Origin of the sequence: Arthrobacter sp. JUb115 (assembly GCF_004365035.1) — a bacterium.
Lineage (GTDB): Bacteria > Actinomycetota > Actinomycetes > Actinomycetales > Micrococcaceae > Glutamicibacter.
Map to the genome: position 1 here is coordinate 630,989 of NZ_SOBS01000001.1, position 56,451 is coordinate 687,439.

General features: G+C 60.5%; 53 protein-coding genes, 2 tRNA genes, 1 pseudogene and 3 riboswitches (2 of these 59 only partly in view). Of the genes and pseudogenes, 22 read left to right on the forward strand and 34 right to left on the reverse strand.

Features of this window, described 5'->3' with window-relative positions; translation table 11 throughout:
* The 3 genes from EDF61_RS02905 to EDF61_RS02915 form a co-directional block, all read right to left on the reverse strand.
* Nucleotides 1–3 carry the beginning of a siderophore-interacting protein gene (locus EDF61_RS02905; RefSeq protein ID WP_133833209.1) on the reverse strand. 852 nt of this gene lie to the left of the window's left edge, so the window shows 3 of its 855 coding nt (coding positions 1–3); the start codon lies at nt 1–3; its stop codon lies beyond the left edge, outside the window.
* 63 nt (nt 4–66) lie between these two features.
* Entirely contained in the window at nt 67–534 is a 468-nt protein-coding gene (locus EDF61_RS02910) for an acyl-CoA thioesterase (protein WP_105661618.1), read from the reverse strand.
* A gap of 2 nt (nt 535–536) precedes the next feature.
* Nucleotides 537–1,622, reverse strand: coding sequence for an App1 family protein phosphatidate phosphatase (locus tag EDF61_RS02915; RefSeq protein WP_105661617.1), 1,086 nt, complete (start codon nt 1,620–1,622; stop codon nt 537–539).
* Between the two features lie 96 nt (nt 1,623–1,718).
* On the opposite strand from EDF61_RS02915, the gene EDF61_RS02920 reads away from it, so the two are divergent.
* Nucleotides 1,719–2,153 carry a pyridoxamine 5'-phosphate oxidase family protein gene (locus tag EDF61_RS02920; RefSeq protein ID WP_105657333.1) on the forward strand — a complete coding sequence of 145 codons (435 nt, stop codon included), beginning with the start codon at nt 1,719–1,721 and terminating at the stop codon, nt 2,151–2,153.
* A gap of 72 nt (nt 2,154–2,225) precedes the next feature.
* Here the strand turns inward: EDF61_RS02920 and EDF61_RS02925 are convergent, their stop codons facing one another.
* The 7 genes from EDF61_RS02925 to EDF61_RS02955 form a co-directional block, all read right to left on the reverse strand.
* Nucleotides 2,226–3,095 carry a 3-hydroxyacyl-CoA dehydrogenase family protein gene (locus EDF61_RS02925; protein ID WP_133833210.1) on the reverse strand — a complete coding sequence of 290 codons (870 nt, stop codon included), beginning with the start codon at nt 3,093–3,095 and terminating at the stop codon, nt 2,226–2,228.
* A gap of 36 nt (nt 3,096–3,131) precedes the next feature.
* Entirely contained in the window at nt 3,132–4,589 is a 1,458-nt protein-coding gene (locus tag EDF61_RS02930; protein ID WP_133833211.1) for an aldehyde dehydrogenase family protein, read from the reverse strand.
* A gap of 35 nt (nt 4,590–4,624) precedes the next feature.
* Nucleotides 4,625–5,803: an acyl-CoA dehydrogenase family protein gene (locus EDF61_RS02935; RefSeq protein ID WP_105657330.1), complete on the reverse strand. Its 1,179-nt coding sequence runs from the start codon at nt 5,801–5,803 to the stop codon at nt 4,625–4,627.
* Between the two features lie 27 nt (nt 5,804–5,830).
* Nucleotides 5,831–6,976 (reverse strand): CaiB/BaiF CoA transferase family protein, encoded by a 1,146-nt coding sequence (locus EDF61_RS02940; protein WP_133833212.1) that lies wholly within the window; start codon nt 6,974–6,976, stop codon nt 5,831–5,833.
* 133 nt (nt 6,977–7,109) lie between these two features.
* Nucleotides 7,110–7,829, reverse strand: coding sequence for a GntR family transcriptional regulator (locus EDF61_RS02945; protein ID WP_105657328.1), 720 nt, complete (start codon nt 7,827–7,829; stop codon nt 7,110–7,112).
* Nucleotides 7,830–7,873: 44 nt separating this feature from the next.
* Nucleotides 7,874–9,433, reverse strand: coding sequence for an MFS transporter (locus EDF61_RS02950; RefSeq protein ID WP_133833213.1), 1,560 nt, complete (start codon nt 9,431–9,433; stop codon nt 7,874–7,876).
* Nucleotides 9,426–9,848: a MarR family winged helix-turn-helix transcriptional regulator gene (locus tag EDF61_RS02955; protein ID WP_208294217.1), complete on the reverse strand. Its 423-nt coding sequence runs from the start codon at nt 9,846–9,848 to the stop codon at nt 9,426–9,428. The genes EDF61_RS02950 and EDF61_RS02955 overlap by 8 nt, the downstream gene beginning before the upstream one ends.
* A gap of 184 nt (nt 9,849–10,032) precedes the next feature.
* Here EDF61_RS02955 and EDF61_RS02960 point away from each other — a divergent pair, with 184 nt between their 5' ends.
* Nucleotides 10,033–10,893 (forward strand): inositol monophosphatase family protein, encoded by an 861-nt coding sequence (locus tag EDF61_RS02960; RefSeq protein ID WP_133833214.1) that lies wholly within the window; start codon nt 10,033–10,035, stop codon nt 10,891–10,893.
* A gap of 76 nt (nt 10,894–10,969) precedes the next feature.
* Nucleotides 10,970–11,182 (forward strand): hypothetical protein, encoded by a 213-nt coding sequence (locus EDF61_RS02965; RefSeq protein ID WP_133833215.1) that lies wholly within the window; start codon nt 10,970–10,972, stop codon nt 11,180–11,182.
* 92 nt (nt 11,183–11,274) lie between these two features.
* Here the strand turns inward: EDF61_RS02965 and EDF61_RS02970 are convergent, their stop codons facing one another.
* The 3 genes from EDF61_RS02970 to EDF61_RS02980 all read right to left on the reverse strand — a co-directional run bounded on the left by EDF61_RS02970 (nt 11,275) and on the right by EDF61_RS02980 (nt 15,459).
* Entirely contained in the window at nt 11,275–12,918 is a 1,644-nt protein-coding gene (locus tag EDF61_RS02970; RefSeq protein WP_133833216.1) for a thiamine pyrophosphate-binding protein, read from the reverse strand.
* Complete coding sequence (gene speB, locus EDF61_RS02975; RefSeq protein ID WP_133833217.1) at nt 12,918–13,904, reverse strand: agmatinase; 987 nt, start codon at nt 13,902–13,904, stop codon at nt 12,918–12,920. Before speB ends, EDF61_RS02970 begins: the two co-directional genes overlap by 1 nt.
* Before the next feature lie 196 nt (nt 13,905–14,100).
* Nucleotides 14,101–15,459: an aminotransferase class III-fold pyridoxal phosphate-dependent enzyme gene (locus EDF61_RS02980; protein WP_133833218.1), complete on the reverse strand. Its 1,359-nt coding sequence runs from the start codon at nt 15,457–15,459 to the stop codon at nt 14,101–14,103.
* Nucleotides 15,460–15,540: 81 nt separating this feature from the next.
* Between EDF61_RS02980 and EDF61_RS02985 the strand changes: the two genes are divergently transcribed.
* Nucleotides 15,541–17,076: a PucR family transcriptional regulator gene (locus EDF61_RS02985; RefSeq protein WP_133833219.1), complete on the forward strand. Its 1,536-nt coding sequence runs from the start codon at nt 15,541–15,543 to the stop codon at nt 17,074–17,076.
* 55 nt (nt 17,077–17,131) lie between these two features.
* Here the strand turns inward: EDF61_RS02985 and EDF61_RS02990 are convergent, their stop codons facing one another.
* From EDF61_RS02990 to EDF61_RS03000, 3 genes are all read right to left on the reverse strand, one after another.
* The gene (locus EDF61_RS02990) at nt 17,132–18,661 is read right to left on the reverse strand and encodes an APC family permease (protein WP_133833220.1); all 1,530 of its coding nucleotides are present in this window, start codon (nt 18,659–18,661) and stop codon (nt 17,132–17,134) included.
* 106 nt (nt 18,662–18,767) lie between these two features.
* Complete coding sequence (locus EDF61_RS02995) at nt 18,768–19,184, reverse strand: hypothetical protein (protein ID WP_133833221.1); 417 nt, start codon at nt 19,182–19,184, stop codon at nt 18,768–18,770.
* A 136-nt stretch (nt 19,185–19,320) separates the two neighbouring features.
* Nucleotides 19,321–19,887 carry a cupin domain-containing protein gene (locus tag EDF61_RS03000; RefSeq protein ID WP_105661607.1) on the reverse strand — a complete coding sequence of 189 codons (567 nt, stop codon included), beginning with the start codon at nt 19,885–19,887 and terminating at the stop codon, nt 19,321–19,323.
* A 133-nt stretch (nt 19,888–20,020) separates the two neighbouring features.
* On the opposite strand from EDF61_RS03000, the gene EDF61_RS03005 reads away from it, so the two are divergent.
* The 3 genes from EDF61_RS03005 (at nt 20,021) to EDF61_RS03015 (ending at nt 22,229) form a co-directional block, all read left to right on the forward strand.
* The gene (locus EDF61_RS03005; RefSeq protein WP_133833222.1) at nt 20,021–20,608 is read left to right on the forward strand and encodes a DinB family protein; all 588 of its coding nucleotides are present in this window, start codon (nt 20,021–20,023) and stop codon (nt 20,606–20,608) included.
* 67 nt (nt 20,609–20,675) lie between these two features.
* A riboswitch (SAM riboswitch) is annotated at nt 20,676–20,789 on the forward strand.
* A 15-nt stretch (nt 20,790–20,804) separates the two neighbouring features.
* Complete coding sequence (locus tag EDF61_RS03010; protein WP_105657317.1) at nt 20,805–21,071, forward strand: hypothetical protein; 267 nt, start codon at nt 20,805–20,807, stop codon at nt 21,069–21,071.
* A gap of 54 nt (nt 21,072–21,125) precedes the next feature.
* Entirely contained in the window at nt 21,126–22,229 is a 1,104-nt protein-coding gene (locus tag EDF61_RS03015; protein WP_105657316.1) for a VIT1/CCC1 transporter family protein, read from the forward strand.
* 63 nt (nt 22,230–22,292) lie between these two features.
* Here the strand turns inward: EDF61_RS03015 and EDF61_RS03020 are convergent, their stop codons facing one another.
* Nucleotides 22,293–23,483, reverse strand: coding sequence for an LOG family protein (locus tag EDF61_RS03020; protein ID WP_133833223.1), 1,191 nt, complete (start codon nt 23,481–23,483; stop codon nt 22,293–22,295).
* An 86-nt stretch (nt 23,484–23,569) separates the two neighbouring features.
* On the opposite strand from EDF61_RS03020, the gene EDF61_RS03025 reads away from it, so the two are divergent.
* From EDF61_RS03025 to EDF61_RS03035, 3 genes are all read left to right on the forward strand, one after another.
* The gene (locus tag EDF61_RS03025) at nt 23,570–26,917 is read left to right on the forward strand and encodes a DEAD/DEAH box helicase (protein ID WP_133833224.1); all 3,348 of its coding nucleotides are present in this window, start codon (nt 23,570–23,572) and stop codon (nt 26,915–26,917) included.
* A gap of 210 nt (nt 26,918–27,127) precedes the next feature.
* A complete protein-coding gene (locus tag EDF61_RS03030; RefSeq protein WP_105657313.1) occupies nt 27,128–27,364 on the forward strand; it encodes a hypothetical protein in 237 nt (78 codons plus the stop codon).
* A gap of 575 nt (nt 27,365–27,939) precedes the next feature.
* Nucleotides 27,940–29,481 carry an MFS transporter gene (locus tag EDF61_RS03035; protein ID WP_133833225.1) on the forward strand — a complete coding sequence of 514 codons (1,542 nt, stop codon included), beginning with the start codon at nt 27,940–27,942 and terminating at the stop codon, nt 29,479–29,481.
* A gap of 78 nt (nt 29,482–29,559) precedes the next feature.
* Here EDF61_RS03035 and EDF61_RS03040 read toward each other — a convergent pair whose 3' ends face one another.
* The 4 genes from EDF61_RS03040 to pcrA all read right to left on the reverse strand — a co-directional run bounded on the left by EDF61_RS03040 (nt 29,560) and on the right by pcrA (nt 35,048).
* A complete protein-coding gene (locus EDF61_RS03040) occupies nt 29,560–29,949 on the reverse strand; it encodes a hypothetical protein (protein ID WP_133833226.1) in 390 nt (129 codons plus the stop codon).
* Nucleotides 29,950–30,335: 386 nt separating this feature from the next.
* Nucleotides 30,336–31,238 carry a succinate--CoA ligase subunit alpha gene (sucD, locus tag EDF61_RS03045; RefSeq protein WP_133833227.1) on the reverse strand — a complete coding sequence of 301 codons (903 nt, stop codon included), beginning with the start codon at nt 31,236–31,238 and terminating at the stop codon, nt 30,336–30,338.
* 16 nt (nt 31,239–31,254) lie between these two features.
* Nucleotides 31,255–32,427: an ADP-forming succinate--CoA ligase subunit beta gene (gene sucC / locus EDF61_RS03050; protein ID WP_105659137.1), complete on the reverse strand. Its 1,173-nt coding sequence runs from the start codon at nt 32,425–32,427 to the stop codon at nt 31,255–31,257.
* A gap of 242 nt (nt 32,428–32,669) precedes the next feature.
* On the reverse strand, nt 32,670–35,048 hold the full coding sequence (gene pcrA, locus EDF61_RS03055; RefSeq protein WP_105661600.1) for a DNA helicase PcrA: 2,379 nt from the start codon (nt 35,046–35,048) through the stop codon (nt 32,670–32,672).
* A gap of 83 nt (nt 35,049–35,131) precedes the next feature.
* Between pcrA and EDF61_RS03060 the strand changes: the two genes are divergently transcribed.
* Both EDF61_RS03060 and EDF61_RS03065 read left to right on the forward strand, forming a co-directional pair.
* Complete coding sequence (locus EDF61_RS03060) at nt 35,132–35,794, forward strand: hypothetical protein (protein ID WP_133833228.1); 663 nt, start codon at nt 35,132–35,134, stop codon at nt 35,792–35,794.
* Between the two features lie 67 nt (nt 35,795–35,861).
* Nucleotides 35,862–35,935: transfer RNA gene (locus tag EDF61_RS03065), tRNA-Arg, on the forward strand.
* Nucleotides 35,936–36,056: 121 nt separating this feature from the next.
* Here EDF61_RS03065 and EDF61_RS03070 read toward each other — a convergent pair.
* Complete coding sequence (locus EDF61_RS03070; RefSeq protein ID WP_133833229.1) at nt 36,057–37,286, reverse strand: ROK family transcriptional regulator; 1,230 nt, start codon at nt 37,284–37,286, stop codon at nt 36,057–36,059.
* Nucleotides 37,287–37,473: 187 nt separating this feature from the next.
* Between EDF61_RS03070 and EDF61_RS03075 the strand changes: the two genes are divergently transcribed.
* A complete protein-coding gene (locus tag EDF61_RS03075; RefSeq protein ID WP_105659133.1) occupies nt 37,474–37,884 on the forward strand; it encodes an NUDIX hydrolase in 411 nt (136 codons plus the stop codon).
* A gap of 38 nt (nt 37,885–37,922) precedes the next feature.
* On the opposite strand, the pseudogene EDF61_RS03080 reads toward EDF61_RS03075, so the two are convergent.
* From EDF61_RS03080 to EDF61_RS03095, 4 genes and pseudogenes are all read right to left on the reverse strand, one after another.
* A pseudogene (locus tag EDF61_RS03080) lies at nt 37,923–38,416 on the reverse strand (HNH endonuclease).
* Nucleotides 38,417–38,647: 231 nt separating this feature from the next.
* Nucleotides 38,648–39,475: a C40 family peptidase gene (locus EDF61_RS03085; RefSeq protein ID WP_105661598.1), complete on the reverse strand. Its 828-nt coding sequence runs from the start codon at nt 39,473–39,475 to the stop codon at nt 38,648–38,650.
* Nucleotides 39,476–39,478: 3 nt separating this feature from the next.
* A riboswitch (cyclic di-AMP (ydaO/yuaA leader) is annotated at nt 39,479–39,649 on the reverse strand.
* A gap of 123 nt (nt 39,650–39,772) precedes the next feature.
* Entirely contained in the window at nt 39,773–40,819 is a 1,047-nt protein-coding gene (locus tag EDF61_RS03090; protein ID WP_133833230.1) for a M23 family metallopeptidase, read from the reverse strand.
* 4 nt (nt 40,820–40,823) lie between these two features.
* Nucleotides 40,824–40,974: riboswitch (cyclic di-AMP (ydaO/yuaA leader) on the reverse strand.
* A 104-nt stretch (nt 40,975–41,078) separates the two neighbouring features.
* The gene (locus EDF61_RS03095) at nt 41,079–41,777 is read right to left on the reverse strand and encodes an iron-dependent transcriptional repressor DtxR (protein WP_105659129.1); all 699 of its coding nucleotides are present in this window, start codon (nt 41,775–41,777) and stop codon (nt 41,079–41,081) included.
* Between the two features lie 260 nt (nt 41,778–42,037).
* Here EDF61_RS03095 and serC point away from each other — a divergent pair, with 260 nt between their 5' ends.
* Nucleotides 42,038–43,159 (forward strand): phosphoserine transaminase, encoded by a 1,122-nt coding sequence (serC, locus tag EDF61_RS03100; protein ID WP_133833231.1) that lies wholly within the window; start codon nt 42,038–42,040, stop codon nt 43,157–43,159.
* A 74-nt stretch (nt 43,160–43,233) separates the two neighbouring features.
* Here the strand turns inward: serC and EDF61_RS03105 are convergent, their stop codons facing one another.
* Nucleotides 43,234–43,842 (reverse strand): DUF3027 domain-containing protein, encoded by a 609-nt coding sequence (locus tag EDF61_RS03105; protein WP_105659127.1) that lies wholly within the window; start codon nt 43,840–43,842, stop codon nt 43,234–43,236.
* Between the two features lie 3 nt (nt 43,843–43,845).
* On the reverse strand, nt 43,846–44,229 hold the full coding sequence (locus EDF61_RS03110) for a cold-shock protein (RefSeq protein WP_038990235.1): 384 nt from the start codon (nt 44,227–44,229) through the stop codon (nt 43,846–43,848).
* A 254-nt stretch (nt 44,230–44,483) separates the two neighbouring features.
* On the opposite strand from EDF61_RS03110, the gene EDF61_RS03115 reads away from it, so the two are divergent.
* The 5 genes from EDF61_RS03115 to EDF61_RS03135 all read left to right on the forward strand — a co-directional run bounded on the left by EDF61_RS03115 (nt 44,484) and on the right by EDF61_RS03135 (nt 48,395).
* Nucleotides 44,484–44,702, forward strand: a complete 219-nt coding sequence (locus EDF61_RS03115) for a hypothetical protein (protein WP_105659126.1) — start codon at nt 44,484–44,486, stop codon at nt 44,700–44,702.
* A 58-nt stretch (nt 44,703–44,760) separates the two neighbouring features.
* The gene (locus tag EDF61_RS03120) at nt 44,761–45,468 is read left to right on the forward strand and encodes a response regulator transcription factor (RefSeq protein WP_105659125.1); all 708 of its coding nucleotides are present in this window, start codon (nt 44,761–44,763) and stop codon (nt 45,466–45,468) included.
* A 52-nt stretch (nt 45,469–45,520) separates the two neighbouring features.
* A complete protein-coding gene (locus EDF61_RS03125) occupies nt 45,521–47,059 on the forward strand; it encodes a sensor histidine kinase (protein ID WP_105659124.1) in 1,539 nt (512 codons plus the stop codon).
* 111 nt (nt 47,060–47,170) lie between these two features.
* Complete coding sequence (locus tag EDF61_RS03130; RefSeq protein ID WP_038990044.1) at nt 47,171–47,461, forward strand: WXG100 family type VII secretion target; 291 nt, start codon at nt 47,171–47,173, stop codon at nt 47,459–47,461.
* Nucleotides 47,462–47,504: 43 nt separating this feature from the next.
* Entirely contained in the window at nt 47,505–48,395 is an 891-nt protein-coding gene (locus tag EDF61_RS03135; RefSeq protein ID WP_133833232.1) for a DUF4031 domain-containing protein, read from the forward strand.
* 99 nt (nt 48,396–48,494) lie between these two features.
* Here EDF61_RS03135 and groL read toward each other — a convergent pair whose 3' ends face one another.
* The 3 genes from groL to EDF61_RS03150 form a co-directional block, all read right to left on the reverse strand.
* Entirely contained in the window at nt 48,495–50,132 is a 1,638-nt protein-coding gene (gene groL / locus EDF61_RS03140) for a chaperonin GroEL (RefSeq protein ID WP_105659122.1), read from the reverse strand.
* Between the two features lie 296 nt (nt 50,133–50,428).
* Complete coding sequence (locus EDF61_RS03145) at nt 50,429–51,034, reverse strand: LytR C-terminal domain-containing protein (RefSeq protein WP_105659121.1); 606 nt, start codon at nt 51,032–51,034, stop codon at nt 50,429–50,431.
* A gap of 42 nt (nt 51,035–51,076) precedes the next feature.
* Nucleotides 51,077–51,367, reverse strand: coding sequence for a DUF3263 domain-containing protein (locus EDF61_RS03150; protein ID WP_105659120.1), 291 nt, complete (start codon nt 51,365–51,367; stop codon nt 51,077–51,079).
* 156 nt (nt 51,368–51,523) lie between these two features.
* On the opposite strand from EDF61_RS03150, the gene EDF61_RS03155 reads away from it, so the two are divergent.
* Nucleotides 51,524–52,297, forward strand: coding sequence for a uracil-DNA glycosylase (locus tag EDF61_RS03155; protein ID WP_133833233.1), 774 nt, complete (start codon nt 51,524–51,526; stop codon nt 52,295–52,297).
* Here the strand turns inward: EDF61_RS03155 and EDF61_RS03160 are convergent.
* Nucleotides 52,294–53,964, reverse strand: a complete 1,671-nt coding sequence (locus EDF61_RS03160) for a threonine/serine exporter family protein (protein ID WP_105659118.1) — start codon at nt 53,962–53,964, stop codon at nt 52,294–52,296. The two genes, EDF61_RS03155 and EDF61_RS03160, sit on opposite strands and share 4 nt — an antisense overlap.
* Before the next feature lie 201 nt (nt 53,965–54,165).
* On the opposite strand from EDF61_RS03160, the gene EDF61_RS03165 reads away from it, so the two are divergent.
* Nucleotides 54,166–55,212: an LLM class flavin-dependent oxidoreductase gene (locus tag EDF61_RS03165; protein ID WP_105661591.1), complete on the forward strand. Its 1,047-nt coding sequence runs from the start codon at nt 54,166–54,168 to the stop codon at nt 55,210–55,212.
* Between the two features lie 56 nt (nt 55,213–55,268).
* Here EDF61_RS03165 and EDF61_RS03170 read toward each other — a convergent pair.
* Nucleotides 55,269–55,345: transfer RNA gene (locus EDF61_RS03170), tRNA-Val, on the reverse strand.
* A 409-nt stretch (nt 55,346–55,754) separates the two neighbouring features.
* Between EDF61_RS03170 and EDF61_RS03175 the strand changes: the two genes are divergently transcribed.
* Complete coding sequence (locus tag EDF61_RS03175) at nt 55,755–56,372, forward strand: GNAT family N-acetyltransferase (protein WP_105659116.1); 618 nt, start codon at nt 55,755–55,757, stop codon at nt 56,370–56,372.
* A 4-nt stretch (nt 56,373–56,376) separates the two neighbouring features.
* Here the strand turns inward: EDF61_RS03175 and EDF61_RS03180 are convergent, their stop codons facing one another.
* On the reverse strand, nt 56,377–56,451 hold the end of the coding sequence (locus EDF61_RS03180; RefSeq protein ID WP_105659115.1) for a hypothetical protein. 858 nt of this gene lie beyond the right edge of the window; only the last 75 of its 933 coding nucleotides appear in the window; its start codon lies off the right edge, out of view; the stop codon is at nt 56,377–56,379.

Consider the following 56,451-nt stretch of genomic DNA (forward strand, 5'->3'; position numbering starts at 1 on the left):
CACAAAATCACTTCCTGTCTTAATAAGGGTAGATAGATCAATCCTAATTGACGGGAGCGCAAGTGGTTACTTCGGGAAGGTCGGAGGACCTTCATATGCACTGAGCGCCGCGCGTTCTCCGGGGCTCAAACGCTGCACCCGCGAGGACACCGGGTCGAAATAAGCCAACGTAGTGGAGGCCTTGACGCACAAATAGTCCTCCACCGGGTCACGGAACTCGTAGCAGATATCAAAGCTGGCAGGCTTGACATTGGCAACCCAGAGATCGACATTGACCGGCACGTTGCGGTATTCCAACGGGCGGGAATACCGCACCCGATGCTCGACAACGAGGATCTGGGTTCCGGCAGGCACTGCAGAGAAGATATCGGCCTGCGGCTGCGAGCCTGGCGCGCCGGTGCCACCGGGCACGCCAAAGCCGGCGATTCGCGCTTCTTCCATTAACCGGATCAGATTGACATTATTGACATGGCCGTAAGCATCCATGTCGCCCCAGCGCATAGGGACCTGCACCCGCAGAATGCTTTCTTCCATGGCTAATCTTCCTTCAGCAGGTTTGCGCCGTCATTGCCCACGATCCCCAACTTGGCCAGCTCCCGAAGGATCCGGGCTCCGTCCGGCTCGTAGACCCAACGCACCCCGGGGGTGGTTCGGCGCAGCTCATGCGAACGTCCGCCGGCTAGCACCGCTTCCGAAGGGGTCAGCTGGCGGATCACAATAGCCCTGACCAATTCGGGGTAGCGGCGCGCGAACTCCGCATAAATGGCCGGATCATGCTGGCCGTCATCGCCGATGAGCACCCATGAAATGTGCGGGAATTCTTCGGCCAGGCGGCGCAGCTGGTCAACCTTGTGCTGCATTCCGCTGCGGAACCAGGAACGGTCTGTTGGCCCCCAGTCGGTGAGCAGCAACGGCCCCTTCGGGTACAGGTTGCGCGAGATGAAGCGCTGCAGGGTCTGCGCGACATTCCATGCGCCGGTGGAAAGGTAGATGGTCGGAGCTCCTGGATGCTCGAGCAGCACCTTCTGGAGCATTACCGCCATCCCGGGGGTCGCCACGCGGGCATGCTCGGAGAGCACAAAGGAGTTCCACGCCGCCAGCATGGGGCGCGGCAGTGCGGTGACCACGACGGTGTCATCCACGTCGCTGATCACCCCGAACTTCTGCGCCTGGTCGATAACGAGAATCTTCGCCTGCGCGGCATCGCCGTTGTGGGCATGAAGCCGGATCTCATTCCAGCCCGCGGGCAGGTCGACTACCAGCTTCACATCAATCACGCCGCCACGGTCAGCCTGGACCTCGAAGCGCTGGTCGCCAACGTCAATGCTGACCTTGCCGCCGGGAAGGATCGGGGAAATGAAATTGCGGAAACCGCGAATGCCATCGGCAATGACCTGGGCTTGGTGCTGCCCGTCTTCAAAGGCGCCGGGCTTGGCCAGGACAACGCGGGCGAAGACGCGAATCCAGCCGCCGCTCGGTCCGGTAGAGCCATATCCCACATAGGGAAGGATTACCGCTTGGTGGCCGTTGGCCAGGGCGCGCCGTGCACGCCAACGATGCACTCCGTCTTCCATTCGCGAAGCTACATGCCGGGCATCGCCATCAGCCGAAATATGACTCATAGCCCCAGTCTTTCATGTCGACCGCCAAGCACGGGAAAACGACAACTTGTGTCTTGAGCCCTTGCCTTTTTCTACAAAGAGTAGAAAACTGGTGCTATGAAATTCGAACACGAGCTCAATAGTCCGGTCCTGGTATTGGATGAGGACCAATCGTGGCAGCTGCTCTCGCACAGCTCCCACGGACGCGTAGCAACTTCGGTTGCAGGGTTGATCGATATTGTTCCGGTGAACTACGCGGTGCACAACGGGAAGCTTTTCTTGCGCACCTCGCCCGGTAATAAGCTTGCGGCCATGGCGATCAATGAAAAGATCGCTTTCGAGGTCGACGGCATCCTTTCCGATGAAGCTTGGTCCGTTGTCGTGCACGGCAGCGCCGAAGTATTGGAGCATGAGGCCGATATCAAGGAGGCCCGCGAAAGCGGCGTCACTCCCTGGATCCCCACCCAGAAGGATTTCTGGATTCGGGTCAACATTGATTCGGTCTCCGGGCGCCACTTCGAGCTTGGCGAGCAACCAGAGGTCGCTGAATAGTTCTCTCCGATCTGCACGGCAAACGCCGCCTCCCGCCCAATGGCCATCGGGCTGGCAGCGGCGTTTCCAGCTTTAAGCCGATGCCTGGGAATAAGGGTAGAACCCTTCTCCGCTCTTGCGTCCGAGCTTGCCCGCAGCCACCTTTTCGGTGAACATCGGGTGCGGCTGGTCGGCCTCGTCACCGGTCTCGGCGTAGGTCGCCTGGGCGATGAAATCGATAACATCAAGGCCCACCATGTCCATCAGCTCGAACGGACCCATGGGGTGGCCCAAAGCGGTCTTCGCGGTGGTATCGATATCCTCGATGCTGGCGATTCCCTGGTGAGCCAGGTTCAGCGCCTCGGCGTTGATCGCACCCATCATGCGGTTGGCAATGAAACCCGGAATCTCCTTGTTCACCAGCACCGGGTTCTTCCCCAGCTGGTTGGCTACCTCGGTAACAGCCTGAATCGTGGCATCGCTGGTCTGCCCATGGCGGACTATTTCAACGCACTTCATGACCAATGCAGGGTTGAAGAAGTGCATATTGCACACCTGCGCTGGACGGCCGCTGGCCTGGGCCAGCTTCGAGGAGGGCAGCGTCGAGGAGTTCGTCGCCAGGATGGCGTGGGCCGGTGCATGCTCGCCCAGTTGGGCGAAGATCTGCTCCTTGATGTCCAGGCGCTCCACAGCAGCCTCGATCACCAAGTCGGCTGCGGAAGCAGCCTGGTTCAAGTCGGTGTTCTGGCTCAAGCGCCCCAGCGCCGCAGCTGCCGTGGGCTGGTCGAGTTTGCCTTTGGCCACGCGGCCGGCAGCCCAGGACTCCAGCTCGGTGCGTGCTGCGCCCAACGCGTCGGCAGAGATATCCTGCAGCACGGTGGCGTAGCCGCCCAGCGCGCAGCTCATCGCGATCTGCCGGCCCATGGTGCCGGCACCGATCACTAAAATACGTTCAATCCTCATTGACCATTCTTTCTTTGCAGTCCTGGCCTGCGCCTTTTAGCCGCGCAGGTAGGTCGTCGTGGTGTGCGTGTAGAACTCGCGAGCTGCTGCCCCCTGTTCCTTCGGTCCGTAGCCCGAAGCTTTCGCACCGCCAAAAGGCACGTGCGGGTCAGCTCCGGCTGACTCCGAATTTACATGCAGAATACCCACGTCGAGAGTTTGTTGCGCCTCCAGGGCCAGCGCAAGATTCGAAGTGAACAATGCCAGGCTCAAACCGTATTCCGAGTCTTCTGCAGCCTCGAAAGCTTCCTTCCACCCGTTGACTCGGCGGACGGACACGATGGGCGCGAAGAATTCTTCCTGCCAGGCGCAGTTGGCTCGCCCTGCTTCCCCCTCCGGAAGTTCCAGAATGGTTGGTGCCAGGAAGCTGCCGGTTCCCGGGGCCAGCCCGCGATAGCGCAGTGTTGCGCCCTGTGCCAGCGACCGGTCGATCCCCTGTGCCGCCGAGTTCGCCGCTTTGGCATCCACCAGCGGTCCCATATGCACTGACGGGTCCAGCGGGTCCCCGGTCACCCACTGCTCCAGCCTCTCGGTGAGCTTGGCCAAGAATGCGTCGGCGATGGACTCATCGAGGATCAGCCGGCTGGTGGCCGTGCACTTCTGGCCGGTGGAGCGGAAGGCGCCGAAAAGCACCTGCTCGCTGGCCAGGTCCAGGTCTGCGTCGGCCAGCACTACCGAAGCATTCTTGCCGCCCATTTCGGCCTGCACCGGAATCCCCCGGGCCGCACCTGCCGCGCAGAGTTTGCGCCCGACACCGGTGGAACCGGTGAAAGTCAGCCCGTCCAAATGCTCATTGGCGATGAAGGCATCACCCAGCGCGCCCGGGCCGATGACCAGGTTCAGTACACCAGCGGGCAGCCCTCCGTGCTCCAGGGCCTGCACAAAGCGCATGGCCAGCAACGGCACCAGGCTGGCCGGCTTGAACACCACGGTATTGCCGAAAACCAGCGCCGGGGCGATCTTCCAAGCCGGAATCCCGATCGGGAAGTTGAACGGGGTGATCACCCCGATCACCCCCAGCGGCTTGTGGGTAACCAGAATCTGTTCCCCGGCGCGCGGGGATTGGAAGACGGTGCCGGCAGCGCGCTCCGCTTCGCCGGAATAGTAGGCCAGGATCTGTGCGGCCCGCAGCACCTCGCCGATTCCCTCGGCTCTGGTCTTGCCCTCTTCGGCGGCCAGTTCCGCTCCGAAGTCCTCCGCATGCTCCTTCAGGTATCCGGCGGCCTTGGCCAGAATCGCCCCGCGGGCGGCCATCGGAGTGGACGCCCAGGATTTCTTGGCCCGGTGGGCGGCGCCGAAAGCGGCGTCCACCTGGTCCACGCTGGCCGCGGTGCCCTCCGCGAGCACGATGGAGTCGTCGGCGGCCGCCTTCGAATCGATGCGGCGGCCTTCGCCAGGCACCCATGCGCCATTGATGCAGTGCTCCAGGGTGGCAAGTGTTGTGGAAAGGTTCATTTGCTTGGTTCTCCCGTCTTCCTTGGCTTCGCGGCTTAGCGGAAGGCCGGCACGCCGGTGAGCTTGTTGCCCAGGATCAGCGTGTGCACCTCGTCGGTGCCCTCGTAGGTGCGCACCGATTCCAGGTTGTTGGCGTGGCGCAATGGCGAGTAATCCAGCGTGATGCCGTTGCCTCCCAGGATGGTGCGTGCTTCGCGGCAGATCGCGATGGCTTCACGGCAGTTGTTCAGCTTCCCTACCGAGATCATATGCAGGTCCAAATTCCCGGCATCCTTCAACCGGCCGATGTGCAGGGCCAGCAGGAAGCCCTTGTTGATTTCCAGGGCCATGTCCACCAGCTTCTGCTGGGTCATCTGGTATCCGGCCAGCGGCTTGTCGAACTGCAGGCGTTCCTGCGAGTAGGCCAATGCCACCTCGAATGAATCGCGGGCGGCCCCCATGGAACCCCACAAGATGCCGTAGCGGGCTTCGTTCAGGCAGGAGAACGGCCCCTTCAGGCCCTTGGCATTCGGCAATACCGCCGAACCAGGCAGGCGCACATCGACCAGATCGATTTCGCACTGGATGGAGGCGCGCATGGACAGCTTCTGCTCGATCGGGGTGGCGGTGAAGCCCGGGGTGCTGGTTGGCACGACGAAGCCGCGGATGCCCTCATCGGTCTGTGCCCAGATCACCGCCACTTGCGCCACATTGGCCAGCCCGATCCAGCGCTTGGAACCGTTGATCACCCAGTCATCGCCGTCGCGGCGGGCGAAGGTCTTCATGCTCGACGGGTCGGAACCTGCCGTTGGTTCGGTCAGGCCAAAGCAGCCAATGGCTTCGCCGGCGGCCATCTTGGGCAGCCATTGCTGCTTCTGCTCCTCGGAGCCGTGCTTGTAGATGGCGCTCATGGCCAACGATCCCTGGACCGAAACGAAGGTGCGCAGCCCCGAATCGCCGGCTTCCAGCTCGGCGCCGGCAATGCCGTATTCCACGGCCGAGCGGCCGGCGCAGCCGTAGCCTTCCAGGTGCATGCCCAGCAGGCCCAGCTTGGCCATCTCCGGAACGATCTCCAGCGGGAAGACTGCGTCGTTGTACCACTTGGCGATATTCGGCTTGATGTTCTCGTTGACGAAACCGCGCACGGTATCGCGCAGGGCCAGTTCCTCCGCCGAGAGCAGCGAATCGAAATTGATCAGGTCGGCCGGATCCAGAAGGCGTTCTGCGGTGCTCATATTAAGTCTCCTTGAAAGTTCTTGCGATTAGCTATTTGCCAGGGTGCCCAGAAGCGCTTGGTGCTCCCCGTGGGCCGGCGGGATGGTGCGGTATTGGGCGCCGGTGCGCGAGAGCCCGATGGGGCTGGCGATCTGCTCGGTCGCTTCCCCGGTGTCCGGATCGGTGATCAGCGCGACGGGATCCAGGCCAAGGTCCTTGGCGAAGTCGATGGCCTCGGCGATGGAGTTGACTTTTCCGGCGGGCACTCCCGCGGACATCAGCGCATTCGCCCAGTGCGCGGCAGTGGCTGAGGCGGTGGCCGCTTCGATGATTGCCTTGAGTTCTTCGCGGTGGGCCACCCGTGCGCTATTGCTGCTGAAGCGCGGATCCTGGGCTAGGTCCGGCTGGCCAAGATGCTTGGCCAAGGCAGCGAACTGGCGGTCATTGCCCACGGCGATGGCCACCACGCCGTCGTTGGCCGCGAAGGTTTCATAGGGGGCAATGCTCGGGTGCGCGTTGCCCATGCGTTCCGGGGATTTTCCGGTAGCCAGCGTGCTGCTGGACTGGTTGGTCAGTCCGGCCAGCAGCGAGCCGAGCAAGTTGACGGTCACCCGCTGGCCGATACCGCTGGCATCGCGTTCGCGCATGGCCAGCAGGATGCCGGCAACCGCATTCTGCGCCGCCAATACGTCCACCAGGGCAACGCCGGCCTTGCTCGGAGGCCCGTCTGGTTCTCCAGTGATGCTCATCAGTCCGCCCACTGCCTGCACCAGCAGGTCGAAGCCGGGCAAGGTTGCACCCTGCTTTTCGCCGAAGCCCGAGATGGAGCAATAGACCAGTGCCGGGTTCAGCTCGCGCAGGCTCTCGTAGTCCAGCCCGAATTTGGCCAGGACGCCGGGGCGGAAATTCTCCACCAGCACGTCAGCGTCGCGGATCAATCCGCGCAGGGCCTGCAACTGGGTCGCGTCCGCGAAGTCGGCGACTACTGCCTGCTTGTTGCGGTTCACCGACCAGTAGTAGGTGCTGATGCCTTGGGCATTGACCGGAGGCTTCCAGCTGCGGGTCTCATCGCCAGCAGCGTTCTCCACCTTGAGAACTTCGGCTCCGAAGTCGGCCAGGGTCATGGAGCACAGCGGCCCGGCCAAGATGCGCGAGAGGTCGATGACCTTGACCCCTTCAAGCGGTTGGCTCATTTGCTTCCACACCTTCAATCCGCACAGAATTGCTTAGTTACATGTTGCATGCAACTCTATGTTGTCCGGATCACCCTTGGCAAGGATTTTCAGGATGTTTCGCTTCTTGGGTCTGCAGGGGGCGCGGAATGCCCTAGGAAATCAAGGCGTCCAGCCGCTCCAGGAACGGTTCTGCGTCCAGTCCCGGGGTCCGCGAACACACCGAGCGGATCAGCATCTGCGCGGTGCGCATGACGTGGCCCCGAACGGCCAGCGCGGCGGCGTCGGGGTCCTTAGCCAGAATCGCCTCCATGATCTCCTCGCGGTCCCCGGCCAGGTCCTGGCTGGAGCGGGCGAAGGGCACGGTGGTCTGCCCGTGGGCCAGGACAAGGTTGCGCAGCTCCCCCACCACGCTGTCGAGTTTCGCATTTCCGGCCAGCCCCAGAAGGCACAGGTGGAATTCCTTGTCCGCTTCCAGCGTCGCCCGGCCATCACCGGTTTCGCCGATTGCGAGCATTCGCTGGTGCAACGACTTCAGCTGGTTGATATCAGCCTCGGTCGCGTTCCGCACGCCACGTGCGGCAGCTGGAGGCTCGATAGCCAAACGCAGCTGGAAGACTTCGACAATGTCCTCCAATGAAATCTGGTTGACGCGCACCCCGCGGTTTTTCGCCACGGTAACGATTCCCTCTTTTTCCAGCAGCTGCAAGGCCTCGCGCACCGGAGTTCGCGAGACGCCGAGCTTTTCCGAGATGCCAATGGCCGAGTAGTGCTCCCCCGGAGCCATCTCACCGGCAACGATGGCGGCACGGATCATCGTGGTCACCTGCTCGGTAAGAGATACCTTCGGCTTAATCGGTTGCATGCTACTCATGGTCTGAAGCTTATCCTGATTCGACCCGGCGGCAAGGCCAGGTACTAGATCGTCTTGCGCAATGGCACTTCCTTGATGAGCAATACGCAGAAGAAGGCAACCACGGCTACGGCCGCCGAGACGATGAAGACGATCCCTGTCGCCTCGCCATACGCCGATTCCACCACCTGCCGTAACGCATCTGGCATCCCGGAAAGATTCAAGGAATCCCCGGTGGCCGGGGCTGAGGACAGCTGCCCCTTGGCCGCTAATGATTCGGTAATAAGATCTGCCACATTGCGCGAAAGCAGCGCGCCGAGCACCGCCACACCTGCTGAGCCGCCTACAGAACGGAAAAACGCCACCGAAGAACTTGCCGCCCCGATATCGGTAACTTTCACCGTGTTCTGCACCGAGAGCACCAAGTTCTGCAGCATGAATCCCATGCCCACGCCGTTGAGGAACATGCCACAGGCCAAGAGCCAGTATTCGGTATCCTGGCGCATCAGCCCGAGCAGGCCGAGTCCGGCGATGTTCAGGACCGAACCGATGAGCAGATAGATCTTCCAACGGCCGAAGCGGGTAATCATCTGCCCGGAGAAGACGGACCCGAAGTAGTTGCCCGCGATCATTGGCAAGGTCATGAGGCCGGCCATGGTCGGTGTCGCTTCGCGGGCGATCTGGAAGTACTGGCCGATGAATGCGCCGGTGCCGAACATCCCCACGCCAATCGAGATCGAGGCGAGAATCGCCAGCGACGTTGTTCGGGTGCAAATGATCTTCAGCGGAATGATCGGTTCACGAACCCGTGATTCAACAAGCAGCAACGCGGCAACCAGCAATAGGAACATCGAGACCATCGTGTAGGTCTGCCACGAATTCCAGCCGAAATAGTCGGCTTTGCCTACATAGGAGACCCAGATCAGCAGGATCGAGACGGCGGTGGTCAACAGGACCGCGCCGACCCAATCGATATGCACCGGACGCTTGAGGTGCTTCAGGTGCAGGGTCCGGTGGATCAAGAGCATGGAGAGCAGGCTGATCGGGATGCCGAAGAAGAAGCACCAGCGCCAGCCCAGGGGCGAGTCCACGATGAATCCGCCGAGCAGCGGTCCTGCTGCGGTAGATACAGCCATGACGGCACCGAAATATCCCGAATAGCGTCCACGTTCCCGTGGCGGGATGACCGTGCCGATGACTGCCATGCCCATGGCGGTCAGCCCGCCCATGCCGATGCCCTGGATGACCCGGGCGAACAGCAGAACGGGTATGGACCACGCGAGTCCGGCCAGCAACGAGCCGAGCACGAACACCAGAATTCCGGCTTGCAGCAGCTTCTTCTTGTCGAAGAGATCCGCCATTTTCCCCCAGATGGGAGTGGTGGCGGCATTAGCCAGCAGCGTGGTGCTCAAAACCCAGTTGAAGTCGGTTTGCGAGCCGCCCAGGACATCCATGATGGTCGGCAGCGCAATAGACACAATGGTCGCCGCCAGCATGGCAGCGAAGAAGGATGCCAGGACGCCAGCGATGGATTTGAGCACCTCGCGTTGATTCATCTGCGGCTGGTCTGCCGCTGTCTCGGTGAGGTCAGTGGGACGTTCCTTTTCCGGCATGCTCTTATCCAAGGTCGGAATTCTCCGCATTGCCGAACTGCTCGGTCCGTTGGGATTGGATGCCGCGGATCATCGTCGCGTTCAATTCGCTCAGCGCGTGCGCGACGCTGGCCAAGCGCTCGGCATCCCAGTCCGGAAGGACATCCCGCATTCGCTCCAGGCGCAAGCGGTCGCGGAATTCAAGCCGCTCGCAACCCGCCTCGGTCACCCAGAGCACGTGGCGGCGGGCGTCGATCTTGCTGGGCTGCTTGGCTACCAGGCCCATTTGCTCCAGTTCCGCCAAATGCCGGCTCATCGCCGCGGTGCCGATCCCCAAGGACTGCGCAAGGTCGGCAGCATGCGTGGGTTCACGGGTTTTCAACGTCTTGAGCACGTGATGGGAGGCGTTTGATACCTCGGGGTCAGTCTGATCCATATGCGAAAACACGCGAAGGATCCTGGAACTGCGGGCCAACTCGTCGAGCAGGATTTTGAGTTCAGAATCCGAAGGGCTATCTGGAGACTTGTCCACGATCTATCGGCTGCCTATCTATTGTGTTTCCACCAATGTAAGTTCGAATCGTTGCTCCAGTCAACGTTTTTGCCTGTTGCCACGGCGGTAAGCTGGTGTTGTGAATGATCAGCGAGTCCAAGCCAGCACGCAATACGCCGAAGAATTACGTCTTTCCGCGCTGAAGGCAGCTCGCCAGTCCGCCGAGCTGCTGCGCGCTTCCTTCCGCGGCAACGTGGTAGCCGAGCATAAAACCAACACCCATGACCTGGTCACCGACATCGACCGGCAGAGCCAGCGGCTCATCACTGCCTCACTGCTATCGGCCCACCCGGATTCCTGGGTTCTCGGCGAAGAGCAGGTCTCTGGCGATCAAGGACGGCAGGCCGCCGGGAAGGTGCAGTGGATTGTCGATCCGATTGACGGCACCAGCAACTTCGTCCACGGCGTGGCATTCTTCTGCATCTCGATTGCCGCAGCCATCGATGGAGAACTGATGGCCGCCGCAATCCTCGATCCGGTTTCTGGTGATGAATTCAGCGCCAATTCGACTGCCGCGTTCCTCAACGGGCAGGTCCTTGAGCCCGGTTCCCGTCCCGAGCAGTCCCGCGCCAACCTGATGACGGATTACCCGGGAGCAGAATCCATGCTCAAGGACGGGGATCTGTCCTTGGAACTCTTTGGCCAGTGGATCCAGGACTTCGCCACGGTACGCCGCAAGGTCTGCGCGGCGCTGGCCTTAGCCCATGTTGCCGCAGGCTGGTGCGACGCCACCATCGGGTTCGATACCAAGGTGTGGGATGTGGCTGCCGGAGCGCATCTGGTGCGCATGGCCCAGGGCACGTTCCGCGGCTTGTCCTACGGACAGGCAGGACTCGCCGACCACTACTGCCCCGGTTTCATCGCGCAAGGGCCCGGCGCCGATTATCCTTCCTTGGCAACCGCAGCCGAGCGGATCCATCAGCTGCGCACGGGCCGCTGAGCCAACAAATCTGACAATATCGAAGTAGTTGGCCCTGCCCCTCGGCTTTGGCCGCTTTCGGACGTACCATGGCGGCATGGAACCACGATTTCAACGGACCGCGCACTCCGCCGCGCGGCACCATGGAGGCGGAGGTGTGATCCTGGGAGGAATCGGAGCAATTCTGCTTTTCGCTTCCTTCGCAGTGATGTTGGCAGCTCAATCCCTGGATTGGGAGCCACTGCTCATCGGCATTAGCTTGGGCATCTCGACAGTGCTTTTCGGTGTGGTGTTCCATTTCACCCACTGACCCGCACTTTTCCTCATCCACTAATCGCAACGGCCCCGGATCCATCGCTCGTGGGAGCAACAGGTCCGAGGCCGTGCGTGCGTTCGGGCGCTTTACAGGTGGGTAGGCGCAAACATCTTCAGCAGGGTCCGGACCACAATGACATTGGGGCCATCTGCTTCCAAGGCGTCGGCGAGCGCCGAACCGATGCCTTCGGGATCGACCGCTTGGGCGGGGATGCCAAAGGAATGCGCAAGGGCCACGAAGTCCGGCCGGGCCAGTTCGGTGGCGGTGGCTTTTCCGAAGGCTCCCTCCATGTATTCGCGCAGGATGCCATATCCCCCGTCGTCGACGATCAACCAGGTGACCGGCGCATGGTGCTGCTTGGCGGTGGCCAGTTCGGCAATGGAGTACATCGATGAACCGTCGCCGCTGACTGCCAGCACGCGCTGCTTGGAGCCGATGGCGCCACCGATCGCGGCGGGGAAGCCGAAGCCGAGGCCGCCTGCACCCTGCGCGGAATGGAATTCGCCCTCCTTGGCGTCCCAGCAGCTCCAGCCCCAGTAGGCAGCGATGGTCATATCCCAGAAGGTCTGCATGCTTGCCGGGACTGCGGCGCGTATATCCGCCATGAACTTCCGTTCCTTGCCAAGGTCCTGGGCATCCAGGCGCGCCTGCACCTTTGCCAGGGTCTGGGCCACCACCTGTTGCGGGGTGCTTCCGTGCCATGATGCCTGGGCCTTGAAGCCTGTCTCGCGCATTTCTTCGTCCAGGAATTTCAAGGCTTCACGAGCATCGGCGCGGATACCCAGGGCCGGGGTGTTGGACTCGAGCACGCGCGGCTCGGCATCAATCTGGATCATCTTGCCGCGGGGTTCGAGCGTGAAGTAGTTGCTGGTGACCTCGCCGAGGGCCGAACCGATCACCACCAGCACGTCGGCATCTTCCATGACGTCCGAGACATAGCGGTCTTCCGCCCACGACTGCAAGGACAGCTCATGGTTCCAGCCAAAGGCTCCGTTGCCGCCGGGGCTGCACAGCACGGGGGCCTGCAGTTTTTCGGCTACGGCCAGCAATTCAGCCTGCGCCCCCGCCCGGCGCACACCGCCGCCGGCGATGATGGCCGGGCGCTTGGCTTCGGCCAGCCAGCGCATGGCTTCGCGAATCAGCTCTTCGCGCGGGGGATGCTCGTAGGCTTCGGCCAGGGCATCCTGTACCGGTGGCACCATCACCGGGGCGAGCAGGACATCCTGCGGCACCTCAACCCACACCGGCCCCATCGGCACGGTAATGGCCCGGGCCCACGCGTCCTGGATCGCCGAGGGGATGCCCGATGCATGATGCACGGTCTGCTGGAACTTGGTGACGTTGGCGGCCGAGGCCTTCTGGTCATCGAGCTGATGCAGCATCCCCTTGCGGCGGGCTCCCAGGCCGTCCAGCGGAATCTGGCTGGCCACCACGACCATGGGCACGCCGGTGGCGTAGGCCTCCTGCAGACCCGCTAGCGAGGTCAGCGCGCCCGGGCCGGTGGAGAGGAACAGCACGCCCACTTCCCCGGTAGCGCGGGAGTAGCCATCGGCGGCGAAGGCGGAGTTGTTCTCCACTCGTGAGGAGATGAACTCCAAGCTTGAGCGCGAGAGGGCGTCGAAGAGTCCCAGGGCGTGCTGCCCGGGGATCCCGAATACGGTCTTGGCACCGAGCGCGGTGAGGGTCTCGATGACCAGATCGCCGCCGTTGCGTTGCGGTTGCTCGTTCATTAGCTATTCATCCCCTTGCTGGCGCGGAAGTCGCTGATCAGGCTGATCAAATCATAGGTGACATGCGAGGCGGCCACGCCGGTCAGCTCCGCATGGTCGTAGGCGGGGGCGACTTCGACAATATCCGCGCCGATGATGTTCAACCCGCGCAAACCGCGCAGGATTTCAAGCAGTTCACGGCTGGTGATGCCGCCGGCCTCCGGGGTTCCGGTACCCGGGGCGTGGGCTGGGTCCAGCACGTCGATGTCCACCGAGATGTACAGCGGGCGGTTGCCGATGCGGTCGCGCAGCTTGTGCACGATTTCGCGGACGCCCTGGTAGTAGACATCCGAGCTGGTGACGATGCCGAAGCCGAAGCGCTGGTCGTCTTCCAGGTCCTTCTTGCCATAGAGCGGACCGCGGGTGCCGACGTGGCAGATCGCCTCGGTATCCAGGATTCCCTCCTCGACCGCACGGCGGAACGGGGTGCCGTGGGTGTATTCGGCACCGAAGTAGGTGTCCCAGGTGTCCAGGTGCGCGTCGAAGTGCAGCATCGCTACCGGAGCACCGGCTCGTTGCGAGGCGGCACGCAGCAATGGCAGCGCGATGGTATGGTCTCCGCCCACGGTGACCAGGGTGGAGCCGTCACTGGTCAGCTCCAGTGCGTTGTGCTCGATGGTCTCAATAGCCTCGTTGATGTTGAACGGGTTGACCGCCATGTCCCCCGCGTCAGCCACCTGGCTCTGCGCAAACGGCGAGGTGTCGGTGGCTGGGTTGTAGGGGCGGATCAGGCGCGAGGATTCGCGCACGTGGTTGGCGCCAAAGCGGGCGCCGGGCCGGTAGGAGACACCGGTGTCGAAAGGCACGCCAACAATCTTGATGTCGGCCTTCTCCACCTGCTCCAGTCGCGGCAGCCGGGCGTAGGTGCCACCACCTGCATAGCGTGGAATCACCGCGGCATTAATGGGTCCCAGATGCCCGTTTTCCTCGATGCGGATTTCCTTCATCGCAACTTCCTCCCCAGACATCCAAGAACGAAAGTCCAAGTTGTCTAATATGAAACTTCAGTTTTCCATTATGCTATTTTGTCTGCTGGGTCACGTCAAGATTCACTTATCGCGCAGCCCGGGAATCCAGGCAGAAATAGCCCATGCCACAACCCGCGAACGGGCTGCGGCATGGGCCGAAACTGCAGCAGGGCGATCAGCTGGCGACGCTGCGAATCTGCTGGGCAAGCACCTCTAATCCATCGCGCAGCAGTGCTTCGCCGATCACCAGCGGCGGCAGCAGGCGCAGCACATTGCCGTGCGTACCGCAGGTCAGGGTCAGCACCCCGGCTCGATGGCAGGCCTTGGAAACCGCCGCGGCTGCATCGGCGCGCGGCGCCAAGCTGCCCCGGTCGGCGAACTCGATAGCCAGCATGGCTCCGCGGCCGCGGACGTCGGCAACCACCGGGCTCTGCTGCATCAGTGGTTCAAGAACCTCGCGGGACACCCGCTCGATGAGCTGGGCGTTATCCAGAAGCATCCCATCCTCGAACTGCTCGAATACAGCCAGCGCCGCTTCGCAAGCCAGCGGGTTGCCAGCATAGGTGCCGCCCAGGCCGCCAGCGTGCGGGGCATTCATCAGCTCGGCGCGCCCAGTCACCGCGGACAGCGGAACTCCGTTGGCCAGGGCCTTGGCCGTGAGGATCAGGTCACCTGCCACGCCTTCGTGCTCCGAAGCGAATAGCTTCCCGGTGCGCCCCATGCCGGCCTGGATCTCGTCGATGACCAGCACAATACCGTGCTTGTCGGCCAGCTTGCGCAGCCCCGGGATGAACCCGGCCATCGGGACAACGAAACCTCCTTCGCCCTGAATCGGCTCGATCACCATCGCGGCGAAAGTCTGGGGGCCGTAGTCCATCAAGGTCTGCTCGACGGACGCCAGGACCGCTTCGACGGTGGCCGCTCCCCCAGAGGGCCGCAACGGGTTGGCCGAGGCGGCGCGCACGATATGCTCGGGCATCGGGCCGAAATTCATCTTGTACGGATTGATCTTGGCAGTCATGCCCATGGTCAGCAGCGAACGGCCGTGGTAGGCCTCGTCGAAGACCAGCACGTTAGCGCGTCCGGTGGCAGCACGGGCGATCTTGACCGCGTTCTCCACGGCCTCGGCCCCGGTGGAGAACAGCGCTGTGCGCTTCTCGAACTCGCCGGGGGTGTGCTGGTTCAACCAGCTGCACACCTGGGTGAAGGATTCGTACTCGGTGACCATGAAGCAGGTATGGGTGAAGTCCGCCAGCTGCTTGGCCACGCGTTCGGCCACGCGGCGGTTCGCGGCACCCAGTGAAGTCACGGCAATCCCCGAGGCGAAGTCGATCAGGCGATTTCCGTCGACGTCTTCGATAATCCCGCCATCGGCGCGGCTGACGAAGACCGGCAAGGTGACGCCAAAACCGCTACTGACCTGTTGCACCCGCTGCTCATGGAGGGCCGCAGAGCGCGGGCCGGGGATGCTGGTGGCAAGGTGCCTGGTCTGGGACAAGGTTGGGGCGTCGGTGGAAGCAAGGGTTTCAGTCATGGCTCAAGCCTAGAAATCCCCGTGACACGCGTCATTGGTCATTGCATCCAAGTCCAGCATCTTTCTTGGATAATTTACCCAATGATTACGCTTTTGCAGCTGGGCGCGGAGTTGGGCACCGAGTTCTTCCCTGCCAGCACCGGAACCTTCCGTGCCCAGCCGGTCAGCGGGGTGCACGTCTCTGAGCTGGAAGATCCCACCACCTATCTGGATGGCGGCGAGCTGCTGCTGACCACCGGCATGCCATTCGCCGCGAGCGAGGAAGCTTCCCGCGCATACATGCGCCGGCTGCAGGACAAAAAGGTCTGCGCCCTGGGGCTGGGGCTGGGTCCATGGCTTCGCACGGTGCCCGAGCACGTCATCGCCGCCTGCGACGCTGCCGGCATAGAGCTGGGGATCGTCCCGGACCAGGTGCCCTTCCAGAACATTTCACGGGCATACTGGCGCCTGGCCTCACGTGATCAGGCTTCGAACCTGATGGGTTCTTTGGGCACGCAGACTGCCTTGGCGCGTGCCGCCGTACGCCCGGATGCCATCAATGCAGTCGTGCGGGGCTTGGCTGAGGCAGTGAACGGTTGGGCTGCCTATCTTTCCGTCGATTCCCGGCCGGCGGCCTGCTACCCGGCATCCGCCGAAGCGTTCCTGGGCGAACTCCGCCACGAGTCGATGCGCTTTCGGCGCAATGGCATGCCCTCGGCGTCCACCTTCGAGGTCCAGGGCCACGAAGTAGCGCTCTATCCCATCCTGTCCGGAACTACGATCCACGGATATCTCGGAGTTGCCGCCGGGCGCAGGCCGACCAAGGCCGACCGGCAGATCATCATGACGGCCTGCACGTTGCTCTCCTTGCGCGCCAGGCAACGGGAATTGGCTGCCAGCACGAATAACGCGCTCAGCTCGGCCACCGCAAAATTGTTGCTGCATGGCCAGCCCGAGGCGGCACGCCTGGTCGGGGAAGAAGCCGGATTGGGCAGAATACCTGTTCGTGTGCGAATCCTGCTGTGCCGGGCAGGTGCCGATACCGATGCAGCAACCGCACTTCATGCGCTGCCCTCGCTGGCGCGCCCCGCCGCCTTGCCCGATGTCGCCGCAGCGGTACGCGAGTGCCAGCTTCACTATGAGGACGGCGCCGAACATTATTTGATACTTCCCGAACCCGCAGACAGTTCCGGCAATGGCGAGGCAGTGGCACCGCAGGCTGCAACCGCAACGGGCCCGATGGCGTGCGGGCGATTTGATTCCCCCGCACCCGAAGTCCACGCCGTGCTTTCCCAACCATTGAACTTGGCCGAGATCCCTGCCAATTTGCCTGCCCTGCGCCAAGCGCTGGACGCTGTCCCGTTCGGGACCATGGCCTGCGGCGCCCCGGGCTTCGATGCCAGCGCAGAGACCTGGGTCAAGGCCCTCGCAGCGTACGCGCGCGCCGATCTGCTCTCCGCGGTCACCTCCTACCTGCGCCATCGCGGCCATTGGGAAGAAGCCTCCCGCGAATTGGGCATCCACCGAAATTCCTTGCGCCACCGCATCACCGTGGCCCAGGAATTGCTTGGCGCCAATCTCGATGATCCCGATGCCGCCGCCTCGCTCTGGCTGGCCCTTCGCCGGGCACAGAAATAGGCACGCCGCAGTCTCTGCAATAGCCAGATCCCGCGGCGTGCCCTAGGTACAGCCGTCAGCCCTTGAGCCGAGTCCGGCTATCGTGCGGCGCACTGGCGCGTCGCGTTGCTGCGGCGTCCGGGCCGGTGGCACCGAGCTTGGCTTGCTGGCGGATGCTCAGCTTCTGCAGCAATTCCTCTTCCGCGAATTCGCCCGGCGCAATCCCGCGTGGCACCCGCAGCAAGAAGGCCATGCCCAGGATCCACCAAGCGGCGAAGAGCAGCCACGGCTGCCACCCGATGGCCGCCGGCATTCCCGGAAGATACAGCGAAATCAGGCCGGCGCAGAAGACCACCGACAGTACGCCGATGACCTTGCCGCCGTTTCCCGCACCGCCCACGCGCAGCGGGCGTTGCATCTGCGGTTCGCGCTGGCGCAGAATCAAGAACGCCACGCCCACCAGCAGGTAGGCGATCACGATCGACGGCGAACCGGAATCCACCAACCATCCGAGCATGGCGGTGCCGAAGAATGGAGCCAGAACGGAGAGGCCGCCAATGAACAGCAGTGCATGGCTCGGTGTGCGGTGCTTCGGATGCAGGTAGGCAAACCAGCGCGGCAGCATCCCGGAACTGGCCATCGCGTACATCAGCCGCGAAGCACCCATCAGCAACGAATTCCACGAGGTGAGGATGCCGGCAATGCCGCCGGCGATCAGCACCTTTGACATGATTTCCGAATTGAACAGTGCCCCCATCGCATCGGCAGTGGCAAGTTCGGATCCGGCGAGCGCCGAAGCGCCCATTCCCGAGGAGGTGGCCAGGATGATCCCCACATACCAGGCGGTGGCGATCAGCACCGAAATCACCACGTACTTGCCAATTTTTCGCGGGGCGATGTCGCATTCCTCGGCGGACTGCGGGATCACGTCGAAGCCGACGAACATGAACGGCACCACGATCATCACGCCGAAGAAGCCGGCCACCCCGTTTTCGAAGAATGGTTCCATATTCCTGCTCTCGCCTCCGGTGAATGCGCCAGCAAGCAGCATTGCGCCGATGGCGAAGAGGAAGAGCACCACGAAGGTCTGCACTACGCCGGCGGTCTTGATGCCCCGGATGTTAATCCAGGTGATCGCTATCGCACCGGCGACACCGACCAGCGCCCAAGTCAGGTAGACCTCTGAGCCAGCGATCTCCCATAATCTGATCTGCGAAAGCTCCGGGAAGAGATAGAGCACGGATTTGGGCAGTGCCACTGCTTCAAAGGCCACGATCGTGATGTAGCCGCCGACGATGGCCCACGAACCGGCAAAAGACCAGCGGGCGCCCATGGCGCGCAGCAAGTAGTTGTGCTCACCGCCTGCTTTCGGCATGGCCGCAACGAGTTCGGCATAGGTCAGGCCGACTACTGCCATGATGCCACCGCCAACCAGCATGGCCAGCGTGGCTCCGAACGGGCCGGCGGTGGCGATCCAGTCGCCGGTGAGCACGACCCAGCCAAAGCCGATCATCGCGCCCACGCCTATGGCCAAGGCGTCCCAGCGGCCGAGGACCTTCTTGAGGCCTGGTTCTGCGGTGCGGTTCTTCGCGGTTTTTCCTGACATGGCAACCCCTTCTGGAAAGTTGGTCAGGATCACACTATGCAAAAACGCGCTTAAGGGTATTGGATGTTTTGACTACATTTCAGGCTATTTTGCCCAAATCAGGAGGCTAGGCCTCGCCGGAGCGCTTCTTGCTGGCTTTCACCAGCGCGCGGTCGACCTCGTGAATGCCCAGGCAGAAGCCTGCGGACATGACCAGCGATTTGATAGTCAGTTCGGAAAGGTCATCAGCTACGTACACCAGCTGGATCGGTCCGGCCAGGACCAGCAGGACACCTGTCCACAGCACATACGCCCACGAGGTGCGTGCCTGCGCCATCACCGGGAAGCGTGCCCGTCGGCGAATCGTCCGCACGCCAATGGTGACAATGACGACGGCCAGAATCGCGGCGCCAATGAAGAAGAAATTGCGTTGGGTGCGGATCCAGGTCAAGGTGGTGCCAATAAGAACGCCGAAAAGTATCGAAGCCCACCAGCTGATACTGCGCAGTTGATCTTGCGCAGCGGTTGGTTCGCCTGTCCTCACGCCTCTCCCATCACTGATTGTCCCGAGCGCCCGGAACAACGCATCGTTCCTAGAATACGCGGTTCATCTCCCCGCAGACGAACGCGCAGCCGCACTGCGCATGCCGTGCCATGGCAGCAAGCGCAAGGGATTGGCGTCATGAGAGGATCAGCGTCCAGGTAACCACGGCAACCTCATCAGAATCGTTTTCCCAGCTATGCGGTTCACGCCCGGGGAAGGTGATCGTATCGCCTGCTTCGAGTTCTACGCGCTGATCAGGCAATACCAGGATGAATTTTCCAGCGATCACGTGCAGCACTTCCAGCTCGCAATCCACCGAATACAGCTCCGCTTCACCGGTGCCCTTGGGCGCAATCTCGGCGCGAATCATCTGCACCCGCTTCTCGCTGCGCGGCGTGACCAGCTGCTCCGTGATGCCGTCACCGCCCAGGGAAACACGGGGTGCCTGCTCCAGTCGGACCAGTTTCGTTTCAGGAACCTCGAAGAGGGTACCGACCTCCATGCCCAGCACTTCGCACAACCGCAAAAGAGTGGAAACCGAAGGGCTGGTCAGGTCGCGCTCCACACGCGAGAGGAAACCCTTGGTCAGTCCGGATAGCTCGGCGACCTGGTCAATGGTCATACGCTGGGTCTGGCGCACCCCGCGCAGCCTCGCACCGATATTGATCGCAGCACCGGTTGGTTCAACTGGCAAGGTTTTCATCGTTTGGCTCCTCGACGTTTTCTGCAGCAACAACCGCAACCACTTTGGCTTCAAGGCCTGCGGGGCAAGTTTACCAATGGTAAACACACCGCGCCCTCTACCGCGAGACTGCAGCGCTCACTAGACTCTGCCCATGGACAGCACCAAGGACAAGCTCTGCGGGTACCTGAACGACGCGCGCGAGAATGCGATCTACAAGGCAGAAGGCCTCGCCGAACACCTGGCACGCACTCCGCTCACCCCTACAGGCACCCATATCCTGGGAGTACTGCACCATTTGGCGATCAATGAATACGAATATTTCGGCACCTGCCTCAAGCGCAGGGCCGATGACCGCTACGTTCGCGAATTCATTGCGCCGCATGATCCCGACGCGGATTTCCTCCCGCCAGCAGATATGGATGCGCAACAGCTGATCGGCCTGTATCGGAAAGCCATCGCCTTCGCCGATGAAGCCATCAGCGACCTGCCCCTGGACTGCCCCGTAGAGGTACCGTGGTGGGGGCCAGCTGGCAAAACCACCTTGGATCACCTGCTCATCCATGCGCTCGCCGAGACCTCCCGGCATGCAGGGCATCTGGATATTATTCGCGAGCAGCTCGATGGCCGTGCTGGCTGGACCGCGCAACTGGATCTGCTGCCCGGCTACACCGCGGGGCAATGGGCCGAACAACGCGAGAAGCTGCAGCAACTGGCCAATGCCTTTGCCCCGGGCAGCTGAGCCGCAGTCATATTACGCATTCGGACTTCACCGCGCCCTGCCGCCGGCGGTACCATCGGAAATGTTGCTTCACGAGACGCGGCGCCAAGCTCCGACTGGCCGCGCACCAACCCCAAGTTCATGGGTGGTTCGGATGAGGAAGCGGTCCGCGCATCAACAGGTGCACGGGCAAGAGCTCGCAAGAGAGTTGACCTCAATGGCATATCCGATTCTGCCCGTCATCGACCGCCAGACCGGCCAAGTGCAGTTCAAGGCCGAGGGGCGCTGGCGCACCCGCTACGTTGCAGATCCGCTCAGGCTTGAACGGCTCATTGCCCGTTGCGCCCGCAGGCCGACCTATGATCCGGCCACTTCTGAATTGCAGCTGGTGCTGCCGGTAGCCGGAAATCCCGCGGGCAAGAGAATTGCTTTTAGCCTTGCCAAATTCCCAAGTGCAGGAGCCCTGACTAAACTGGGTGGTTGATCCGATCCACGGGTTTCATTGGAAAATCCATGTTCCAGGAGAGTCATCGTCGCGATGCCACAGCACCCAGAAACCGAACCTACCAAAGCGCAGATCCAGCGATGGCGCAAGTATCTCGCAGATGAAGTCGCCGAAGGCTCCATCTACAGGGCCCTCGCGGAAAAGAAAACCGGTCAAGAACGGCAAATCCTGCTGGGCCTTGCAGAGGCGGAAGCCCGCCACGAATCCCACTGGCGCGTCCTGCTCGGCGAGCATTTCAAGGAAGTCCGCCCGTCGCTGCGACGCACCATGCTGCGTTTCCTGGCATTGCATTTCGGTTCGGTCTTCGTGCTGGCCATGGCCCAGCGCTCCGAAAGCAGTTCGCCCTACCGCGACGACAAGGACGCCACCGCGCAGATGGCGGCCGACGAACAGGTCCACGAAGAGGTCGTCCGGGCGCTGGCTACAGCAGGCCGTGCGCGCCTTTCGGGCAACTTCCGCGCTGCGGTCTTCGGCGCCAACGACGGGCTGGTTTCCAACCTGGCGTTGATCATGGGTATCGGTGCGACCGGTGTTTCAGCGACCTTCGTGCTGTTCTCCGGTGTTGCCGGTTTGCTGGCCGGCGCACTGTCCATGGCAGCTGGCGAATACGTCTCGGTGCGTTCCCAGCGCGAGCTGCTGACCGCCTCGCGACCAACCCAGGTCACGCTAACCGCCGCCCCGAACCTCGATCTGGACGCCAACGAGCTGGTGCTGATCTACAAGGCCCGCGGAATGAGCGATGAAGATGCAGCGCACCGGGCCGCAGAACGCATGGGCCTGTTCACCTGCGATTGCAACCCCGACTTCTCGTTGAACCCGGAAGGCCGCGGCGAAGAACTCGAGAAGGAGCACCAGGAACTGGGGTCGGCCACCGGCGCGGCGGCCACCTCGTTCATCCTTTTCGCTTCCGGCGCGGTCGTGCCGATCCTGCCTTATATCCTTGGGCTCTCCGGCATGACCGCGATCCTCGTCTCGGTAGTCCTGGTAGGCGTGGCCCTGATGATCACCGGAGGGATCGTGGGACTGCTTTCCGGTGCCTCCCCGCTCAAGCGCGGCCTGCGCCAGCTAGCCATCGGCTGGGGCGCAGCGGCCATCACCTACTGCTTGGGCCTGATCTTCGACGTCAGCATCGGATAGCAGCCTGCTGCGATTCGAATGCCGGTACAGCTTTGGCTGTACCGGCATTTTCCATGCCGTGCTCTAGCTGTTCTCCGGCCGCCGGGTACGCCGGCGCAGGGTTTGCATGCTCTGGATGAACTCCATCGCTTCTTCGGCGGTTTCCACCAGAGCAATCTTCTGTTCCATGACACGGTCCTTGGCCAGGGCCTGAAGCAGCGGCCAAGCAGGCAGATCCCTCGTCCAATAGTCCTTGCCGATCAGCACCATCGGCACCACGCGAGCACCGGTAGCGTAGTAGTTTTCGCAGGCATCCTGGAAGATTTCCTGCACCGTGCCGGCGGCCCCGGGCAGAACTACCAGCCCGCCGTTGGACTGCTCCAGCAAAATCGCTTCACGAATGGAATTGGTGAAGAACTTGGCAATCTGGGTGGCAAACAGATTCGGCGGCTCGTGGCCGTAGAACCAGGTTGGCACGCCCAGGGACTGCCGCTGGCTCGGGAAACGCTCCTTGACCATCAGCGCAGTTCTCGCCCAGCCGGTGCGCTGATGGATCGCATCTGGCGCTTCGGCCAGCATCTGCAATGCCGTAGCGACATCTTCTTGCCCGTAATCGGCCAGCCACGCACCGGCGTTGGCGGCTTCCATTGCGCCGGGGCCTCCACCGGTGGCGACCGCGTAGCCGGCCCGGGTAATCATGCGCCCAAGCTCCAAAGCTTGCGCATACTGCGCAGTGCCCCGGCTCATCGCATGCCCGCCCATCACCCCGATAATCGGGGTTTCCTTGAACGTGCCCTCGTACACCGCCGAGACCAGCGCCTGGCCAATGTGGTGATCATGCAGGGTTCTTGCCAGCGCATTGCTATCGCTATCGGAATTCACCGCTGCATGCTGCTGGGAGTACGCGTAGATCTTCGCATCAGGCACTTGCTCGTAGGTCTGCGTCCGGATCCCCGAGTACAACTCATGCGGCGAATACAAGCCGCGAGCCACCGTCTCGAAGGGAAGCTCGTCCCCCGAGCTCATGCACAGCCCGCCAGTGGCTTGCACGATCTGCGATCCTTGCGCGGAATACTGGCAATCGATGAATAGCGCTTCGGAAAGATCCAAGGATTCCAGCACGGTATCCCGTTCGCGCAGATCAACACGGTGCACTCGCCAGCCTTTTCCGCGTGCGCGGTGGGAAGCCAGCGCTTCGGCTGCGAGACGGTCGAATTCAACGAGCGTCGTTATGTTCACTGCGCGTGCTGGAAGGTAGGGCCACACTTGGGACATGCGTCAACGCTACGTCATAGATAGTGATTATTCACAGAAAGGCCCTTCAACTTTCGCGAAGGCCCGGAACGTGAAACGATGAGAGGATGATTGAATCTGTTCCACCAACCATTGATGCCCGCCACTTATTGGCTTTTCTGGGCAACGTTCCTTTCTTCTATGGAAAGAACCTGGCTGCAGAAGCAAATTCCGTGGTTGACGTGGAATTCGACGAAAGCACCCACCAGATCGAAGGCACCGTCACCGATTCTGGCGAAGAATATTCTCCGATGATCCAGGTCCTCATGGACGGTGGAGAGTGGAAGATCGAATCGTGCGAGTGCACCTGCGACGCACCGGGCATCTGCTCGCACATCGCGGCACTGGCTATTGTCTCCAACAAGATCGCTTCCCAGCCACGCCCCGTGCCTGCCCGGGAAGAGAAGCCGAACACAGTTTGGTCGCAGCAAATCGATTCATGGTTTGAAGAGTCCGAGCCGGGCCCGGCCGATGGCCTGCTTGGTTCGCAGCACGATCCGGTAGTGCCGATGGCGCTTCAGTTCCTGCTCTTCGATTCGAAGGACGCCACCCAGCAGCAACAATGGATGCCGACCGGAACCATCCCGCACCCGACCCGCAATAAGCGCTTCCGCTTGGGAGTGCGCCCAATGGTTCGCAACACCGAAGGCCGTTGGGTTCGTGGCCAGCTTCGCTGGACCACCCTGGGCTTCAAGACCTACGGCTGGAACCTGCTGCGGGCGCAGCACCACTGGTTTACCCGCTTTGCCTCCATGGCGCGCAGCGACAGCCAGCTGCAGTTCAAGGTGGATGAAGACTGGCTGTTCCTGGACGAGTACGCTTCCGAGCTGCTCTGGCCACTGCTTGACCAAGCTGATGAGCTGGGAATTCCGCTGATCACGACCCGATCCGAGCAGCGCGTGCGCATCGTTGCTCCAGCCAGCTTCAGCATGCAGGCCTCCCTGGATGAGCAACGGCTGCAATTGGACGGTGTCCTGCACATTGCAAACCAGGATCTCATTCTCGATCCGGAGGCACCAAGCGGTGTCATCGCCGAGCATGGTTTCTATGCCCAGTTGGCTCAGCCTGATGAGATTTGGCTCGCGCCAAGTGTTGAGCCGATTCCTGACGCGCACCGCCGCTGGTATGTTGACCGCCGTCCGGTCACCGTGCCTAGGCCGGAGATCAAGGATTTCTTTGAATCCTCCTACCCGCGTTTGGCCCGCCGTTTCGAGCTGCGTAGCGTTAGCGACGAGCTGGAATTGCCTGCTTTGAAACCGCCCTATGTGCAGGCGACCGTGGTCTACAAGCGCGAATTCAACGAGAATAACGAACCGAACGACACCGCCGCGCTGGACTTCCAGATCCTCTACCCGGGGATCCCTGGCGACCAGGAAGTGTATGACCTTGAGGCCGAGGAACTGCTTCAGGCCGCAGTGCATGAAGTTTTCCTGGTCCATGAAGAAAGCGGCAATCCCAACTTGTCGCCGAAGTTCTACGCCCGCGATGACACCATCGATTTCGTCACCGAGATCCTCCCCGCGCTGGAACGCATTCCTGAAGTCAAGCTGGTTGAGAAGGGTACCCGGCCGAAATTCCGTCAGCTGCGTGAACTTCCTCAGCTGAAGATCAATGCCGTGAATCATGAACGGACCGACTGGCTGGACCTTGGCTTGCTGATCACCGTGGGCAACCACGAGGTTCCTTTCTCGCAGATCGTCGAGGCCATGAGCAATGGCCAGATGAAGCTGCGCCTGCCGGATAACACTTGGTTCTCGTTGAACCACCCCATGTTCGCCAAGCTCAAAGCCCTCGTTGAAGAGGCCCAGGCAATGAATGACAAGCCGAAGGAGGGAGACCTGAAGCTTACGGTCTTCCAAATCTCATTGTTCGAAGAACTTGATGAGATGGCTGAAGGCATTGACGGCGCGGACTTGTTTATCGCACGCATGCGTTCACTGCTCAAGGTCGCTGAAGCCCACCACGCGCAGGTGCCGAACACGCTGAACGCCCAATTGCGCCCTTACCAGGTTGAAGGGTTCCACTGGCTCTCTCGCCTGTACGAAGGCGGATTCGGCGGAATCCTCGCCGATGACATGGGCTTGGGCAAGACCTTGCAAACGATTGCCCTGATTCTCCATGCCCACAAGCTCTGGGCCGATCCGCAGGCATGTGCTCAGCTGCCCGCAACCCAGCGCACCCGTCTGCCGTTCTTGGTTGTCGCCCCGAGCTCGGTGGTTTCCAACTGGGAAATGGAAATCAACAAGTTCGCCCCATCCTTGCGGGTAGTCAGCGTCGAGGGCACCTTGCCTTCGCCACGGCAGCTGAGGGAACTGGCCGAGAATTACGATGTCATTCTCACGACCTATACCCTGTTGCGTCTGAACGACGAGATTTACGAGGCGCAGCGCTTTGCCGGCTTGATCCTCGATGAGGCGCAGTTCGTGAAGAACAAATCCACCAAGGCCCACCGCACCGCGGTGAACCTGCAGACCAATTTCAAATTGGCCGTCACTGGCACCCCGATGGAAAACAACCTTTCCGAGCTCGGTGCTTTGCTGTCGCTGGTTGCTCCGGCATTGTTCCTGAACACAACACGCTTTAATCGCCAATTCGCCCGCCCTATCGAAGTGCTGGGCGACAAGGACACCCTTGCATTGCTGCAGCGTCGCATCAAGCCATTCATGCTGCGCCGCACCAAGGAATCCGTGGTGCTGGATCTTCCGGCCAAGCAGGAGCAACAGCTTCTGGTGCGCCTTTCCGAAGAGCACCAGCATGTCTACGACACCCATCTGAACCGCGAACGCCAGAAAATCTTGCACCTGGTTGAAGATCTGGATCGCAACCGCTTCACCATTTTCCAGTCGCTGACCCATCTGCGCATGCTGGCCCTGGAGCCTTCATTAGTGGATCCAGCGCTGTCGGACGTACCCGGTTCAAAGCTGGAAGCACTCTTCGACCAGCTCGATGATGTGGTGGGCGAAGGCCACCGTGCGCTGATCTTCAGCCAGTTCACCTCGTATTTGAAGGTGCTGGCCGACAAGCTGACCGAGCGTGGCGTGAAGTTCGTTTACCTGGACGGCAATACCCGCAACCGCGCCAAGGTCATCGAGCAGTTCAAGGAAGGCGAAGCGCCGCTGTTCTTGATCTCCTTGAAGGCCGGCGGATTCGGCTTGAACCTGACCGAAGCGGACTACTGCTTCTTGCTGGATCCATGGTGGAACCCAGCCGTGGAAGCCCAGGCTATCGACCGTACGCACCGCATCGGCCAGACGCGACAGGTGATGGTGTACCGAATGATTTCGCAGGGCACCATCGAAGAGAAGGTTGTGGCGCTGCAGGAAAGCAAACGCAAGCTGATCTCGACGGTGATGGATGAAGCCGATGGATTCTCCAAGGCCTTGACCGCCCAAGATATCCGAGGACTGCTTGAGTAACAGGTTGATTAAATCCGCCGTATTAGCAGGCGGCGCTCAGTAAAACCCTGTATATTCGAAGTGACCGATGATGTGCGCTACGCCACACATAGTGCGTTCATCGGACAAGCGCCCAGACGGATCCTCGTCCGGGCGATACGAACGACAAAGGCGGTAATAACCGTGTCCCTGATTAAATCGGAGACTCTCAGTACCCCCGATGATGACTGGATGAGTGCATCGGTGAGTATCAACAACGATCGTGTGGTGATTGAAACCGAACAGGAACGCCTGTCCCTGGAAAACGACCGGCTCCTGGAAAAGATTCGCAGAGTTCTGGCGTCTCCGCTCGAAGAGATTTTCTATAACCCGAAGCACCGAATGCTCCTGATTCCGGGCGCGTTCGCTGCCATCGGCTCTTCATTCCTGAGAGTTGATACTGAAGCTGCTGCCGGCCTCCGCGGCTAGCCTGCTTCGACTACATGCCCCAAGCTGCTCACCAGCAATCTTGGGGCATTTTTATGCCCTGTGGACTGAGCGCCAACCGCTGCTGAACAGCGTGCGTTTTTTACCGTCGGAAGCCCCCATTTGCCACCGGATTCAGGACCTTCAAGGGCACCGTTTTCGCGTTGTTTCGCTGTTTTCCAACCCCTGACGCTCCGAGTCCTTCGACACAATTTCGGCTTTTCGCGCACCTCGATCCACAACTTGGCCAATGGCTCGTTTGCCCCATGCTTCCGTGGGTATTCGGCGGTAGGTCCACGCAGGATTCGACTGCTCCCATGGGCACGCATACGCCCCTGGAGAGCCCCTCGATCAGGGAATTAATCCAATTTTTGGTAAACTTAATGATTGTCCGCTTAAGCGTTTCATCGCTCAATGCCGGTTTTTCGCCGGATTTTTGAGTAGAAATCTATCGATTTCGACGAGTCACACGGCGACCGCAACCAGCTCAAGGAGCAGCTATTTCGCTCCTCATTCTTGTGGATGAATATGGTCGCCGGCACCGGGACAAGATCAAGAAAGATATGAGGAGTGAAACTATGGAAGCAAAAAACACACGGAAGCAGCGATTCCTGAGGAAACGCCGCCTGAAGGTAGAAGACGTCAACGTCGTCGATAATTCGATGCTCAAGAAAGCCATCGGCGGTACCGTCGTTGGCAATTTGATGGAATGGTACGACGTAGGTGTCTACGGCTATCTTGCAGTAATTATCGGCAAGCTCTTCATGCCCGACACCGTCGAGCCTGCAATCCAAACCCTGTTCAGCCTAGGCGTATTCGCTGTCACCTTCGTCGCGCGCCCGCTTGGTGGCGTGATCTTGGGCCAGCTGGGTGACCGAGTAGGACGCCAGAAGATTCTGGTCTTCACCCTGCTCATGATGGCAGCGGCCACGTTTGGCATCGGAATCCTCCCGGATTACTCGGTATGGGGTGTAGCAGCACCAATTCTCCTGGTCGTGTTGAAGCTTGCCCAGGGCTTCTCCACTGGCGGCGAGTACGCCGGTGCTACTACGTTCATTACCGAATACGCCCCGGACAAGCGGCGTGGATTCTTCGCCTCGCTGCTGGATCTAGGTTCCTACATGGGCTTCGCTCTGGGTGCCGCCTTCGTCTCCATCCTCCAGCTGACCCTGAGCGACGACGTCATGGAAGGCTTCGCATGGCGCATTCCATTCCTGGTGGCCCTTCCACTGGGTGTTATCGCACTGTGGTTCCGCGCCAAGATCGAAGACACTCCAGCCTTCAAGGAAGCCCAGGAAGCCGCTAACCGCGCTAGCGAGGACGCACGGAGCGCTGCTGATGCCCCGAAGGGCGTCATCGACCTGGTGAAGACCTACTGGCGCGAATTGCTCACCGGCTTCGTACTGGTATCGGCGGCCAACACCGCCGGTTACGCACTGACCAGCTACATGCCTACCTACCTCACCGAGACGCTGGAATACGATCCGGTGCACGGCAATCTGCTGACCCTGCCGATCCTGGTGGGCATGTCCTTGTGCATCCCCTTGGCGGGCAAGCTTTCCGATAGCGTGGGCCGTCGCAAGGTCCTGTTCATTGGTTCGGTTTCGGCCATCGTCCTGGCTATCCCTGCCTTCCTGTTCATGATGCATGGCCAGATCTGGTCCACCCTGCTTGGCCTTGCGCTACTGGCAGTCCCGGTAGTCTTCTACGTTGCCAATCTGGCTTCGTCGTTGCCAGCGCTGTTCCCAACCGCCTCGCGTTACGGTGGCATGGGCATCTCGTACAACTTCGCCGTAGCCATCTTTGGTGGCTTCGCGCCGTTCATCATGCAGGCGTTGGTGACCCTGACCAAATCCTCCCTGGCTCCGGCTTTCTGGGTTATGGGCACCTCGGTCGCGGGTTTCATTGCGGTCTGCTACCTGCGCGAATCCGCTCGCAAGCCATTGCCCGGCTCGCTGCCTTCGGTCGCGTCGGAAGCGGAAGCCATTGAGCTAGTTGAAACCCAGGACGAGAACCCTGACCTCGATGTCGAAGCGCTCTTCGAGCAGGTTCCTGAATTGGAAATGAACTACCAGCAGGAGATTGCAGACGCCGAGGCGGAGCAGTCCGAGGCTAGATAGCCTCGCAATAGGGTTAAGCGATGGCGGAGCCGGTTCCAAGCGGAACCAGCCCCGCCATTGTTGTATCCGGCTCAACGGCTAGGAGGATTGGCAGTAGGATTCATAGGCTGCTTGCGCAGCCCATTGAGCCATCGCATCCAGCCTCAGCTTGCAGTCAAGGATTCCGAATTCGGAGTCGGACCAGGTATCGAAGACCAGCGTGTAGCGGCTCTGCTGCTCGTTGAGGCATTGAACGCTATATGTGTAGGTCACGGGACGCGCTGCCGAGTAGCCCAGAAGCCCCGCAGACTGGTCGGAGCTTCTGATCAACGATCCCAGCCCGTCACTGGCATCGTAGGGCTCTTCGGCGACAGTGGTTTCGGAGACGGCGCTGGCTGCCATGATCACTTCATTGACGTTGTCCCAGTTGGGACGAGGGCTGAAGCTGATAGTCGAGCCGACGGGTGCATCGATCAGAGTTTGGCGCATCTGCTGATCATGGAACCGGTCGACCCGGATCAGCTGCGGTGCACCACGCAACTGACCGCCACTGGCAATGTACGGTCGATCGCAGGAACTTGCCTTTTCGGGGCTCAAAGGCAACGGCCCCGCACTTTCGCCGGCCTCCGGGCTCGTGCATGATGCCAGGGATAAGCACGCTAGTGTTGCCCAGTAGCTTCTCCGCATCATCGGCAATCCTTTTTTAAGACCATGGAACCATATATTCTAATCAGCTTATGAGTGCATCAGCGATTTGACTAGAAGATTTCAATTAAATGCGAAACGGTCGCCGCTTCTCCTGAAGATTCAGGAGAAGCGGCGACCGTTCGTTTCCGGCGTATGCTCCAGGGCGTCAGCCCTGGTTCAGCGTCAGCTTAGAGAGCTGCGTAAACTTCGCGCAGCAGCACAGCAGTCTCCGAAGGAGTCTTGCCGACCTTGACGCCTGCAGCTTCCAGTGCTTCCTTCTTCGCCTGGGCGGTGCCAGCCGAACCGGAAACGATGGCGCCTGCGTGGCCCATGGTCTTGCCCTCAGGAGCGGTGAAGCCAGCCACGTAGCCAACAACTGGCTTGGTGACGTTGGCCTTGATGTAATCAGCAGCGCGCTCTTCAGCGTCGCCACCGATTTCACCGATCATGACGATGGCTTTGGTTTCTGGATCAGCTTCGAAAGCAGCCAGGGCATCGATGTGGGTGGTGCCGATGACTGGGTCGCCGCCGATGCCGATTGCGGTCGAGAAGCCCAAGTCGCGCAGTTCGTACATCATCTGGTAGGTCAGGGTACCTGACTTGGAAACCAAGCCGATTGGGCCCTTGCCGGTGATGTTATTCGGGGTGATGCCAACCAGTGCTTCACCTGGGGTGATGATGCCTGGGCAGTTAGGGCCGATGATGCGGGTGATCTGGTTGCCGTCGGCGTCAACCTTCGACTGTGCCAGAGCCCAGAACTCAGCGGAGTCCTGTACTGGAACACCTTCGGTGATGACTACAACGAGGCCAACTTCGGCCTCGATAGCCTCAACGACTGCGTCCTTGGTGAACTTAGGTGGGACGAAGACGATCGATACGTCTGCGCCGGTCTCGGCCTTGGCCTCAGCCACGGTGCCGAAAACCTTGATGTCCTTGTCACCGTGGGTCACGGTGGTGCCGGCCTTGCGGGCGTTAACGCCGCCAACAATGTTGGTGCCAGCCTTGAGCATCAGGGCGGTGTGCTTGGTGCCTTCGCCGCCGGTGATGCCCTGGACGATGACCTTGGAGTCCTTGTTCAGGTAAATGCTCATTGTTCGCTTATCCCTCTTACTTCGCTGCGTTGGCGAGCTCGGCAGCCTTGTCGGCGCCCTCATCCATGGTTGCTGCCAGGGTGACCAACGGGTGGTTGGCCTCGGCCAAGATGGCGCGACCCTCTTCAACGTTGTTGCCGTCCAGGCGGACAACCAGTGGCTTGTTCGCTGCATCACCCAGGGTGTTCAGCGCGCCAACGATGCCGTTTGCGACAGCGTCACATGCGGTGATGCCACCGAAGACGTTGACGAAGACCGACTTGACCTGTGGGTCATTCAGGATGACGTCAAGGCCGTTAGCCATGACCTCAGCCGATGCGCCACCGCCAATGTCAAGGAAGTTAGCAGGCTTGACCGAACCGTGGTTCTCGCCAGCGTAGGCAACAACGTCCAGGGTCGACATGACCAGGCCAGCACCGTTGCCGATGATGCCTACTTCGCCGTCCAGCTTGACGTAGTTCAGGCCAGCGGCCTTTGCCTTGGCTTCCAGCGGATCGGCTGCGCCCTTGTCCTCGAGCTCTTCGTGAGCCGGGTGGCGAACCTCAGATGCGTTGTCGTCCAGGGAAACCTTGCCATCCAGTGCAACGATGTCACCGGCACCGGTCTTCACCAGTGGGTTTACCTCTACTAGGGTGGCGTCTTCTTCCTTGAATACAACCCAGAGCTTCTGGATGGTGTCTGCAACCTTTGCGCGCAGCTCTTCAGGGAAGTTAGCTGCCTCAACGATTTCAGCGGCCTTCGCGGCATCAATGCCGACGATTGGGTCAACGGCAACCTTCGCCAGAGCATCCGGGCGCTCAACTGCGAGCACCTCGATCTCCATGCCACCTTCTACCGAGCACATGGCCAGGTAGTTGCGGTTTGCACGGTCCAGCAGTACGGAGAAGTAGAATTCCTCAGCAATGTCGGCGCCCTGAGCGATCATGACCTTGTTTACGGTGTGGCCCTTGATGTCCATACCGAGGATGTTGGAAGCGTGCTCGAAAGCTTCGTCGGCGGTCTTAGCGACCTTGACGCCGCCAGCCTTGCCACGGCCACCAACCTTGACCTGTGCCTTTACTACAACAACGCCGCCGATCTTCTCAGCTGCGGCTTTTGCTTCTTCCGGGGTGTAAGCGACGATACCGGCAAGCACGGGAACGCCGTGTGCCTCGAATAGATCGCGCGCCTGGTACTCATACAGGTCCACGGGTTTGTGTCCTTCGTTCGAAGTTCATGCTGACTCGCGGCACGGCCACAGACCGAAATCCATGCCATGCCAAAGAGAGCGCACCGCAACTACCGGGACGTCGTTAGGCGCCGTAGCCCGTGCGCACCTCTCAGACTATCCCGACTTTCGCAAACTTCCCACTTTTACAACACGTAGAGAAACTCGCGGGTCCTGCATCAAAGCAGCCGAATGTGACGCAGGAAACACGGAGGGCCCGTCGGCTAGTCCACGATTTCTAGCGGTGCATAGCGCAGCAATAGCCTCTTCTCGGAGTCCGGGAACTGCACCTTGGCCACCGTCTTGTCGCCTGCGCCTTCTAAAGCAATAACAGTGCCCAAGCCAAACGAGGAATGCTTAACATTCTGCCCGACTTCAGGGATGGTAATGTCCTTATTCTGCACAACTCGCGTCTTGGAAATAGGGGCGGCGTTGTGCCCTCGCACCGGTTGCGCCGATGCCGAACCTGCACCCCAGTGGCTGCCACGTTCATATCTGCTCGTGGCGAAATTCACCGCTGCGTTACCGAAACCGAAGCCCATTCCACCGCCAGAGCCCTCGCTCTTCCAGTCGATCAGCTCGCCCGGAACCTCTTCCAGGAACTGGCTCGCAGGGTTGTACTGGGCCTGCCCCCAGAGGCTGCGCTGTTCGGCACGGGTCAGGTACAGGCGTTCACGGGCACGGGTCAGTCCGACATAGGCCAGGCGGCGTTCCTCGGCCAGTTCCTTTTCGTCGGTCATGGAACGCTGGTGCGGGAATACACCGTGCTCCATGCCCGTCAGGAAGACCACCGGGAATTCCAAGCCCTTGGCAGTATGCAGGGTCATCAAGGTGACCACGCCTTCCTGCACGGCCATTGCTGCTCCCTCATCATCGCTGGGAGCCTCTGGAATCTGGTCGGCATCGGCTACGAGCGCCACGCGCTCCAGGAACCCTTCGAGACCGCCTTCCGGTTCTTCGTTCACGTAGTCCCGGACCACGGCGACCAATTCGGCGAGGTTCTCCACCCGCGACTCATCCTGCGGATCCGAGGAGAGCCGAAGGGTCTCCAGGTATCCGGTCTGCTCCAGCACTGCTTCAAGGGCCTCTGCCGGCCCTGAGCCTTCCGCCACGGTCTTCAAGTCATCCATCATGGAGACAAACGCAGCAGTCATCTTGATTCCGCGGGTTCCCAAGCCTGGTGCTTCATCCGAACGGCGCAATGCGTCCATGAAGGAAACGCGATCCCGTTCAGCCAACGCTGCCACGGCGCCTTCGGCACGGTCGCCGATGCCGCGCTTGGGCTCGTTGAGGATTCGGCGGACGTTGATGTCATCATCCGGGTTCACCAAGGCGCGCAGGTAGGCCAGTGCGTCCTTGATTTCCTTGCGGTCGTAGAACCTGGTGCCGCCGACTACGCGGTACTTCAGGTCCACGCGCATCAGCTGTTCTTCCAGTGCACGCGATTGGGCGTTAGTGCGGTAGAAGATCGCCACGTCGCCCGGGCGGACATCCTCGTCATCGTTCAAGCGAAGTATTTCTTCGGCAATCCAGCGTGCTTCGTCGGATTCTGACTCCCCAACATAACCGGTGATCTTCTCGCCGTCGCCGCTGGCAGTCCACAGCTTCTTGTCATTGCGGTCGGGGTTTCGCTTGATGACCTCGTTGGCCGCGGACAGAATCGTCTGGGTGGAACGATAGTTCTGTTCCAGCTTGATGGTTGCCGCGTTCGGATAGTCCTTTTCGAAGTCGACGATGTTGCGGATATCGGCACCGCGGAAAGCGTAAATCGACTGGTCGGAGTCGCCGACAACGGTCAGTTCGCCTGGGACGGTATCACCTTCGGCACCGGTGAGTTCACGCACCAGCGAGTACTGGGCGTGGTTAGTATCCTGGTATTCGTCAATAAGCACATGGCGGAACCGGCGGCGGTAGTTATCGGCCACTCGCGGGAACGCACGGAACATGTAGACGACCTGTCCAATCAGGTCGTCGAAGTCCATGGCGTTGGCAGCGCGCAGGCGGCGGGTGTAACCGCGGTAGACCTCGGAAACGGCTCGTGAGAACGGATCATTGGTATTGATCGTCGCCGCGTAGTCTTCATCATCTATCAGCTCATTTTTCAACGAGGAGATCTTGTGGGCAATTGCCTTGGGCGTGAAACGCTTCGGGTCGATCTCCAAAGATTTGGCGACTAAGGTGATCAGGCGCAAGGAATCCGTGGAGTCGTAGATTGAGAAGTTGGATTTCATTCCAATGGTGGCCGCCTCGCGACGCAAAATACGCACGCATGAGGAGTGGAAAGTAGAGATCCACATCTTCTTCGCTTGCTCGTCGCCAATAAGCTCAGCGGCTCGTTCGCGCATTTCGGCAGCGGCCTTGTTGGTGAAGGTGATCGCCAGGATTTCGTGCGGCCGAGCACGTCCGGTCGCCAGGAGGTAGGCAATGCGGTGCGTGAGCACACGGGTCTTTCCTGAACCAGCGCCGGCCACGATCAGCAACGGACCCCCAGCATAACGAACTGCTTCTTCCTGCTGCGGGTTCATGCCGACCAAAAGCTCCTCAGCAGTGGGCATGACCTGCTGTGCGGTATCCGGGGCGAAATCGTCAAAAAGGAAATCCATGATGTAGCCAGTCTACGTGGAGCGCCGGACACTTTCAGTGTGAGCGGGAAAGCCCACGCTATTGGCCGGGCATAATAGAAGATATGGCAAAGAAGGTCAGGAAAACCAAGGAATACCGCAAGCCCCAGCAGTTCGCCCAGGCGCCGAACGCGCCGCGCGGCATGAACATGGGGCCAGGCAAGGTGCAAAGCACCTCCCACGAGAACAGTTCGAACCCGATGCTGCTGATCTCGGTGGGCTTGATCATATGCGCTGCGCTATTCGCGTACTACCATCTGCTCACGATGGTGCAGATGCAGGACCTCAGCGATTCCCTGGCGATGCCCGATCAGCGTATTTTCGGCTACACCGTAAGCGACATAGAAGCATTGCGTGGCGCCATGGATGAAGATGCTGTTGGCCAGCTCAACTACTTGCACAAGACCGCTGGTTTCCTCTTCCCGATGTTTACTGCGGTCTTCTCCATGCTGTTGTTCATCCGCTGGATTCCTCACCGCCAGACGCGTTGGCTGGCTTGGGTTGCCCCGCTGGGCTTCGCGGCAATCGATATTTGGGAGAACTTCGCAATTGATGCCCTGTTCACTGGAGACCTCAGTGAAGGAGCTGTCGTTTTGGCATCGATCCTCACGACCATCCGCTGGGCACTGCTGATCATCACTGCGGGTCTTGTTGTGGGTCTTGGCGCTATCCGTGCCAATCGTGCGCTCAAGGCAAAGATGCTCGCAATTCGCGAGGGTACTGCCTAAGCCAGTGCGTGGGAATTACACCCGGGACATCCTAGTAAGATAGTGTTGTTGGTGTTTTCACGCCCATGCCCCTGTAGCTCAGTAGGATAGAGCGACCCTCTCCTAAAGGGTAGGCCGTCGGTTCGATTCCGGCCAGGGGCACAACTAGAGCCTTGTTTCCAGTCCTCGGACGGGAAACAAGGCTCTTGTCGTTACTACGGCGTTAAGCACTGCGGGTACGTTCCATCTGGAACGTACCCGCAGTGCTTAGCATGAGTCTCGATTAACGCAGCAGCAATGCGGTCGCCTTTGGCGACAGCGAAGCGTCCATGACCACGCAAGCGCCACCGATGGCGCCGACGTTGGAGCCGAGCTCGGAGGTGCGGGTTTCGATTTCATGCACTCCGCGCAGGGCGAAGCGGCGGCCAATGGCGTCGCGGACTTGATCGTCGACCAGTTCGGATACCTTTTCCCACTGTGGACCGCCGAAGACGACTTCGCGAACGTCCAGCGAGTTGGCAAGCTGGCCGGCAACTTCGCCAACCTTGATCATGGCTTCGGTGACCAGTTCCTTGGCGACCTTGTTTCCTTCGTGAGCCAGCTCGTAGAGGCGGTTCATTCCGGCAGCCCGCTGTTCCGGGCCAACGATTTCGTAGCTTGGCAGTTCCAGCCCGCGTTCCTTGGCCTGCGCGGCGATGAATTCGTAGGAGGTGCCGGAAGCGAGGCAATCCTCCGCACCGCATTGTTCGCAGGCCACAGATTTGTAACCGGTTGAGTAGTGGCCGATTTCGCCAGCGTTGTTGCTTGCACCGTGGTGGACATCGCCGTTGAATACAAGGCCAGCGCCGAAGCCGTGACCGCAGTAAATGAAGACGAAGTCGTTGTTCTTCTCTTCCTTGGACTGCCACAGTTCGCCAACTGCTGAAGCGATGGTGTCCTTTTCGATGATGACCTGCAGGCGCAAGAGCTTGCGCAGCGGGTTCACCAGTTCAACATCTGCCCAGCCATCGAGCAGTGGCGGGTTCAGCACCACTCCTTCTTCGACGTTTACTGGACCCGGAACAGCAATGCCGACACCGACGATGTGCTTCTTCGGCACGCGGATCTCGGCAATGAGTTCCTTAACGGTAGTTGCCATGAGCTGGACAGTTTCGGTAGCTACTTCGAGGTTGGGAACTTCGATGCGGCGTTCGCGCAGGACCTCGCCGCGCAGGTTCATTGCGACGAAGGTCAGCACGCTGGGGTCTAGGTGGATGCCAATGGAAACGAGACGGTTGCCTTCGAGCTCCAGAACGGTGCGAGGCTTGCCTGGTCCGGAGACGATCGTGCGGTCTTCTCGGACGATTCCGTCATCCAGCAAGCGGCGGACAACGTTGGAAATGGTCTGTGGCGACAGACCAGTCGAACCGGCCAGTTCAACGCGGCTAATTCCCTCTGGTGCCCGTCGAATTGACTCAAGAATTACGGCTTGGTTGAAGTTTCCCAAGCGTCCTAGATTTGTACCCCGTCGCATTTATTGCTCCATAGATCTGTAAAGTTGATGGATCGATCTTTCAATTCCAACGTTTTCGGTAGTCATCAATACTTCGGTTAGATACTGCGAGTAAAGTAACCATGGTGAACTAGAACTAAAACCGTTGGAGATCCAATTAAGCACGTTACCATCTCTAACTCCTGTAAACACGCGATATTGTGTTTTAGTGAAGAAAAATTTGACGATCTCAGCGGCGTGTTTAATCAACAACCAAGGAGAAATTCTCCTGGTTCGCAAGCGTGGAACGACGAAGTTCATGCAACCTGGCGGCAAACCCGAAGCCGGGGAAACAGCGTTACAAACTATCATTCGAGAAATTCGTGAAGAATTGGGCCTCAGCTTCACCGCTGACGAGCTGCAATACGACGGCGAATGGATCGGACCGGCTGCCAACGAGGCGGAGACGATGATCCGCGCCTCTTTATACAGCGCAGCCTTCGATGGCGAACTCGTCCCGTTAGCGGAATTGGAGGAGCTGCTGTGGATCGACCCGCAGGTGGCCCTGGAACGCGACGATCTAGCTCCGTTGCTTCGCGACCGCGTCCTGCCGCTAGCCATTGAACGCAGCAAGAAATAGGCGCCGCTGGGTTCCTCCCAGCAGCATCAGGCCAGCGGCTAGCTTGCGTGCAAGTATTCGTCCCATGCCGCATCAACGTGCTGCAGTCCCGAAACCAGATGGCCAGCAACGCGTGGACGATGAGGTGTAATACGCAGTTGCCAGCCCAGTTGCGAGAGCATCTTGTCCGCTTTGCGGCTATTGCATAGCAGGCAAGCGGCCACGAGGTTCTCCCAGGTGTTCTGGCCTCCCCTGCTGCGGGGAATCACGTGGTCAATCGTATTGGCAGCTTTGCCGCAATACGCGCAGGTAAAAGCGTCTCTACGCAGAACGCCCCTACGAGTGACATGTTGCATGTCCCTGTAGGGGCGTCGTACATAGCGTTTCAGAACGATGACAGTTGGCCGAGGTAGATCTCCATGAGAACTGCGGATGGGGGCGAGATCATCTTGGAGAACGATGCTCGCTTTTCGGTCATGACTAGCACTAGTGCTCGACGGAACGTCACAACTGCTAGTGGTTCGTATCCTGCGTTTAATACCAAAGTTCGCATTGCTCGTACTACCTTCATGAACCGATGGCCACCATCTGGCATTGATGGAGCTCGCGTTCTGCTCGGAGTGTCTCTAAGCGCTAGCCTATGCGATGCTTCGGATTATTGGTGGGTACCTAACCAAGAAATTGTCTTCTTTTCATCGTTCTGTTGCCCGGAGTTCAACTGGTTAAACGAACATAGGCCATCGGATGTCTTTCTCATCCGATGGCCTATGAAAAGCTTTGAAGCTTAGCCAGCTAGGGTGTAGTAGCCGTACAGCGGGTTGCGCGAAACCGAGTGGATCATGGTGTCCACGGTTGGGTTCTGCGCGCCGATCATCTGGCCGCCGCCCAGGTAGATGCCGACGTGGCCGCCACCGTTCTGGAATACCAAGTCGCCTGGCTTAGGGTTGCTGGTGCGGACGAACTGGCCGGATCCGAGGATGGCCGAGGTGCCTCGAGCAATGTTGATGCCGTGCTGCGCGTAGACGTACTTGACGAAGCCGGAGCAATCCCAGCCGCTTGGACCGTTGCCACCCCATACGTATGGAACGCCCACGTACTTGGCAGCGGTGCCTGCGATGCCGGAAAGGTTGGAGGTCTGAACAGGAGTTTCAGCCTTTGGCTGAGCCTTCTGCTGCGGAGCCGATTCCTGTCCACCCGAACGGCTCTGACGAGTCATCGGGGCCATCGAATCAGAGTTACCCGAGTTGCTGCTGCGGGTAGTTGGGGTGATGTCATTCGAAACTGCAATGACAACAGGCTCTGGCTTCTCTTCAGCGGTGAAGCTGGCGCGCTCGATTGCGACATCAGCCTTCTTGTCAGCAGCTACCTTTACTGCCTTGACTGCAACACGCTCTGGATTGATGGTGTCAACAGGCGATGCAGAAACGTCACGTGGTGCAGTTGCCTGGCCAGGCACGCCCAGAGTGACGATCAAGCCGGATGCTGCAGCTACAACGGCGGCCTGGCGGCCTACCGAGCCAGCGTTGGATGCTACGGCCTGCGAAATCGCCTGTAGCGAGTTGGTGCGTGGAACGTCGGCGCGGCGACGTCCGCGTGCATGACTCTTGGTCAAAATATTGCCTCTCCTTGATACCTACGAGGTAAGCTGTCGGGTTCGAAGTGGAGTTACCTCGGTGGATTCGAAGTTGCCTTCTCTATCCACTTCACCCCTAGGGTTGTTAGCCAAAACTAACGACCCGATATTGGTTCCCCCGCCACTGCCGTACGAGTTGTGTATAACTACTCATTGCGTGTTGGCAGTGCTCGGTTCTCACGCAATGATGCCCAGGGATCCCCATGGCACGCATACAAGACTATAGGAAGTTTTTTGAAATGTCACGTTTTGATCACGGAATGGTGACGAACGTCGTTATAACCAACCTGCTGGGTCTTTGAACTGACCGTCAACGATCACTTCGAAGTGCACGTGAGGACCGGTTGAGTTGCCAGTGCTGCCGGCCAACGCAACAACGTCACCGCGCTTAACTTTCTGGCCAACCTTCACAACCAGCTGGCTGTTGTGGCTGTAACCGGTCTCCAGGCCGTTGCCGTGGTCAAGGGTGATGCGGTTACCGGAGTGCCCAGCCCAACCCGAGACAGTCACAACACCGTCAGCTGCCGCGTAGACCTTGGTACCGCTTGGCACACCGTAGTCGGTGCCGCTGTGGATCATGAAACCTGGACCGGTTGGATTCTTGCGGTGCCCGAACGTGGAGGTGATGCGCTTCGTGGTGACCGGTGCGCCGAGCAATCCCGAGGTGTCCTTGATGGCCGTGACGCTACCGCCCGAAGCGGTCATGATCTCGGCGAACTTCTCTTCCTTGGCAACTTCGGTGTTCAGCTCGGAGGTCAAAGCTGCACGTTCCACGGACAGTTCCGCATTGCCGGTTGGTGCAGTTACATCTACAACTGCGGAAGTGGCGGTGCGCTGAGCTGCGACCTCAACGGCCTTGTTCTCCTCCGCGCTGCCGGAGAGCTGTGGAGTTACGGCGGCAAGCGCCAAACCCGAAACGGCGGCTACGGCTGCCACCTTGTGGGCGAATCCACGGTGGGTGGGTTTCTGAACCTTGGACTTGAGGCTCGAAATGAACTCGACATTGCCTGCTGCTTCGATCGGGGCAGGCTTGCTGGCAGGGGCTTGAACAGCTCCTGGCAATGCAACGACGTTGCTCGCGGTATCCTTGCCGGCCAGCAGGGTCTGGTTAGGAGCAACACCGTAGCGCTGCATGGAGTCGAATCGTCGACCAACGAAATCTTCATGTACCGGCTTGACCGGTGCAATCATCGGGACGGTGGCAGCAGCACGTGCTGCTCGGCGCCCGCCGTTACGCTCAGCAGTCGAAGCGGTGACTTCTGCAATCACATCTACTTCGACGCCGGCAGCGCGGCGACGTCCCGCAGTCTTGGTTTCTACCAAAACATTCCTCTCACTGTTGCGCCTACGAAGTTAGCTGTCGGGTTCGGCTATTGAGAATCAGCCGGCCTGCTTGTCGCAGAACTTCACCCCAAGGCGTTTGCACGCCGGAAAGTGGGTCCCCCGTTATTGCCCTCAAGATTTGGTGACCGTTTCTGGCGCAGGGCAACACTAGGCGGTCGCACCAAAAATGGATAGAGCTAACTAGATCGCTAGCTCCAAGACTTAACGCTACCTGTCAACGCCGAAAGTTACAATTTCGTTATCTTTTCTGAGACTTTACAAATACGTGTGCGCTGACCTCGACCGGCAGCTCCAGGGCGCCTTCGATGCCGTCCACGCGCACTACAACGTAGTCGTCGGCGCGCTCCAAGGTGACAATCGCACCTGGGCGGATTCCACCTTCGTTCAGTTGTCCGAGCAGGATTGGGTCCGTTTGGATCGGTTCAGCCAGGCGCTCAATTGCCACCGGGCCGATGTTTCCGGACAGCAGGGCATCATCCAAGTTCTCTACTTCATGTGAGATTTCGCCCACATTGGGGCCACCGAGGACTTCCAGGCCCGGAATTGGGTTGCCGTAGGGCGACACTGTTGGCTTGCCCAGAAGATCAAAGAGCCGACGCTCGACGCGTTCGCTCATCACGTGTTCCCAGCGGCACGCTTCATCGTGCACGTACTCCCAGTCCAACCCGATGATGTCCGACAACAGGCGCTCCGCCAAGCGGTGCTTGCGCATCACGCCCGTAGCCAGCTCGTGACCTTTTTCGGTCAAAGCAAGGTGGCGATCGGTCGATACGATAACCAGGCCGTCTCGTTCCATGCGAGCAACCGTCTGCGACACGGTTGGGCCCGAGTGGCCAAGACGCTCTGCAATTCGGGCGCGCAATGCCACGATTTCCTCTTCTTGAAGCTCAAGAATGGTACGCAGATACATCTCAGTTGTATCGATAAGATCAGACACGGCAGTCGCTCCTGGAAGTCACAACAATTAAGTTCGCTCGAAATTTACGTGGCGTCGATATCCCACTCTACTTGGTCGGAGCTGCAGAAAGCCCTGTAACCCGCCAAGCCCTCGGCGTAACCGACCGACGCGCTTTTCTCACGACACCCCGCTATTTGCGAAGATATCTATTGAAACGCCAAGGCTATCTGTCAATATTCCAAACCATGGGTAATGGTGGCCGTTATGGCACTTCAATCTATCGCTACAAGAGGAGCGCGATGAGCACGGATATCAACATTCCAGAAAACCTTCTGCCCGCCGATGGTCGATTCGGTGCAGGACCTTCCAAGGTTCGCGCAGAACAGATCCAGGCCATCGTCGATGCCGGCGCCGAACTGCTGGGCACCTCCCACCGCCAGGCTCCGGTCAAGAACCTCGTAGCTTCGGTTCAGGACGGCCTGAAGGAAATGTTCAGCGCGCCAGAGGGCTACGAAGTTCTTCTCGGCGTGGGTGGATCCACCGCATTCTGGGATGCCGCTGCATTCAGCCTGGTCCGTTCCAAGGCGCAGCACCTGTCCTTCGGCGAATTCGGCTCGAAGTTCGCCAAAGCCACCGACAAGGCTCCATTCCTGGAACCTTCCTCCATCATTGTCGGCGAGCCGGGCACCGTACCTGAACCCGTAGCCGAAGCCGACGTAGACCTCTACGCGTGGCCGCACAATGAGACCTCAACCGGTGCAGCGGCGCCGATCAAGCGCGTTGCTGGCGCCAACGACGATGCACTGGTAGTCATTGACGCCACCAGCGCCGCTGGCGGCCTGGACGTTGATCTGTCCGAGACCGACGTGTACTACTTCGCTCCGCAGAAGAACTTCGCTTCCGACGGCGGCCTGTGGCTGGCCTTCGTTTCTCCCGCCGCGATTGCCCGCATCGAGGAAATTGCAGCAACCGACCGCTGGATCCCCGACTTCTTGAACCTGGCGACCGCGCTGGATAACTCCTTGAAGAACCAGACCTACAACACGCCATCGCTGACCACTCTTGTGGGCCTGGATGCGCAGATCAAGTGGATCAATGCCAACGGCGGCCTGAAGTGGGCGGCAGCGCGCACGGCACAGTCCGCAGGGATGATCCGGGCTTGGGCCGAGGCTTCCGAAATCGCTTCCCCTTATGTGGCCGACCCAGCGCACCGCTCGAACGTCATCTCCACCATTGACTTCGATGACTCGGTCGATGCCTCGGCAATTGCCAAGGCACTGCGCGCTAACGGCGTTGTCGACGTGGAACCATACCGCAAGCTGGGCCGCAACCAGCTGCGGATCGCCACCTTCGTTGCGATCGAGCCAAGCGACGTCGAAGCACTGCTCAAGTGCATCGACTACGTGATCGAGCAGCTCTAAGAACCCTCGATTAAAGCCAAAGACCTTCGCACAACGATTCATCATCGTTGTGCGAAGGTCTTTGCCGCTATTGCCTAGTTTTCCTTGCGCGTGCGATTACGCTGCGCTGCCCGGCGACGGGCTGCGGTGCGCTGCGCCGTGCGACGGCGGCGTACCTGGCGACGTGCCGGCGACTTATGCTGCTGCACAGCGTCATCGTCATTTTCGGCGCCGTCCGCTTCGACTTCGGCCTGCGGATCCTGAGCCTCGGCGCCTGGATCCGATGGATCCGGCTCCTTCGCTGGCTCCGTGGCTTCAGGACCGTCGGCTTCCCCGCCGGTCCCGGCCAAGTCCTCTGCGGCTTCGGCGGCCTTGGCCGCTTCAATCTCTTCCTTTGCCAGGCGGTCGGCCCATGGCACCCATGCCGGAGCGAGCAATGACTGCTCCCCTGCAATAATGCCTACTTCGCAAACCGTCAGGTCCTTGGATTTTGCCCGTGAGACCCGCGCAAGCGTGGCGAACCAGGTCCATCCTTGATATCCCGACTTATGGGAGACAAAACGATGGGTGACAAGTCGCTCACCTTCCGCCGTGACGCCTAGGTGTTCGCCGATTTCTGACGCACCGGCAATTTCTGCGAGCGCGCCGCGAGCAGTATCCACTGCCTCGGCGAGGATGGTGTCCAACTTGGGTTTACGGGCCATTATTTATGCGTCCAGATCGTCGGCTACCGCACGAAGTACGGTAGCAACCTTCTTGCCATATGCCTGTTCAGGATAACGCCCATTGCGCAAGCTATTGGAAACGTTGTCGAGCAGCTTAATAAGATCTTCGATCAGCACTGCCTCGTCTTCGGGCTTCTTGCGCTTGGCACGTGCGACCGATGGAGCGGCTTCGAGCAAGCGCAGGCTCAGTGCCTGTGGACCGCGGCGGCCTTCGGCAACGCCGAATTCCAGGCGGGTTCCGGGGCGCAGGTCATGCACGCCTTCGGGCAATGCCGCGGCATTGACGTAGATCTCTTTGCCATCTTCGGCGGTGATGAAGCCGAAGCCCTTGGCCTTTTCGTACCACTTAACCTTGCCGCTAGGCATGATCATTTACCTCGTTCGTTCTTGTAGCTAAGCTGCATGGCCGAGGCCTGCTCAGCGCCATGCATATTCATATGTGCGATCCGGCGGAGCCACTGCCGGAATTCTTCTCTGCTTCTTGCCGGGTGCTCAATCTGCTGGATCGCTTCAAGTCCTTTATCTAAGATTATGTCATCTCTCGTGCGGTGAATTCATCTTTGCCCGGCAATCTTCGCATTCCGCCTGTCGCCCATGGCTCCGGGGCTAAACTTGGTAGCGTGAGCGATTCATCCAAAACCATGACTGCACTTTCCCGATTGGCGATCATCATCGCCATCCTTTCCGCCTTGGCGCTGGTCGGAACCCTCGTCTTCTACTTCCAGGAGATCGCCATCCCGCCGCTGCTGATGCTCTTTGCGCGCTTGGGCTTGCCAACGGCATTCATTCTGGCCGCCATCGTGGTCTTCGGAAACGTCGCCAGGCGCCGAAAAAGCTAGCCACTCGCTTCAGCATTCACTCAGCGGACTCCCAGACTTCTTCGGCACACTGTAATCCATGAGTCCAAAAACTGCTGAGGCAAAACTTCTCGTTGTCGATGACGAGCCGAATATCCGCGAACTGCTCTCCACTTCCCTGCGCTTTGCAGGCTTCGAAGTTGTCGCTGCTGCCAACGGACGCGAAGCCCTCGCCGCCGTTGAAGCCGAAGAGCCGGACCTGGCCGTCCTGGACGTCATGCTTCCTGACATGGACGGTTTCACCATCACCCGTAAACTGCGCGCCGCTGGCCGCCACTTCCCGGTGCTGTTCCTGACCGCGCGCGACGACACCAGCGACAAGGTCACCGGCTTGACCGTCGGCGGCGACGACTACGTCACCAAGCCATTCAGCCTGGATGAAGTCGTCGCCCGCATCCGTGCCGTCCTGCGCCGTACCGCCAATGGCGAGGACGAGAACGCGACCATCATCGTGGCCGACCTTGAGCTGGATGACGACGCCCACGAGGTGCGCCGTGCCGGGGAGATCATTGACCTGTCCCCCACCGAGTTCAAGCTGCTGCGCTACCTGATGATGAACCCGAACCGCGTACTGTCCAAGTCGCAGATCTTGGACCATGTCTGGGAATACGACTTCAACGGCGATGCCTCGATCGTGGAATCCTACATTTCCTACCTGCGTCGCAAGGTGGACCGCCCGGAATGGCCTGCACTGATCCAGACCAAGCGCGGCGTGGGCTACCTGATGCGCACCCCAGACCGCCGCTAACGGCACACGTAACGGTCCGCGCCAATAATTGAAGGCCTTGTAAAGTCAGCATATGAAGTCATTTCGAGCCCAGTGGCGTCGCACCTCGTTGCGGACCAAACTGGTCGCGGTCATGTTTGGACTGATGATCGTCGCGATCTTCGCTACCGCTATCGGTTCGGCGCATACGCTGAGAATCGCGATGACCAGCCAGATCGACAAGCAGCTGAACGTGTCCAAGTCGACGATGGCCTACGGGCTCAACAAGGCCTACCTCTACTCCTTGAACGAGGACAACGGCAGCCACGACGCCTTGGATGTCGATGCCACGCTGCTCGGGCTCAGCAGCGCCTACGCTGACATTCGCGACCAGGACGGCGAGATCGTCTACGTGATGCCGCGTTCGCGGGTCGGTCCTTCCAACGGCACGGACCTGCCGCTGCTTAATATGGAACAGATCCAGCAGCTGGCAGCCCACCCGAACTCCCCTGCCACGGTCCCCGGCGCCTTCCCCACCTCCGCTGGTTGGCGTACGGTGATGATCCCGTTGAAGAGCAGCGAGCTGAACCTGTTCTTGTCCATGCCGCTGGATAATGTGAACCGTACCGTCAGCCAAACTGCGGTGCTGGTGCTCTCCACCGGCACGCTTGCGGCCCTGCTGATGTCGATGATCGCCTACGGGCTCACCGGGCGTTCGCTCAAGCCGCTGATCAATGTGGAGCGCACCGCGTCGATGATCGCCGATGGCGATCTGTCCCAGCGCGTGAAGGACTATCCCGCTGAGACCGAAGTGGGCAGGCTCTCGCGCTCGCTCAACGCCATGCTGGCCCAAATTGAAAAGGCGTTCAACGACCGCGAGGCTTCCGAGCAGAAGATGCGCCGCTTCATCCAGGACGCCTCGCATGAGCTGCGTACCCCGCTGGTCACCATCCAGGGCTATTCGGAGTTCTACCGCTACGGCGGGCTGGCGGATCCGGAGGCCATGGACTCGGCGATGGGCCGCATCGAAAGCGAATCCAAGCGCATGGCCCGCCTGGTTGAGGACCTCTTGATGCTCGCCCGCCTGGACGAGCAACGCCCCATGGAAAAGCAGCCAGTGGATTTGCTGGTCCTGGGCCAGGACGCGGTGGAAGACACCAAGGTCCGTGCACCGGACCGTACCGTCAAACTTGTGGGGCTCGTGTCCGAACGCCCCAGCCCAGCGAGCACCGTCGGTGATGATGCCCGCATCCGGCAGATCATCGCCAACCTGCTCACCAACGCGCTGCGCTACACCCCGGAAGGTTCCCCCTTGGAAATTGCCGTCGGCGTGCGCTCATTGGTGGCTGGAACGCTGGACGCGGTCGTTGAAATCCGCGACCACGGCCCGGGCATCCCGGCCGAGGATTCCAAGCGCATTTTTGAACGCTTCTACCGCTCCGATAGCTCGCGCCAACGCGAGACCGGCGGTTCCGGCCTGGGCTTGGCCATTGTTGCGGCCATCGTCCAGCAGCACGGAGGTTCGGTGGCGTTGGCAGATACCCCTGGCGGTGGCGCCACGATGTCCATCTCCATGCCCTACGTGCCGCTGCGCGAACCGAAAGCACCGGAAGTCGACGATACGGAAGACTAGCGCCGATGGCTTTCTCCACACCCCGTGCCGGTTTTGCCCGGCACGGGGTGTGGTGTTTCTAAGGTGAGTGCATCAGTGATCAAACCGCTCATTCCAGAAAGGACGATTCCAGTGAGTACGTTCTCCACCAACACCGGCGAGATGCAGGTTAAATCCCAGGCCGTCATGAACACCATTGACCGGCTACGCAATGAGGTCTCGACCATGCAAATGAACCTGGACCAGTTGCAAAGCACCTGGCAGGGTTCCGCCGCTGCCTCCTTCCAATCGATCGTGGCCGAATGGCGGTCAACCCATGTGCAGATCGAAGAGGCGCTGAGCAGCATTGCCACGGCCCTGAACCATGCCTCCATGCAGTACGAAGAGGTCGAGCAGGTCAACACCTCGCTGTTCCGTTACTGAAAAGCGCAGGCGCGACGGCCGGTTGATCAGTAGGCTTAGCCTTATGAGCATTCTGATCGACCCGCCGCGCTGGCCTGCCCACGGCACGCTCTTTGCCCACTTGGTGTCGGATACTTCATTGGCTGAACTCCATGAGTTCGCCGGGCAGCAAGAAATCTCCCGCCGCGCTTTCGACCGGGATCACTACGATGTGCCTCGCGAACGCTACGATCGGCTCGTGGCAGCTGGCGCCCTTGAAGTCTCCGGATCCGAGCTGGTCCGCGCACTGGTCAAGTCCGGGATTCGGATACCAGCCAAATACCGTCCGGAGAAGCTGGGCACCGTCCTCACCCGGCGTTGGTCCCGCACCTTGCCCACCGAGCCTCAGCTCGGAACCGAGCTGTTGGGCTATTGGTCCGAGAGCCATCGCCACTACCACGACCGGGTGCATCTGCTCTCGGTGCTCGAAGCCATCGACTGGCTGGCTGAAGGCCAGGCCGATCCCGAAGAGCTCATGCTGCTCCAACTCGCTGCGTGGTTCCACGACGCCGTCTACGCAGGAACCAGCGAAGACGAGTTCAAATCGGCCACCTTGGCCCGTGAACGGCTGTGGGGAGTCCTCTCCCCTGGTGCCGTCTCGAAGGTCAGCGGGCTGGTCATGCTCACCGCCAAGCATGCCCCGGCAGAAACCGATCGCCTGGGCCATATCCTCTGCGATGCCGATCTGGAGGTCCTGGCCCGCCCCGCTCCGGCCTACCAGCGCTACGCCGAGGCGATCTACAAGGAGTACGGGCATCTTCCCCGCCATGTGCTTGCTTCCGGGCGCAGCAAGATCCTCAGCGGCCTGTTGGAGAAAGAACTGATCTACGGCACCCAAGCCGGATCCCGGCGCTGGGAGCAGCGCGCGCGGAACAATTTGGGCACCGAGCTGGAGCTGCTGCACAGCTGGCTATAGTGCAACGCTTGGCCCACGTTAAACGGCCGATGGCCCGGATCCCTCGAAAGGATCCGGGCCATCGGCGCGATTACTGCGTGCTTAGTGCGTGCGGGAAGCTTAGAAGCCGCCCATTCCGCCCATGCCACCCATGTCATCGCCACCGGCTGGGGCAGCGCCAGCAGGAGCTGGCTTATCTGCGACAACAGCTTCGGTGGTCAGGAACAGGCCAGCGATCGATGCCGCGTTCTGCAGTGCCGAACGGGTCACCTTCACTGGGTCGTTGACACCAGCTTCAAGCAGGTTGACGTATTCGCCGGTTGCAGCGTTCAGGCCGTGGCCTGCTGGCAGGCCCTTGACCTTGTCAGCGACAACGCCTGGCTCCATGCCAGCGTTCAGGGCAATCTGCTTCAGCGGGGCTTCGATGCCAACGCGAACGATGTTCGCACCGGTAGCTTCGTCGCCTTCCAGAACCAGCTTCTCGAATGCTGCAGCGCCAGCCTGGATCAGTGCAACGCCACCACCGGCGACGATGCCTTCTTCAACAGCTGCCTTGGCGTTGCGCACGGCATCTTCGATGCGGTGCTTGCGCTCCTTGAGCTCTACCTCGGTAGCAGCGCCGGCCTTCAGCACAGCGACACCGCCGGAGAGCTTTGCGTGGCGCTCCTGCAGCTTCTCGCGGTCGTAGTCCGAGTCGGTGTTCTTGATCTCGGCTGCGATCTGGGCCTTGCGTCCCTCGATGGCGTCGGCTTCGCCGCCACCTTCAACGATGGTGGTCTCGTCCTTGGTGATAACGACCTTGCGGGCGGTACCGAGGACTTCCAGGCCTACGTTGTCCAGGGACAGGCCGATTTCCTCGGAAACAACCTGGCCGCCGGTGAGGATAGCGATGTCGGTCAGCATGGCCTTGCGACGGTCGCCGAAGCCCGGAGCCTTGACAGCAACGGACTTGAACAGGCCGCGGATCTTGTTCAGGATCAGGGTAGCCAGGGCTTCGCCCTCGACATCTTCGGCGATGATCAGCAGCGACTTGTTCGACTGCATGACCTTCTCCAGCAAGGTCACCATGTCCTTGACCGAGGAGATCTTCGAGTTCACGATGAGGACGTAAGGGTCCTCGAGAACGGTTTCCTGGCGCTCAGCGTCGGTGACGAAGTAAGCGGAGATGTAGCCCTTGTCGAAGCGCATGCCCTCTGCCAGCTCCAGCTCCAGGCCGAAGGTGTTGGATTCTTCAACGGTGATAACGCCCTGCTCGCCGACCTTGTCGAGAGCTTCAGCGATCAGTGCGCCGATTTCCGGATCGCCAGCAGAGATCGAAGCGGTAGCAGCGATCTGCTCCTTGGACTCGACCTTCTTCGCAGCGGCGAACAGTTCAGCGGTAACAGCTTCTACGGCCTTGTCGATACCGCGGCGCAGCGCGATTGGGTCAGCACCTGCGGCAACGTTGCGCAGGCCTTCCTTGACCAGTGCCTGTGCCAGCACGGTTGCGGTGGTGGTACCGTCGCCAGCGACGTCGTCGGTCTTCTTGGCAACTTCCTTGACCAGCTCTGCGCCGATCTTCTCGTAAGGCTCTTCGAGGTCGATTTCCTTAGCGATGGACACGCCGTCGTTGGTGATAGTAGGAGCGCCCCACTTCTTTTCCAGAACAACATTGCGGCCGCGTGGGCCCAGGGTGACCTTCACCGCGTCAGCAAGGGTGTTCAGGCCGCGCTCAAGTCCGCGGCGTGCTTCCTCGTCAAATGCAATCATCTTAGCCATTGTGGCGTACGGTCCTTTCGGGACGATTTTGCGAAAATGCAACCGACAGACAGCGCCCGCGACGGACGAGTGGACCGGTGCGGCATCGGGCCAGCAACCGTTTCAGCTCTCGCTATCTGAGGTATTTTCCACGCCCACGCCCTGCATCCGCTGTCCGGTGCTTCATGAAGTTCTTGGAGAACGCAAAAGCCGACCGGCGTTAGCAGTCGCAACGCATGAGTGCTAATACAAATATTGGCACTCTCGCATGGCGAGTGCAAGCCGATCGGCTCTGAGCGAATGGAATTATGAACGAATTATTCGTTTAGCCCCAGGGTGTCATCGGAGCCCAGAACCACGGTGACCCGGTTCGGAATGTTGCTGGTCTGCAGAACTTCGTCGATATTCAGGATTTCTGCAGCTTTTTCAGCGGTAGTGCGGTAGGACTCGGACATGTAATAAACCGTGGAGACTTCTGCGGGCCTGGTCCAGTTGTCGGCCACAATGCTGGTGAACCCGGCTTCGGCCATGGCGTCTTCGCCTTCATTAGCCAGACCGGCAACACTTGCCGCGTTGTACACGCCAATCAGCTGGCCGTAGAGCACGTCTTCGTCATCGATGGTGCTCGTTGGCGATGCGGATTCACTTGGTGTGGGTTCCACGGAGGGCTCGGCGGTGACTTCCTGGGTTTGCGAGGTGTCGCTTCCCGTGGAAGTCGCGAGGGTCTCCTTGAGCTGGGGGCCGAAGATGAAGGACAAGGCACCGATCACCAGCACGAGTACAGCGGTCAGCACTACCCAGCGCAATTTCCCACCGGTTGACTTCGACGCGGCGGACTGCGCCCATCCGTGGGCGTGGTGCGAACCCACACGGGTGCTGAACTCCGGAACGCGATCAAATTCGTCACGCGGGTAGTTGGTCATTCTTGTCCTTGCTCGAGGTCTGATTGGTCACGGCAGGCAGGGTTATCGTCCCGTGCCGACCTTACCGCCCACGCGACGTTTTGTGGAACGTGCTCTGCGCAGGCGCTTGACCAACATCGGGTCGTAGGCCAGTGCCGCGTCGGTTTCAATCAGCTGGTTCAGCAGCTGGTAGTAATTCGTCGGCGACATCGAAAACTGCTTGGTAATGGCTTGTTCCTTGGCCCCGGCATACTTCCACCACAACTTTTCCAGGTTGAGGATCTGTTGCGAACGCTCATCCAATTCCGAATCCGGGTTCATGACGAAATCCACCAGCAATTCATTCTCAGCCATACGTTCTCACCTCTGTCCTTGGACCAGTTTTCTCAGGTTTCGGTTATGCATGTATTCCACCATCGGTAGACATACCACCGATATTCTAACCAATCTGCTTGCCTAACACCGTGTGGCCGAGCACAGGCACGCCAGAAAAACGGCACAATTACCCCTATGGACGATTTGCAGCCAGCACTTTTCGATGCACCCCAGCCAGCTCGGACACCAGTGTACGAAGCGGCTGATTTCCCGTTCTACCATGGTGCCCAATCCATGGCCGACCACGGGTTTATCGCTGCAGACTGGGTACCGGCACTCTGCGAGCAGGACTCGCTGCTGCGTTCCCTGGCCACCGATTTGGCGGCCCGTTCGGCGGCCGGTGAACAGATCCTGCCGGCACCGGAGGTGATGTTCCGCGCACTGAGCCTGCCATTGTCCGAAGTCAAGGTCCTAATTGTTGGCCAAGACCCATATCCGACACCCGGCCACGCAAACGGTTTGGCCTTCGCGGCCAACAAGCAGGTGCGTCCGCTGCCGCGCTCCTTGGCCAATATCTACAAGGAATTGCAGTCCGATCTGGGGCTGGAGCCGGTCGCGCATCCAGACCTCAGTCCATGGCTTTCCGAAGGCGTCTTGCTGCTGAACCAGGTGCTCTCCGTAGCCGCTGGCAATGCCGGCTCGCATCAGAAGCTGGGTTGGGCGCCAATTCTGCATGCCATCCTCACCGCGCTCAATGACCGTCCGCGGCCTCCGGCGGCTTTGCTCTGGGGCCAGCATGCGCAGAAACTCTCCGAGTCCCTGTCCAACGCCGTGCAGCTGCAAAGCGCCCACCCCTCGCCGCTCTCAGCCTCGCGCGGGTTCTTCGGCTCCAAGCCCTTCTCAAGCATCAATCGGCTCCTGTCCGACAGCGGACAGAAGCCGATTGACTGGTCGTTGCCGAAAGCCTAGCGTCGGCGGATCCGCCGGCGCTCACGCCGGGCGCTGGAGGTCAATGGACGGCACAGCGTATCGCCGAAGACGACGCCGCCAGCGATGGAGAGCATGATCGCCATGGCGTTGAACATCTCCACCAGTCCCGTGGCGGTGTCATTGACGTTGATGACGATGCCGTACATTGCGCGGAAGATCATCAGGCCCGGAAGCAGGAACATGACCGCAGGAGCCGCTAGCACCAGCTGCGGCGAGCGGAGTTTGTCCGCTGCCAGCCGCGCGGCGAAACCGATCACCGTGGCGACCAGCGCCGGGGTGGCCCGGTCTCCGAGTCCAATGCTTTCGGCCAGCAGCTGCACCAGGTAGCCGCCGACCGCAATGCCGGCGGTAGGCAGCAACAGGCGCAGCGCGCTCTGCTCGGTGACCGCACCGGCGACAATGGCCACGCCCACCAAGACCACCAGCAGCCAGGCCGGATAGTCGGTTTGGACGATCTGGTGAACGTCGACCTTCTCTCCCCCGAGCAGATCCGAGATCACCAGGGCCGTAGCAATTCCGCAGAGGATCGCCCCGTAGATCAGGCTGGCCGAGAACAACCGGCCTACCGCTGTCACCGGGAAGCCGTTGATGGCATCCTGCAATGCCGAAACGAATCTGCCCGACGGAAGCAGCAGCAAGATGCCGCCAGAGACCACCAGCGCCGGATCCAGCGGAGCGTGGAATTGATGCCCCAGCAAGGCAATGCCGGTGACCACCAATGTCGAGGCCGCGATAGTGAAGAACTCGGGCACTCTCCAGCGCGAGCCGTATCGGCCGATCTGCGTCACGAGGCTCGAGGACAGCATCGCCACCAGCGCACCAGCCCACGAGCCGCCAATGAAGAGCACGAACGCGGCCGCGAACACGGCCCGGCCGCAGGCGACGATCCAGCGCGGGAACGGCTTGGGCTGCCGCGTGATGTCCTTCAGCCGCTTCGCTGAAACGGATCGCGATACGCCGCCGGCAATGATATCCGAGACGAGTTCGTGCACCAGCACCATGCCGGCGTAGTTCGAGGTGTAGGAGCGGACCACACGCAGCACCGAGTAGCTTTCGGCGTCCGGCGGGCTGTAGTTCAAATGCAGGGACTGGTTGGTGATGTCCACATCCAAGTGGCTCAAGCCCAGTGCCGCGGTCACCGCGATCACGCTGGTTTCCACTTCCAAGGCGCCTGCGCCGTAGCGGATCAAGGTCTCGCCCAAATCCAGCGCGAACTCCATGGTGCGCCGGTTGGACGCGTCCTGGTCCACATTGACCTTGGGGTTGGCGTAGGGGGTGCCCTGCAGGCGCTCAACGATGTTCAGCGCCTCGGTGGGAGGGGTATCCGAGATCCACATTTTCGCCAGCAGCCGACGGGCCACCGGGTTGGCGCGGGTAGGCATGAGGGTAATGCCCTCATCGGTGGTGTGGACCTGGCCGGTGCGCCACTCGATATCCGAGACATCGGCAGCCGCCACGTTGGCGCTGACCGCCGTATTGAGCGGTAGTTCAGATGCCGTTGCCGGCTCTTCGGCGGGCTCTGCCGGATGGAAGCCCATGTTGATCTCACTAGTGGCAATGCGGGGCAAGACGCCAGCTAGCGGAGCCGGATCCTCGCCTACGGCATTCGACGAGGCGGCCTGTTCCTCGCTAGATCGATGCGCCACGAATCATGCCCCCTCATCCAAAGTTTTTCCCATGGGATTCACCATACAACCCGTGCATGAAAAGTTGTCGGGAACGTGGCGAATTCGGGAGGTATTGCCGAACACATTTAAGGGTATTTTCGGCCACTGGAATACCGGCGCTCGGCAGTTGGTTGCACCATGCAGAAGTTAGATGTGTTTGCATATAATCCGGAGGATCCAATGAATACGCAGTTCCCTTTGCCAGAAATCGGAGCCGAGACCTTCGGCGACATCACCGAGGATGCCCAGGGCAACCCGCTGAGCCATGCCCAGGTGATCCGCAATGTCATCGCCGAGGGGCAGCAGGCCGAAGCCTCGGGTCTTGATTTCTTCGGTGTCGGCGAGCACCACCGCGATGACTATGCCATCTCCTCCCCCGAAATGGTTCTGGCCGCCCTGGCCAGCACTACCCAGCGCATCAAGCTCGGCACCGCGGTGACCGTGCTCTCCAGCGACGACCCGGTGCGCGTCTACGAACGCTTTGCCACCTTGGACGCGATCTCCAACGGGCGAGTGGAGATCATCGCAGGCCGCGGCTCCTTCATTGAATCCTTCCCGCTCTTCGGCCTGGATCTTGAAGACTACGAGGACCTGTTCGAAGAGAAGCTGCATCTGCTGGCCAAGCTCCGCCACGGCACGCCAGTTTCCTGGCAGGGCAAGCACCGCGCCGCCTTGCGCAACCAGCAGATCTACCCGCTGCTGGAAGACCAGCCCTTGACCACCTGGGTGGGTGTGGGTGGCAGCCCGCAGTCGGTAACCCGCGCGGCCCGGCATGGCTTGCCGTTGTGCTTGGCCATTATCGGCGGCCAGCCCTCGGCCTTCGAAGGCTTGGCCACTCTCTACCGCCGTGCGCTGAAGGAGTTCGGCCATGGAGAATTGCCGGTCTCGGCGCACTTCCATGGCTTGGTGGCTTCCACCGACCAGGAGGCCCTGGAAACCCTCTGGCCGCATTACCAGCGCACCATGAATCGGCTGGGCGCCGAACGAGGCTGGCCGCCGGCCAGCAAGATGCGCTTGCAGGCTTCCATGGGGCCCGAGGGAGCCATGATGGCCGGCAGCCCGGAAACTGTGGCACGGAAGATGGCCAAGGTGGCCCAGCAGCTGGGCTTGTCGCGCGTTGACATCAAGTACTCTGCCGGTTCCTTGCCGCACGAGGCGATGATGAACAGCATCAAGTTGCTCGGAGAAGAGGTCAAGCCCATGGTGCACCAGCTGCTTGGCGCCTAGGATCCTGGCTGTCCCGGAAACAGCGAAAGCCACCGCATTGCGGTGGCTTTCGTTCTTGGTGGATCTTACTGGACTCGAACCAGCGACCTTTCGCGTGTGAGGCGAACGCTCTAACCAACTGAGCTAAAGATCCATCTGCGCCCTGACTTGCAAGCCAAGCGCATAAGCAATCCTACCGGGCCGTGGACCTCACTCCAAATCGGCCACCGGTTCCAGCGCCCGGAATCCGTCCCCGGAACACGCCGAAATGCCGCTTCCAGCGCAGGTTCGAACAGTCACGGTTCAGGCAATGAGTAGAGCAGAAAAACAGCGCCGAATAGTTTATTTGCGATTCACCTAAAAGTACCCATTTCCACTTGTCAAAAAGGGACTTTAGACTCCATAATTTTTCTAGCTCATCGAGCTCAAACTGGACCCTACAAGGAAGTTGCCGGAAGCCGCCGGCATCGGTCCCCTCAAGGCCAACGAAACCGCGCAGTGGATTTTTCCACCGCGCAAAAGCCTCATCTTTCGTTCGTTCTTAGAATTTAGGACCGTACCCAGTGTTTGAAAACCTGAACTTTTCCTTGTCATCCCTATGTGTTCAGCCGGCCCAGCGCGCCGAATTAGCGACCCTTTACCCCCTGGTCGACCAGCGTTGGAACCAGAAGTTCGACCGGCTCTCGCTGCTTGTGACCGTGCGCGACCAGGGCACCTTGGTTGCCGCAGGCCTCGTGCATGATTCCATCATTGCCCCGACTTCTTCGATGAACGCCGTGGAGCTCGGTTGCATGGCCGTGCGCCCGGACTACCGCCGCCTGGGCATCCGCCAGCATGCGACGTCGCTGCGCCTTGCCCACGCGCTGCGTTCGGGCAAAACTCCGATCAGCGTCATCGATTCGCAGAACCCGGCATCCTGGGCCTTCTACGAGCGCTCGGAACTGTGGCAGCGCGAGCGCAGCTTCGAGCACGATGGGCAGCTGAAGTTCATCTACCGGGCCACCGAGGCCGCATGGCAGTGGGCCGCGCAATTGCCGCAGGCCTCCGAGGACCACGTGGCCATCCACCTTCCCGAAAGTGCGATGCCAGCCCCGAGCCTCATGGCCGGCCCGGCCCCGGTCCAGGGATTCGCCGCGCAGTTCGGATCCGATGATCCGGCCTCCGCCGTGCCGGTGATGTGACCGCCTAGAACAGGGCGTCCTGCTGTTCGTCCACGGAGCCGTGGCCCGGCAGCGGGGCAACTTCTCCGGCCCGGCGAGC

Excerpts from the sequence above, each read along its gene's own strand:
- EDF61_RS03150 (WP_105659120.1), bottom strand. The coding sequence starts at position 51,367 with ATGGCTGAGAATGAATTGCTGGTGGATTTCGTCATGAACCCGGATTCG.
- EDF61_RS02990 (WP_133833220.1), bottom strand. The coding sequence starts at position 18,661 with ATGTCAGGAAAAACCGCGAAGAACCGCACCGCAGAACCAGGCCTCAAG.
- EDF61_RS02980 (WP_133833218.1), bottom strand. The coding sequence starts at position 15,459 with ATGACTGAAACCCTTGCTTCCACCGACGCCCCAACCTTGTCCCAGACC.
- EDF61_RS03005 (WP_133833222.1), top strand. The coding sequence starts at position 20,021 with ATGGACAGCACCAAGGACAAGCTCTGCGGGTACCTGAACGACGCGCGC.
- EDF61_RS02945 (WP_105657328.1), bottom strand. The coding sequence starts at position 7,829 with ATGAGTAGCATGCAACCGATTAAGCCGAAGGTATCTCTTACCGAGCAG.
- EDF61_RS02915 (WP_105661617.1), bottom strand. The coding sequence starts at position 1,622 with ATGAGTCATATTTCGGCTGATGGCGATGCCCGGCATGTAGCTTCGCGA.
- EDF61_RS02940 (WP_133833212.1), bottom strand. The coding sequence starts at position 6,976 with ATGAGCCAACCGCTTGAAGGGGTCAAGGTCATCGACCTCTCGCGCATC.
- EDF61_RS02910 (WP_105661618.1), bottom strand. The coding sequence starts at position 534 with ATGGAAGAAAGCATTCTGCGGGTGCAGGTCCCTATGCGCTGGGGCGAC.
- EDF61_RS03030 (WP_105657313.1), top strand. The coding sequence starts at position 27,128 with ATGAGTGCATCGGTGAGTATCAACAACGATCGTGTGGTGATTGAAACC.
- serC (WP_133833231.1), top strand. The coding sequence starts at position 42,038 with ATGAGCACGGATATCAACATTCCAGAAAACCTTCTGCCCGCCGATGGT.
- sucD (WP_133833227.1), bottom strand. The coding sequence starts at position 31,238 with ATGAGCATTTACCTGAACAAGGACTCCAAGGTCATCGTCCAGGGCATC.
- pcrA (WP_105661600.1), bottom strand. The coding sequence starts at position 35,048 with ATGGATTTCCTTTTTGACGATTTCGCCCCGGATACCGCACAGCAGGTC.
- EDF61_RS03135 (WP_133833232.1), top strand. The coding sequence starts at position 47,505 with ATGAGCATTCTGATCGACCCGCCGCGCTGGCCTGCCCACGGCACGCTC.
- EDF61_RS03010 (WP_105657317.1), top strand. The coding sequence starts at position 20,805 with ATGGCATATCCGATTCTGCCCGTCATCGACCGCCAGACCGGCCAAGTG.
- EDF61_RS02930 (WP_133833211.1), bottom strand. The coding sequence starts at position 4,589 with ATGAACCTTTCCACAACACTTGCCACCCTGGAGCACTGCATCAATGGC.
- EDF61_RS03015 (WP_105657316.1), top strand. The coding sequence starts at position 21,126 with ATGCCACAGCACCCAGAAACCGAACCTACCAAAGCGCAGATCCAGCGA.
- EDF61_RS03020 (WP_133833223.1), bottom strand. The coding sequence starts at position 23,483 with ATGTCCCAAGTGTGGCCCTACCTTCCAGCACGCGCAGTGAACATAACG.
- EDF61_RS03155 (WP_133833233.1), top strand. The coding sequence starts at position 51,524 with ATGGACGATTTGCAGCCAGCACTTTTCGATGCACCCCAGCCAGCTCGG.
- EDF61_RS03000 (WP_105661607.1), bottom strand. The coding sequence starts at position 19,887 with ATGAAAACCTTGCCAGTTGAACCAACCGGTGCTGCGATCAATATCGGT.
- EDF61_RS03105 (WP_105659127.1), bottom strand. The coding sequence starts at position 43,842 with ATGGCCCGTAAACCCAAGTTGGACACCATCCTCGCCGAGGCAGTGGAT.
- EDF61_RS03060 (WP_133833228.1), top strand. The coding sequence starts at position 35,132 with ATGGCAAAGAAGGTCAGGAAAACCAAGGAATACCGCAAGCCCCAGCAG.
- EDF61_RS02920 (WP_105657333.1), top strand. The coding sequence starts at position 1,719 with ATGAAATTCGAACACGAGCTCAATAGTCCGGTCCTGGTATTGGATGAG.
- EDF61_RS02965 (WP_133833215.1), top strand. The coding sequence starts at position 10,970 with ATGGAACCACGATTTCAACGGACCGCGCACTCCGCCGCGCGGCACCAT.
- speB (WP_133833217.1), bottom strand. The coding sequence starts at position 13,904 with ATGAAGGAAATCCGCATCGAGGAAAACGGGCATCTGGGACCCATTAAT.
- EDF61_RS02970 (WP_133833216.1), bottom strand. The coding sequence starts at position 12,918 with ATGAACGAGCAACCGCAACGCAACGGCGGCGATCTGGTCATCGAGACC.
- EDF61_RS02935 (WP_105657330.1), bottom strand. The coding sequence starts at position 5,803 with ATGAGCACCGCAGAACGCCTTCTGGATCCGGCCGACCTGATCAATTTC.
- EDF61_RS03110 (WP_038990235.1), bottom strand. The coding sequence starts at position 44,229 with ATGCCTAGCGGCAAGGTTAAGTGGTACGAAAAGGCCAAGGGCTTCGGC.
- groL (WP_105659122.1), bottom strand. The coding sequence starts at position 50,132 with ATGGCTAAGATGATTGCATTTGACGAGGAAGCACGCCGCGGACTTGAG.
- EDF61_RS03035 (WP_133833225.1), top strand. The coding sequence starts at position 27,940 with ATGGAAGCAAAAAACACACGGAAGCAGCGATTCCTGAGGAAACGCCGC.
- EDF61_RS03125 (WP_105659124.1), top strand. The coding sequence starts at position 45,521 with ATGAAGTCATTTCGAGCCCAGTGGCGTCGCACCTCGTTGCGGACCAAA.
- EDF61_RS02925 (WP_133833210.1), bottom strand. The coding sequence starts at position 3,095 with ATGAGGATTGAACGTATTTTAGTGATCGGTGCCGGCACCATGGGCCGG.
- EDF61_RS03040 (WP_133833226.1), bottom strand. The coding sequence starts at position 29,949 with ATGCGCCAAACTCTGATCGATGCACCCGTCGGCTCGACTATCAGCTTC.
- EDF61_RS03070 (WP_133833229.1), bottom strand. The coding sequence starts at position 37,286 with ATGCGACGGGGTACAAATCTAGGACGCTTGGGAAACTTCAACCAAGCC.
- EDF61_RS03025 (WP_133833224.1), top strand. The coding sequence starts at position 23,570 with ATGATTGAATCTGTTCCACCAACCATTGATGCCCGCCACTTATTGGCT.
- EDF61_RS02985 (WP_133833219.1), top strand. The coding sequence starts at position 15,541 with ATGATTACGCTTTTGCAGCTGGGCGCGGAGTTGGGCACCGAGTTCTTC.
- EDF61_RS03145 (WP_105659121.1), bottom strand. The coding sequence starts at position 51,034 with ATGACCAACTACCCGCGTGACGAATTTGATCGCGTTCCGGAGTTCAGC.
- EDF61_RS03120 (WP_105659125.1), top strand. The coding sequence starts at position 44,761 with ATGAGTCCAAAAACTGCTGAGGCAAAACTTCTCGTTGTCGATGACGAG.
- EDF61_RS03165 (WP_105661591.1), top strand. The coding sequence starts at position 54,166 with ATGAATACGCAGTTCCCTTTGCCAGAAATCGGAGCCGAGACCTTCGGC.